The following is a 53,976-nucleotide window of genomic DNA, read 5'->3' on the forward strand; positions in this document are numbered from 1 at the left end:
CGACACTCTACATGACATCCAGATCCGCCTCCCGTACGACGTATTTCTTGATCTGCTTCGACTCGTCCTCGCTCACGCCGTAGTCCATCTTCAACAGAGCACGGTCGAAGTACTCGCCACCCGACGCCTCACTAATGTACTCCTCAACGCGGCCCTCGTCGAGAATCTCTTTTGCCACCTGCACCGGCGAGAGCTGCTCCGCCTCGGCTTCCTTCGACTCCGCCCGTACCTTCTCCAGCAAGTCGTCGATGAGGTCGTCAGTGAACTCTCCCTTTGTCGACTCGTACTCCTCCACGAGATCGGGTGTCGGGAGCTGAAACTTCATCCACTTGTGCCGGCGAAGCACACCATCGTCGCCGATCATCCGATGGTACTTCTTGTACATCTTTCCCGTCTCGTTGTTCGTCTGGATGTACTTCCACCGTGCCTTGCTGATGCCGGCTGACTCGTCCTTGCCGACCATAATCCCGAGGTGATGGAACCGACGCTGAACGTGCGAGTCGATGAGGTCGAAGTCAGGCGCGGTCATAATCGCGCCGTTGTTTCGATGTCGCCACGTCTGCGTTAGAGCGTCTAAGACCTGATTGGCGACCGTGTACCAATTCCGGTTCCCCGCGGCGACACCCGCTTCTTCGAGCACGATAATCGCACCCTCTGGGAGGTCACTCGCAGCGATTTCGAGGAACTCCTCAACGGAGTACGTCACACGATGCGGCCCGAACGTCGGGTCAAGTGCCTCCGCGAGTCGGAGTGCCGCGTAAGACTTCCCGTCCCCAGTCTCCCCGGCTAAAAAGCACATCCAGTTCTCGTTGTACACGTTCATCCGCGGCCATATCTTGCGTCGGAGAATCAGGTTCTCGCGAACTCGGTCGGGCATCTCCGACCAGTGGCTTGAGAGATTCTTAGGAGGTACGTGCGACTGCATCCGGTCGACGATCTCCGGCTCGATCTGTGAACTCATACGACTTCACCCTCCGCGTCCTGAAGTTCGATAGACGGCTTGAACCCGAGTTTCGTCGCCGCGTCGTCGAGGACACCCGCGATATCCATCAACTGTCGTACGTCGAGGACGACCTGTTGCGTCGTCTGTTCCTCCCGCACTCCGCGCATCGTTGAGCGGGTTTCCACGACTGTCTCGGTCGCATCCTCCAGTTCGTCGAGACGTTCGAGACCTCGATATGGGATGTCTCTGACTTCGACTGGTGCCACACCTTGTTTCTCGTAAATCGTCATCGCCTCGTCTTGCGACACCTCGATTTCCTGCCCGTCAATCTCGAAGACGTACTCTCGTCCGGCGGTCCAGCTTGGCGACAGTACCACGGAAGACCACCACTCTTTGATGATGCCCTCGGTCCGAAGTGGACGGAGCGCTCGGTAGTACTCCAGAACCCGATTCTGGAAATCGCCTCGGAGAGACCGCGGAACTATCGACATCCGCAACCGGGCGTCTTGGACCTCCGAGCGCTTCTGATGGCACCGAACCTGTGCGTCTTCGATGATACGCTCACGGACCGTCTTCGACCGCAAGTCATCCGATTTAGACATCACAGTCACCGTCAGGAATCGTGATGACAATCGAATCGGCGAGCGTGTGGACCACGAGGGGCTGCTGTTTCTCGAGTTCAAGCCACTCCGCTGCGTAGCTCGTGAGATTGATGTTCATCGAACTCCCCGTCTGCTGGATATTCCGAACCTCGCTGTTGAGCGACACAGAGTCGAGGTTGCCGGACTCGATGTGTTGAGCGAGTTTCTTCAGCTCAAGCGACTGTCGAACACCCATCTGAGACGTACACTCCGCGATTACAGACTCTATTTGCCGTGTCTGACCACTATTCTGGATTGCCATAGCGGCCGTACTAGAGAATCTGCATTAAGTCTCTACACGAGGATAGCCATGGTGGCTATCCGGCTGGATATCCACCGGAGACCCGCTCTATTACCCCATTCGTGACAGTATATTCCGGAGACATATCATCTCTGCAAAAGAGGGCACGTGTATGTCTGCATGTGCAGGCCACCCCGCCGCTGGGTTCCGCCTGGGGCCGGGTGCCAACGTCGACGACGACCACGCTATCGAAGTGGCGGTCGAGGAACCGTTCACCAACCCAATCGAGGAGTTCGTCCACGGACGTGGCGGGTTCTCCGGTCAAGCGCTCAACCGCGGTCTCGAAGCCGCACAGCGCCTCGGCATCGAACCCAAACAGGAGCACTTCACGGAGGACGCGACGACCACCGCCCGCATCTCCGGCTCGATCATGATGGTCTCCCAGGCCATCATCGTCGCCGTCGTCGCCCTCATCGTCCTCGGGTCGCTCTACTCGACCGAAATCGTCGCGAACCCGACGTACAACAACACCTGGACGTCGATGTTCGACACGTTCGCTAACTACGGCGAGACGGCGTTCATCCTCATCGGCGTCGGCCTGATCGCCGCGGGTGCGAGCGTCGCGCTCGGATTCTTCGGCGGCATGGGCGGTGGTATGGGCGGCGGCCGGTAAAACCGACATCTCACCACCTACGCACCGATTTTCCACCGCTCATCACCCAACTCAAGAGCCATGACTAACGCAATCGTCACGTTCACCGCCATCGCCGTCGTCGGTGTCTTTGCCATCGCTACTTTCGGCACCTCCTACATCGAGAGCGCCGAAGCCCAAGCGACCACGGAAGGCATCTCCCTCGACGACGCCGGTCGTCTGGTCGAGGCATCCGACATCGCCGTCGACTTCGGCGCGAACGTCACCGTCACGCACAACGGATCGACCCTCACGGAAGGGGTTGATTACCGTTTCAACGAATCGACCGGGGAACTCGAACGACTCGAAAACGCCACCGTCTCCAACGGGACGCAGGTCAACATCAGCTACCAGTTCGAGGCCCCAGACCAAACCACCCGCGACGTGAACCGCGGGCTCGGAGCGATTAGCATCCCGGTGCCGCTTCTCGCTCTCATCGCCGCTGTATTCGTCATCTGGGGGTTCCTCGGATGATACTCGTCGCACACCAGTTGGCCCTCGGTCTCCTCGGTACGCTCGCGCTCTTCGGCGCGCTCGTCTTCCGCGGCCACGACTCCGAGGCGATCTGGGCACTGCTCGGCCTCGTCGTCTGGGGCGCTCTGGCGCTCACCAGCGGGAACGTCGCCGTGTTCAACGAATCGACCGGCGAGTTCGTCTCACTCGGCTCGCCTACCATCCAGTTCGTGTGTCTCAGTGCGGCCGCCGTGAGTGCTATCGCACTCTACGGAGCCGTCTTCCACACCGCCACTAACGAGAGGGCTCGCGCATGATGGGTCGCGACTCCCAGCCCGATCCCGGCGAGCTTCAGGCGCGCGAACTCGACGAGCGCGCCGCGCAAGATCTCGAACGAACCGCGGTCAACCGCGGCGTCTCGAATGGCCCGGTCGTCGACCCCATGCACGACATGGAGCCCGAGGACCTTCTCGACCGTCTCCTCGAAGCCGACGTCGAATCCAACGAGTACGAAGAACTCGTCTCGCTCATCCAGCCGTACCTCTCGCCGAGTGAGATGCTCGCCGACCACGACGAGGAGTACTACGACGCCCGGTCCCGGCGACTCCTCAACGAGAACCTCCGCGACCGCATCGTCCGCGGCCGCGAGTACCCAGACCTCTGTACTGGCGTCTTTCGGCAGGTCGCACAGGAGGTCAACGGCGACTCGTTCAGCGGCGTCCGGAGAGACCTCGCGGACCACGAGAAAGAGGCTATCCGCACGGTCATCGACGACGTTCGAACCGACCGCCAGTCGCTCGGTGACGGCCGGCTTCTCGAAGCAATCACCGAAACACACGTCTCCAGCGAACGGCGCGACCCCGACGGTGACACGCAGTCCGGTGGTCGAGTCAGCAGTATCCTCCCGTGGTAATCCATGACTGACAAGAATCCAAAATCAAACGATACCGACCCGCTCGAACCGGACGAACCAGAGTTGTTCGCGAACACTCGAACGAAGCTCGACGAGGAATCAGAAGACCACAAAATCGCGCGGAAAGCCGGCGACGCCAGCGGCGGCCTCGTCTACAATTTCTTCCGCGGTTGGTGGGTCTTCTGGGTCTCGTTTTGGCTCAAAGTTCTTCGATTCGTCCCGAGGACGAACAAACTCGGAGACAAAGTCATCGACGCCGGCTACAAGCTCAAGCTCAAAACGACCGGTGCCGACACCATCACGCACGTCATCTACGGTGACGGCGTCATCGCACCGCGCGCGTCTTCGTGGCACACGACCGAGAACGAGTTCCGTAGCGAGAACGACGAGCGCTTCAAAACCGACGAGCAGGGCATTCCGTACCGGATGCTCGGGAAGTACCCCGTCGCGTGGGCGCTCGGGAAGTACGCTGAGACGACCGACCCAATCGAGGCGTTCATGGGTGGCCAGCGTCGCCGTGGGGAGTTCGAGCCGACCGCCACGACCGACGGTGGAACCGACGTCGCAATCCACGCCGAGGTCGCCGATGACGAATACGACGGCCGGGTCATCTCCTTCCGCGACGGCTACCGCCTGTTCGGTAGCAAGGTCACACAGGAGGACATGAGCCTCCAGGGGACGCGTGCGAAGCTCGCCGAACTCGACTGGTCCCGAAAAGAACAGCTCTATCTCGTACTCGTCGGTCTCGGAGGCGTCGCACTCGGTCTCTTCGGACCCGCGCTCGCCGCGAGTATCGCAGGGAGCGCATCCGGCACTGGCGGCGGAATCAACGTCCTTCCGTTCATGATTAACGCCGGTCTCGGAGGTGTGTTCTGATGCCGCTCCCCGGTGGAGGAGACACAGATGACCGTGAGGCGAAACGGCGCGCTGAGGAAGACATCCGTGACGCTCGCGACCGCGCTCGGGATGACAACGACAGCTCCTCCTCTTCCTCACGCTCGTCATCATCGAACGACGATGGTAGGGGTTCGTCGGTCGACCGCTCGCGAGATCGCGACCGACAGGTCGTCGAACAACGGAAATCCCAGCGTCGAGGTGACCGATACCAATCGGGTTCGTCGTCATCCGGCACATCGTCCTCTGGCTCGTCATCGTCTGGGCGCTCCAGCAGTCGCTCGTCCAGAGACCGTGACTCGGTTAGTGACCGCGAAGCAGCCACTCGATACAAGCGAGAAGTCCGCGAGACGAAACAGCAGAACCAACGACGCCAGAAGCAAGACGCGCCGATGGTGGCCGACGACTTCGGCGGCCGGGGCGAGCCCATTACCCGCGCCGAAGCGAGGCGTCGTGCGAGACTCCGGGGCAAGAAACAGAAACTCAGACAGCGCGTCGTCGACCAGACGGCCGGCCTCGATAACCCTCGGAACGTCCGAGTCCGACGCGACGGCAACAAGCTCGTCGCCTCGCTCACACCCGTCGGTCAGCAAAACGTCCGCGAGTATCAGGTCGAACAACAGCGGAACGCACGAGCGCGCGAACAGCGACTCCCCGAGAAGCTTGGTCGGGAATCATCCGACAGCGTGACTGACCGAGCGCAGGACATCGACGCCGAACTCACCAAGGACGCCAGCGGCGACATCTCCACGGTCCAGCGGGAGAAGGCACGCCGCGACATCGCCGACAAAGTCGACGTCGACCCCGACCGAGTCAAGATTGTCGGGCAGACGGACGGCGGCGGCTTCCGCGCGCGTATCCAGGAGCAACCCAAACGCGAAGAGCAGTTCGGTGATATCGACTGGTCGTTCGGCTTCGGCGACCCCGACAAAGACGAAGTCGAGGGTGGCCTCCGAAGCGCCGCCGACGAGGTCGACAAGGCCACGAGAAAGGTCGTTGAGATCAACGACAAGTACGGCCCACCCGCAGCGATTGGGGCGACCTATGACGCGGTTCGAGAGTACGTCCCCGAACCCGTTGATGACGTCGTTGCCGGACCAGACGGCGAGACCTTCGGCGAAGAGTTCGCCAGCGGTGCTGTCGAAGGCGCTGTCCAACTCGCCAACGTTCCGCAGACGGCTGTTGGTCTCATGGAAATCGGTGAAACGGGGAAGTACATCGTGGCCGGCGACGAGGGGACTGACGGGGTTGTAGACCTCAGTACAGACACCTCCGCGGCCGTGATGGGCGCAGGCTGGAAGGCAGCCCAAGAAGCAAACGACGCTTTTTGGAAGAATCCCGGACGGACCTCGGGCGCTGTCGTCGGGTCACTCGCTGTGTCTGCCGGGGGATTTGCGGCGGCGGCGAAGGTCGGTGGGAAGACCGGCGCGGCCGCTCGCGTCGCGGTTCAACCCGGTGAAGAGGCTGCGAGTTACGTTGCGACGCGCGCTCTCGAGCAGACGGCAAGGGGTCAGCGCATCCTTGACGCGATCCCCGGTGGTCGCATCGACAACGAGGAGATTGCGATGGCTGCCGCGTCCAAAGCGAAGCCAGCCACCTCGAAACTCGTCCGTGGTATCCGACGCACCAAATACGACGCTGTCCGTCGGTTCGAAGTAGAAGGCAAGCGCGCGAAACAGTTCCTCGCCGGTGAACGGGGGCAACTCGAACTCTCCGGTCCGAGCGGGCGGCAGACTGTCGAAGTCGATGACTCTCCCGGTCGGATGTCGCCCGAACTCGACCGCGCCGACGCCCGCGAACAGGACCTCGACCAGACGCAGTATGAACTGCGTCGGTTTGCCCAGGAAGAGCGCGATGCCGAGCAGGTCCTCTTGGAGGACGCCGGACAGCCGACCTCGACGCCGACGCAGGCCACGCGCGCCGACCAATTGACTGTCGACCCAGACGAACTCGAAGCTCGCCGTCTCGAAACTGAGAGACGCTTCCGCGAAGCCTACAGCGTCGGTGGCCGCTCCAGTCGAGGTCGTCGTCAACTTCGAGACGGAAGTCGCCTCAGCGGACAGGAGTGGCCGACTCGTGAGGCGAGACAGATGCGGCAACAAGCCGAAGCATCCAGTTTCGAAGCTGATGCGGCTCGAACCAGGCGGAGAAAAGCCACTGGGGCTGAAATCGCGACCGGAGAAGAACTCGCGCGCCAACAGCAGCGGGAGTTCGAGCGCGCACAGGCAGACCTCGCACAGCGTCTCGGTCTCGACACTCGGGGCGATACTCGACAGGATACGTGGCAACCCACAGACGTTCGTCTCGACCAGCGGTTCGAGACTGGCTTCGAGACCGAGACGGAACGTGCGACCGAGTTCGAGAGTGAGATTGGGCGTGCCGGGACCGAATACGAATACGAACCGGTCCAGATGTCCACAGGAACTGAAGTCGAACGCGAATTCGAACAAGCTCGCAGACGCTTCGAGACCGAGTTCGAGCGGGAGCGAGAGCGCCAACAGTCCTTCGGAAATCGGAACCCCAGCAACGCGTTCGCGGTCGATATGAGCGCGTGGGAGAACAGTTGGCGAACTGGCATCGCCGACATCGACAAGCTCTGGAAAGAGCGCTTCGGAGGTCTCTGATGGCGACCTTCGGGTTCTACATCAAGGCGGCGCTGACGCTCTTCCTCTCGGTGTACGTTCAGGACATCCTCCAGACGGTGACCGAACCAATGCTCGGTCCCGCCTGTGGGCCATCACGGGTTTCCCAGCCCGTCGTCGAGGGTGCGCAGAACTGCCTCTACGTCACGCAGGCCGTGACGTGGCTCGTTGCACTCGTCATCGTCGGTCTCTTCGTGACTGGACTCACCCGTGGTGCGCTCCTCGGTGGTGTCAGTCCGTGAGCCCTCGAGTACTCATCTTCGTGGCAGTCGGTATCGTCCAGATTGCCGGACTCGTGTTGTTCCTCAACACCGCCGGTGCGGAGGTTTTCCACGTCGCGGAGAGTATGACGTTCCTCCAGCCGACATGGGTCTGGGGACCGATTCAGAACTTAGAGACGCTGAGCTACTTCCTCATCGTCCCGATATTCATTGTCGACTACCTTGTGTACGCGGCCATCGCTGGCGTGACACGGGAGAAACAACAGGTCGCTCAGTACCGGAGGGGTCGGCTGTGAGGACTAAGCTCACGCGCAGATTATCAATCCTCGCAGTTATGTTCGCGGTCTATCTCGCCGTTAGTGCCGCTCCGGTCAGCGCAGCTCATATCGCAGTCGTCTCGTCAAACTCGACTGCGACCGAGCTTGGTTCGGCGACGTTAACCAACGCGGAGGTTATCGACAGTCTCGATAGTGTCGATCATGATGTCTCTCGACCCTCTGCTGTCGCACGATGGAACTTCGATGCTGGATCTGGGTCAACTGCGATTGACGACGTTGGTAACCGTCATCTCACACTCTCTGGAGCATCGTGGACATCCAACGGCGTCGCACTTGATCCGGGTGACGACCTCGTCTCCAGCGATGTTGTCTCAACTCCAACCACGGTCTCGATGGTCATCAATCCAAACCCATCGTCAAGCTCGACCCAACAACTCGTGGGCAACGGATTCGACTATGCGGGAGATTCCGGCTGGCAGCTCAAAATCGACAGCAATCGAGAGTTGTCTGTGTTTTATGGCAACACTCTTGTTTTGGTCACGGACCCAGTCATCAATCCAAACGCTCGGAATCAGGTCGGTTTGACCATTGAGTCAGATGGCACGGTCAGAGTCTACCACAACGGCACGCTCGTCAAATCCGGAGGGGGGACGCTTGAGCCAGCCAACACAAACCAAGGTCTCGTCGTTGGAGGGAACGATTTCCACGGAGAGGTTGTCGACCTTGCGATGCATAGCTCACCATTGTCTCCGGGGTTGCAGACTCGACATGAACGCCACCCAGTAACAAAGTTCACCGCACCCGCAACCGACCGTTGGGCATTCGATCGTGGGTCTGGAGAGATCAAATCGGACGAAGGGAAAACATCGACAGTTGGGTTCGGAGAGTTTGATGACGGAGTTGTTGGGTCTGCGATTAATTTCGACCCAACCCTTGATGGTAATTCGACAAGTCTTGGAGACTACGGCAGCGCCCAAACGTATTCCGTCTCGTTTTATCTCCGACCAGACGCAGTTGACACGAGCAGCGAGAATGACTATCGTCGGATATTATCAACGTCCGGCCTCGAGAACTTCGTCGTTCTTGAGGAGGGTCAAACACTCTCGCATCGGGTTCCCGGCGTTGCTGAGTCCACATTCAAGGCCGGGTCTGTCCCGATTGATGCGTGGTCCTTCGTCACGATGCGTTACAATGGGTCCCATCGCAGCATCTGGGTTAATGGGTCACTCGCAGCATCTGACCCGGTGACGTCTGGAACTGCTAATCTCGATGGCGTCGAATTGGCACCACCAGGGGCGGCAAACCGAAATAACGATCTCAATGCGAGTGTCGATGAGCTGCGATTCTACCACCGTGCATTGTCGGCGGATGAAATCGCCCGTCTCAGCACACAGCCGGCGTCTGAGATTCCGCAGACATCGACGTATTCCACCTCACATTCCGTGACAAATTCGGTTAGCGGGTTCACCGACCTCACGCTCAAAAACGCGACCGCGACTGTCACGTGGCGAACTGGCTCGGGAGCCGTCCTCAACCAATCGACGTTCTCGACGAGCGGCAACCACACGCTCACGTGGTCTGAGTCGAGCGCTGACAACGTCGACATCGACGTCGAGTTCAGCCCGACTGGCCCGCATCATATTGCCCGCCTCAATGCAGAGGGTGTTCGTTCTAACACATCATCCCCATCTGTCATTGGTCTCTCTCCAAACACAACAAGCACAACTGTCGACCAAGTCCCAGTCCCACTATCTCTGACTGTCGACGACAGCGATTTCTCAACAGCACAAGGGGACACCGTCACGGTCGAATGGTCTGTTGACGGCTCAGAAATTGCATCACAGACCATTTCGTCATCTCAAGAGGTCACCGCATACGCAGGTGGACTACAAGCAGGCACTCATGATTGGAGTGTCCGACTCGTCGATGAGTTCGGGAACGAGGTCACCAGCGACACAGCAAGCTTTGCAATCCCCTCAGGCGTCACGATACGGAACGTCTCGACTGGTGAGAAGATCAATGACACCGTCGATATCAAAGCCAAGCTATACTCGGGTGAACTCATCTTCGAAAAGACGACCAATGATGGTACTATCGACCTCACCGGCATCAATGCAGACCGTGGCTACATTATCGAAGTCAGTGCGGATGGATACGTTACCCGCACAATCGCCATCAAGAGCGTTTTCGACCAGTCTTCACTTTATCTCCTCCCGGAGAACACGAGTACGGTATATCAGGAACTAACTCTTAACGACCTCACTGGTGAGTTCGAAGGATCAAATACTGTTCTCTATGTGGAGCGACCAATTGAGACGAACGGCACCATTGAGTGGCAAGTCGTCTCGGGAGACTATTTCGGCAGCGACCAAATCTATAAAACCGAATTAGAGAAAGACCAACGCTACCGTCTCGTGATAGAGAACGACGACGGTGACCGTCGCGAACTTGGCGCGTACGTCCCAACAAAAAATTCGTCTGCTACGCTTGAAGTCGGCCAAATTCGGTGGCAAGCCCCCAAGGGTGAGACCTATCAGTGGCATGCCTATATCGACGAACGAAACTCGTCACTCGTTGTTGCATTTGACGACAGCGAAAAACAAACAACCAGTCTCAAAATCATCGTCCACGAGCGTGGCGATGATTCTGAGATCCTCTTTGAGTCGTCTGCGACCAACCTCTCGACGTTCAAGCGCACGCAACCACTCAGTCAGTCTCAACTTGAACAGGACTGGGCCGTGGACATCACCCTCGAACGAAACAACCAGACGATCACCATCAAGGAGCCCATCTCGTCAGCCGCCTCGATCCGGACGCCCGTCCCTATCGATTCTCGATGGGCGACGCTCGCCGGACTCGTCCTTCTCGTCGCACTTTCGGCCGCGTTCCCCTCGACACTGTCGAGAGTTGGCGCGGTTGCTGTTGTCTCCGTCGCCACGGGCATCACGTGGCTCGGCTGGGTCGACATCCCGATGAGTGTCATCGGGCTCTCCGGCGCAGTCGCGCTACTCGGGCTCGCCGCCTCCTTCAACTCCTACTAATGAAAGTCACAGTCCCAATGCTGTTCGTCATCTGCTTCGCCGTCGCTGGCGGCCTCATGGCCGGGTCCGGTTTCAACGACGCCGTTGGAATCGACAAAGCGACTGGTCTCCAGGATGATGCCGACCAGCTATCCGAAGACGCATCGTCGTACCGTGCTGACCGCGGCGGCTCAGTCGAGTCCTACCTCGGGTTCACCACGCAGGCGACTGGCGCAATCGTTGGAGCGCTGAAATGGAGCCTCATGCTTCCGATCGCCCTCCAAAACGTCGGGTTTCCTGCGTGGTTCGCCGGTCCCATCGGCGTCCCGATTCAGTTCGTGAACTACATCGGCGTCTGGCAAATCATCCGGGGGATGCGTATCTCATGAGCGAACTCGACTGCTGGTTTCAGCAGGACGTCCACTCGTGTGTCGCTGATGGCCTCGGAAGCGCCTTCGGTCCCGGTACTGAGAACGTTCTCGCGATGTTCATCGTCGCAGGCGTTATCATCCCCATCTACGCCAAGACCGGCGACTACGTCCTGCCCGCGACGCTTCTCGTCCTCATCTCGGGCTTCGCTGCGACGTTGCTTCCCGGTATCATCGCCTCGATCGCATGGACGGTCATCTTCATGACGCTCGTCGTCTCGTTGTTTGCCGCACTCTTCCAGACGGTGGTACAATGAGCATCTCGAACCTCCGCGATGGATTCTCTCTTGGTGAGGACCTCGACGAGAAACAACTCGCCGCGCACGTCTTCATCATGGTCAACCTTCTCTGCAACGGGCTCATGGCCGCACCCATCGCCCTTGACGCACCTGGTGTCCTCACACGCGTCGGGATCTACTTCGCGCTGGGATTCAACGGCATGGTCCTCCTCACGCTCTTCGCCCGCGAGGTGCCGCGATGACCCGCCTCTCGAACCTGCTGACGCCATCGGTCCCCCTCCACGAACTCACCCACGCTGCTGCGGCCTACCCGTGGGCAGACATCGACATCTCTCTCGATGGTACTGATTCACGAGTAACGATGGACTGGAACGACGACGCACCCGTCTGGGCGATTCGCGTCGCGCATCTCGCACCGACACTCGTAGGGCTCGGCATCGCCATGCTCCTGGTCGTCATCTTCGGCGTCCCGAGTGTCTCGGGTCTCGCCGGGCTCGCACTCTACGACCTCGGGCTGCTCGTGATACTCTTCGTCAACTGGGTCGTCTACGCCTTCCCGAGTTACGCCGATAGACACCCGTTCGGTTAGCGTCCGCCCCCGAGAATCCCGACTTTTCTGAAGACGGTGTCGATGGCGTTCGTGAGGTAGTCGAGTGCGAGGAACACTCCGACGATTGCCGTTGCAACAGCAGACGTCCAGAAAACGAATAACGCGACTTTGTCAGTGGTCTCTGAGAAAATGATCGCGTCCGTGATTGTTTGGTACTGGACACCGAGTAGTGGGAATGCCTTGGCGATTATTCCGGCAAAGATTGAGGCGACGATTCCGATTCCAATGACGGCGCTGAGTGCAAGCCAGTACAGAATCAGCATCGAGAGGGCTATTCCCGTCACCTCATCGACGAGCGGGAGGTCGTGGAACCGATGATTCAGCCCCTTTCTCATATCAATATCACTGAGTGAAGACTTGATAATCGTTCTGCCGTCTGATAACTTTCGTACGTGTCTTTACTTTCACTCTGCTTGCCGACTATTCAAAACATTGTCTCACGAATGATATCGGCATGATACGCGATGCACGGGCACTCCGGGATAGCTTCGTCCCGGCTGACCTGGAACATCGAAACGCCGAAATCGGGCACCTCTCGTCGTTACTGAAGCCAATCGAAGGCGGCGAAGCCGGGTCGGACATCCTCATCACCGGACCCTCCGGTGCGGGGAAGACGACCCTTGCTCGGTTCGTGGCGAACGAACTCGAACGTGCGACACTCGATGTCCGAACCGCCTACGTGAACTGCCTATCGAATTCGACGAACGCCGCTGTTCTCCACACGCTCATGCGTGACGCCGGCCTCGGACTCGACTTCGACCGAGCGTCGACGCCGGTTCACGAATATCTCACTCGAATCGACGACCGAAACGAGCAGTTCGTTATCGTCCTCGACGAGGTCGACGTCCTCGAAGACCCGTCGCTCATCGCGATGCTCTACGACATCGACAACGTCACCACGATGATGATCTGTGTCTCCGAAGACGCGTTTCTCTCTACGCTCGACATGCGCGTCGAGTCACGCGTTCGCGCCGCGGCGTCGGTCGTCCTCGAAAAGTACCGGGACGACGAACTCGCGGATATCATCCGCGCCCGCGTCGACCACGGTCTCGTTCCCGGCGCTGTCGACGAGGCGACAATCAAGCATATTGCAGATCGCGCAGCTGGCGACGCTCGGCTCGCGATTACCAAACTTCGACGGGCGGCCCAGCTTGCAGACCTGCAAGAACTCGATGCACTCAGTCCGGGTCTCGTCGATGACGTCGCTGATGGTGCCGCGGGAGAAGTCCACGAGCGGAACGTCGAACGCCTCTCGACGCACAAGCGACTTCTCTACGACATCGTCAAACGCTACGGTGAGGTCTCGTCTACGGACCTCCACGCAGCGTACGAAGAGCACATCTCCGCGCCAAAATCGAAGGCGACCCGTCGCCGCTATCTCGGTGCGCTCGAACGGTACCGACTCATCGAACAAGAGGGGGCGACGCGGGGGACTCGGTATCGACTCGTTGAGCCGTAGTCTCACGACGCTGCTGCGGCTGTGTCGTTGTTCTCCATGTCGAATGGAAGGTTAATGACTAACTCATCAAACCAGACGACTGGTCGCTTACTCTGGCCCTCTTGCTCGAAGAAGATGACACCCAATCGAGCGAGACGGTTGAGTTCTTCGTGGACGTTCTTCACGTCACGGTTGACTACGCGGGCCGTCTCGTTGATGCTGGATGGTTCTTCTCGACGGATAGCTTTGATGAGGTCAAGCGTTCGCGGAGTTAGCGTAGCCATCAGGTCATCATAGCTTGTGAATGAAATCGTCGGTGTGGAGTCTACAGAGTCGCCATCTGCGAGAGCGGTGAGACTCTCGGTAACGTCCTCTTCGAACTCTCGGTCCGATTTTACTGTAACGACGAGTGTCGATTCGGCTTCGAGTAGTTCGCGTTCCATCGGGTGCAGCGGTGGCACAGTATCTGACATTGGGACCTCCCTCGGATGGCCTCACTTGAGTTCAAACTCCGATTTCGGTATCTCGCTCCAGAACCGCTCCCAGAGTTCGACGATTCCGGGGAACTCGATGATCTCTGGGTCAGGGTTCGGCGCGACGTGGAGTTCGTGGCCTTTTGTGTCTTCGTGTGAGTTATCGTACCGACGAATCGTTCCATCCTTGAGAGTGCGCTCAGAGTCTGGTTGTATCGCACCGTAGTGGAGCTTGTAGGCCCACCCAGATGGGTACGCATCATCTGAGGTTCGCATGCAGAACACTCGAACCACAGTTCAGTCGGGGTATTTTTCCCCTCTGCTCACACCATCAAGGTCGTCGTCGGTCAGCGAGGCCATCCTCAGCCATTGGTACGTAGACCAATGGCATAACTCTATCCATTGGTCTGAGTACCAATAGTAGTGGGAACGATTGATTCGCTCATCGCGCTAATCGACAGACTGCGCGAGGATTCGTTCATTCGCTCATTTTCGCTCATTCGAGAGAAGAGAAGCGAGAGCGTCCAAAAACCAGAGAATAGAACGTCGAATTTCGATGATTCGCTCACCACCCTGCAAACCGTTTATATCCAATTCTCATCGGCTCGGGTATGTCGACGACGATTGGTAGTGGACCGAACGGAACCAGCAGAAACCTTCGGCTGCTGAGTGGTGTCGAAGTTCGAATCGAAATCACCTCGGACGCGGATTATGCGGCCCGCCTTGACGTTCATCACGAGGGGCAACGCTGGGTCTACGGTATCGATTCGAATCAGCGTGCGACGTTCATCGATGTGTTCAACGGAAAAGGTCGGAGCGACGATCCTGACGAGCCGGACTGGATGCGCGAAGTTTTCGTGCAGCTGGAGGTCGATTGGGAGTGACAACCCAATCAGATTTCGGGTGGTTCGAACTCCTCGTTCAGATACGAGATCCCTTGATCAGTTATACGATAGTACCCACCCTGCTCGCGGACGAGTTCAACCAAACCCGCATCCTCGAGCATTGGGAGGCGTCTTTTCACGGTCGAATACGAGATGTCGATTCCGCTCAATTCGAAATTGACCATGATCGCTTTCTTACTGAGTGCCAGACGTCCCTGAGCCAGAAGCTCAAGGATTTTGTCGTCATTTCCGGTCATCCATCTGGCACGGCGTCGCATTCAGCCGAACAGTCTCCAAGTGCTCACATAACAGCATTGGACTTGTCATGGGCTAGACTATTATTAGTTCTTTCTGAACAAATATTTGGTCAATCTTTATATGATAGAGGGGTTATGTGGGAAGTGACGACTCTCTCCGGATGCTACTCGTTCGGGCAAAAGCCCGGACCCCTGTATCAGCAGGAGCCCGGTAGGAGGTCGTCACCCCAGATGACGACCAAATCAGCACTCTCGCGGGTGCGAAATAAGTCCCGCGACACGACTAGTGCAACGTCTTCGAACTGCCCAGCGTGTGCCACGCCCATTGAGGGGTTCGCCGCGAGTGGGCCCGCCAGTCGTACGGTTGAACCGTGCGGTTGTACCCTACCGAACGTCCGCGCGAGCGATATCGTGCGGGAGGACTAACACCATGAGTTACAACAACCTCGATACGCTCCTCGCGTTCCTTCGTGAGGACCTCGACCCCGGACAAGACCGCATCTACTACGCGAAGAACATCTCGAACAGGACTGACATCGATGGGAAAGAGGTCGGCTACTGGTTCTCCCGTGCTATCGGTCTGTACCCGCAGTGGGACCCCGTCGAGTTTGACGGCCTCGAAGTCGAACGCTACCGTCCGGAGACGAAGGCGACACGATGGCGAGTGACTCGTCTTGAGCAGGATGTGAGGCTCGTTGCCGATGGTGGTGTTCGGTGGCTCGACCTGACCGGCTTCCAGCAGCAACTCGTCAAGGCCGTCATCGAGTTCGAGAACGAGGAGGGCAAGTCGCCGTACGGCGTCCAAGTGAAGCGGTCACTAAGTGAGTGGTACGGTCACGAAGTCAGCAACGCTCAGGTCTACCCGAATATCGATGACCTCGTTGAGATGGGCGTTCTGGACCGGGAGCCGCTCGACAAGCGAACGAACGCGGTTCAGTCGACTCCGCTGGCGCGCCAGATGCTCGCTGGAGAGGTTGAACACATGGCTCACGTTGCCGGGCTCGAACTAACTGAGGCTGTTGCTGATGGTGGTGAAGAACGGTGAGTCAGACGCCAGACGACAGTTGGGAGTCGCCAGTCCCCGACGCACAGGCGGCCGCCGGTGCTGACGAGATGCACGTCTCGCTCGATATGGAGTCGACCACTTCGAATGGCGGGATGACCGCGGATATCTCCGACCGGGTCAACCGGCTCTACGTCGAGTCGACGACCGACCGAGTTGTCTTCGAAGTCTGTGAAGAGTTCGACACGGTGCGCGCCTCGACGACGATGACGCCAGACCAAGCCGAAGCGATTGGCATTGGTCTGATGCAGGCCGCGGCACGCGCATCTCGTGGGCGCGAGGGCGTCGTCATCAAGAAGTACAATCTCGCTGGAGTCGAACGTGGCGACGGTATCGAGACTGACGGGAGTGGAGAAGAGAACCCACTCGACGATCTCCTCGTCGATGCGCAAGAGCAGAAAGAACAGTTCAACGAAGCCCGAGAACGGTTGCAGTCGGTTCGAGAGAAACTGAAGCTGTTCGTCCAGCAGCTCCGCGAAGACGGAACGTTGGACGACGACGATGCAGAGGAGATCTACGGGCACATCTCTGACGGCCAGTACGGCAAAGCCCGAGGGGCGATTTCAGAAGCGCTCTCGAAGAAGGAACTGGAATTCGATGACGACGACAAGGACCTCTTCGCGCGGAACTTCTCCGAATCGTGGGAGGAGCACGTCGAGGCTGTCGAGCAGGTGCGGACAGCACTCCTCAATTTCTCCCGCGACCTGAGCCGAGAGGACCTCGTCGATTTCCTCTACGGCAAACACTCCGGCTTGAACAAAGGAGACATCCGCGCCGTCTTCGACGCGTTCGATGAGGTCGAGCGGACCGGACTCGGCGTCAACCAGATGGCGCGCGTTCTCGCGTCGTACAACCGCGACCTCAACATCCAGCCAACGGAGGAGGTTCTAAAGGCCATCAAACAGGAGGCCGACAGATGACGCCGGCGATCACGTCGCTGCAGGACGCCCTCGACGGTGCGAACCACGAGCGCAGTCGCGAACTCATCCGCGAGGCACTCCAGTACGAAGAGATTCACATCAACGAGTGGCTCCAGACGGTCAGCGGCCTCGAAGGCGTCCGACACATCGAGTGTGACCGCGACGGCTCCGAAATCGTCTGGTTCGACCCAGACGCCGACTTCGCCATCGAGGCGACGCTCGAACTCGCACAGAAATTTGGATGGTCGATTAAATCGGTGAGCTTCCACGCTCGCTCGATCTCCTTCGATAGACCGGAGGTTAGTCTCGAATGACTAACCGTCGCTTGACTGACCGTGTCGACGGCACGATGATTGTGCAATGTCCGAGCGACCCTGACCATGTCGCGTTCGAGATTGAGGTCGCCTGCAGCGAGACGAAGCCCTCGGAGATGTTCTCCCTGGAAAAGTGTCCTGACTGCGGGTCGGATCTCTCTACTATCGAATCAGTCACTCCTACGGAGGTGCTCTGAGACGATGAGTGACCTCGAACCACTCTCGCCCGCTGATGCGATGGAGATGTGGCTCACTCGACAACGGTCGGAGAAGGCCGACCAGACGGTTCAGAGCTACTACTATCGAGTCAACCAGTTCATTGAATGGTGCGACGAGAACGGCGTCAAGAATCTCAATACGCTCACGACACGCGATATCTTCAGATTCGACACTGAGTTGCGAGAACGCGACTTGTCTCAGTCAACGCTGAAGAATCGATTCGGGACGCTGAAGCTGTTTCTGTCTTTCTGCGAGGACCTGAACGCCGTTGAGGAGGGACTGGTCAAAGCTATCGAGATCCCGAGTCTGCTGAAGGACGAGCGGGTGAACAAAGAGAAACTCGCATCGGGTCGAGCTGAAGGGGTTCTCGACAACCTCGCCAAGTATCGATTTGCATCTCGCGAGCACGCGATGTTCGCCCTTGCTTGGCACACGACTGTCCGTGTTGGTGCCCTTCGAGCGCTTGATGTCGGGGACTGCTACCTCGATGATGACGACCTGGACCGTCTTCGACACTACCCCGAGGTTGGTGAAGAGGAGTTCGAGGAAATCGTCGAGGCTGTGGATACGCCGTTTGTCTATTTCCGGCATCGGGAGCAGACGCCTCTGAAGAACAAGTTCGAGGGACAGCGTCCCGTTGCTATTTCGGATGAAGTTGCTGAGGTTTTGGACGCGTTCATCCGGGTGAATCGGGTTCCAGTGACCGATGACCATGACCGAGCCCCTCTCTTCTCAACCGAGAAGGGAGAGAATCGGATGAGTCGGGGTGCGATTCGACGCGTTTTCAATATCATCACCCAACCTTGCCGTTTCGACGAACCGTGTCCGCATGGTCGGGACGTCCAGACTTGCGAGGCTCGAGAACACGGACTTGAGCAGCGGTGCCCATCTGCCCGCTCACCACATCGGGTTCGGACGGGGGCGATCACGCACCACCGTGACGAGGGGTGGCCGCCTGAGGTGCTGTCGGAGCGCGCGAACGCGACTCCTGAAGTCATCCGACAGCACTACGACCATCCTGATTTGCTCAAGCGGATGCAGTCACGACGGGCGTTCCTCGAAGAGCGTACTGAACAGGAGGACGATGATGAATGAGATTTCTACGCGTAGAACTCGGATTCTTCACCTCAGCGGTCCCATACTTTTGCCGACGCAACACGACGAGCCGTGAGTCCGTCAGGACTCCGGCGAGACCCGCGCGTCGGGTGACGTATGCACGGAGCTGAGCGTCGAGCCCGGAAGTCGCAGCCCGCGAGCGAAGCGAGCGGGACCGTCTTCCGACGTTCGACTCTCAGCGACCCCGTACCACCGTTTTACGTCGTCGACTGTCGCTCACAGAGCGACAGTCTCCTCGCAAAAAGCTGTCCTCGTGAGCGACAGCGAACGAATGCTCGTGAGACGCCTCGCGTCTCACGGTGGACCAAAAACTCCCCGCGAGGGCTCGCTCTGCTCGCCTCGCGGTGCAAGAATCGAGTGCGCCTGTGTTCAGTTTGATCCGGTACTCAAGAACTGTCTCACATTCTCGGGGGATTACAGTCACGCACGACTAAGTCAGAGCTGAAACTAGGGCTCTGTTGAAATCCTCTTGCCGTCTTGCGATTTGTTGAGAGACCAGTTTTCACTGTGATCCACGGAAACTAGCCAGAAAGAGCGCTCTCTCCAATGTCAACGCTGAAGGATTTAAACAGAGCCGAAACTAGCTAAATAGAACACTCTACTGCTGCGAGGAACCCGTTTCCGAACATAACTAACGCAGAGATAGTCAGCAGAGTGGAAAGACCAATCAGAATCGCACCGTCCCGCTGGACGACCGAATTTCCCCGTATCCACTCTTCGTATCCACTCAGAAGCCAATTTTCCACAAAAACCTGTGAGTGCTCTTGGGAAGTGAATATCTGGTCAAGCGTGTCACCAGAGATACCGCCAGTATACTCCACGGTTACATACAGGTACGTTGCCGAGAAGATTGAAAACGTCAGTAGTCCACTCCCTACCTTCGTGAACACGTTTACAAAAGAAACTGCGGTGACGCAAGAGTCAGAGTCGATACCAATAGCAATGGCCGAAATGAGAATACTGGCTAACAGTAGGTTCAACTTGATCAACTGAATCGCGTCTGTTCGCAAATTCTGGATTGAACTGACCTGATGACCAACTACAGTTTGAGCTTCTTCGAGAAGAGTTGAGAGTTCTTGATCGGAATCTACTGTTGGGACAACTCGGACGTTGTCTTGCCCAACTCGCCGGGGCCCATCGCGAATGAGTGTACTGAATAGAATGAGGAACCCACCCGCAACGATACCTAAGGCGGGCCAGTCATACGGAGCAAGCGGGGTGTATATTGGGTGACTTTGAATAACTCCAGATAGTTGAACAAATAAGAGACTAACCAGACCAACAGAGAACAATACCCGCCCAGCTAGTGACATACCTGATTTGAATAATTCCTTAAACCAGGACATGAGATCTAAATGAACATATATACAACGTGTGTGAAAACTCTACTCACCAGCCGCCAGACCTCTTTCGTGATTTCTTGTGTAGCGGACCCAGCTCGCTGTGCGGATTCTTTCGACCTAATGTAAACTCATGGCCTAGACTCGACCGACGTGGACGTTGTTCTAGTTAACTTGTTCTGCCAGCAGTCCACAAGAACCTCACTCCCCGTAGAACAGATACGAAAACGCCAGAAACGCCAGCACCGAGCCGAGGAAGAACGCCAACAACCCCATCGTTCCGCCAGTCCGCGACCCGACGAACACCGCGGAGACGCCTCCCACGAGCGCCGAACCGAGCAGGAGAAACGCGCCGCGTTGCCACTCCTCGACGAACTCGACCACACTCTTTTCAGCCATACAACATTTTTCTCGGCGGCGGACAAAAATCTCGTGGTGACTCTGGGACAAACACGGTGTGACTGTTCGTCACACCCTGCAACAACCACCAAAAAACGGCCGGGAACCGCTACTCAGGTCGAGACGGCATCGCAGGTCCAGCCGGGGTCGCTCCCCGTGCGCCGGATGAGGTCCGCGCGGCACGCCGGACAGTAGTCGGGGACCGTCGTTTCGCCCCGCGGGACATAGACGCCACCGCCGCATTCCACGCACGCATCGGCGACGACTGTCGTGCAGTCAGCACAGAGGTTGAAGTCGTCAACCGTGAGGTCGCGCAGCACTTCGAGCTTTTTGTCCAGGATGTACTCGTCGATAACCGCCTGACAGCTGTGGCACGGCTTCATAGCGATACAGCGTGTCAATTGAGACCATGGCACATATACCTGTCGTCGTAGGTGTCTCTTGTCGCGGAATGTCAGTCGGGGCGGAGGCTCACCGATGCCGGATATGCCACGTTTGCACGCGAGCGACCCTAGCGCGGCCGGTGCGAACGTGTTTCACAGAAATCATAAGTTACTCCATGACGAATTACGTTTGCTGCTGTCAGAGGCACATCAGGGCGACGAGCGGAATCATTCGCCTTCTCCCCATCTATTCTCTCGGCTATCGATTCGAGCCGGCGGTACCGAGAATCGACCGTCCGAGCGGCCTCCAATGGGTCTCCGAGCGGCCTCCGAGGGCCGGCCCAGACCTCAACTCCGCGTTCCCGCGTCGGTTGGACTGTCCCCGTACATCTCAGCGAACAGCGCGCCCGTCGCCCGGTGGACCCCCACGAGAACGACCACGCTCGCGACGATAGTCGCGACCGACTGCGGCGTCGAGAGCAGGCCGAGCGAGACGATGAGCGTCGTCGCGCAGGCCGGCGGGTGGACCGCGTCGAGTTCCACCATTCCCCAACTCGTCGCAGCGACCGAGACCGCCCCGCTCGTGACGAGGCGCAGCGTGTCCGTCGACGCGGCCGAGAGCGACGGGTCGAGCGTCACGCCGGGGGCGACGAGCGCGTAGGCCGCGAAGCCGACGACGGCGCCGACGGCGTGGCCGCCGACGATGCGAGACGAGCGGGAGCGCCCGCCGCGACGGCGGAAGGCGAGGACGAACGCCGTGGGGCCGAGGCTCGGAAAGACGAACGGCTCGCCGGTCGCCCACGCGATGCCGCCGAGTGCGGCGACGAGCAGACCGGCGGAGAGTCCCGTTTCGAGACCGCGTCGAGACATGTGACACGCTCTGTCGACGCGGCGTGAAAACGGTGTCTAACTCTGGACGAATCGAACCGGTTCCGTGGGGCTCGCCGACAGATACCGCGTGCTCCGCACGCCCACGTTGAAGTGCGACCGCGACGACGGACGGGATATGTGCGGAGCCGCGTTTCTCGAAGGCGACCGCGTCGAACTCAGAACCGTCGAGTCGGAGCACGTCGAGTTCCTCCACGAGACGGTCAACGACCCGCGGGTTCGGCGGGGAATCGCCGCCACCGACCCGGTGACGCGGGCGACAGAGCGCGAGTGGGTCGAGTCGCGCGGCGACGGCGACGACATCAACTTCGTCGTCGCGGTCGACGGCGACCCGGTCGGGACTATCGGACTCAAGCCGCCGAACGTCGTCACCGGCGCGGCCGAGGTCGGCTATCTCGTCGCGCCCGACCACTGGGGCAACGGCTACGCGACAGACGCGCTGCGGACGCTCTGCGGCTACGCCTTCGGCGAGCGCCGACTCAACAAACTGTACGCGAACGCCTACGAGACGAACCCGGCGTCGACCCGCGTGCTGGAGAAAGCCGGCTTCGAACGCGAGGGCGTCCACCGGGAACAGGGATTCGTCGACGGCGACCACGTCGACGTGCTTCGATACGGTCGGCTCGCCGACGAGTGGCGAGACGAAGAGAACGTCGGCGACGCCGAACGCGAGTCCGGGAGCGACGCCGACGGGTGGATATAGCCTAAATCCAGCCCTCTTGGGCGAGGAGTTCGCCGTTGAGGACGGACGCACCGGCCGCGCCGCGAATCGTGTTGTGCGCGAGGCAGTTGTACTTCACGCCGCGCTCGGTGGCCTGGATGCCGCCCGCGGAAATCTGCATGCCGTCGCCGCGCTCGCGGTCGAGGCGGGGCTGCGGGCGGAAGTTGTCCTCGAAGACGTGGATGAGCTGTTCGGGCGCGCTCGGGAGGTCGACGCCGGGGTACTCGCGCATCGCGGCCGCGACGTCCTCGGGGGAGGCGTCGTCGGCGAGGTCGGCGAAGACGCTCTCGAGGTGGCCGTCGAGCGTCGGGATGCGGTTACACGAGGCGTTGACCTCCGCGCCGTGGAGCGCGACTTCCGCGCCGTCGAACGAGCCCAGAAGCTTGCGGGACTCCGTCTCCATCTTCTCTTCTTCGCCGCCGATGTGCGGGATGGCGTTGTCGATTATCTCCATCGAGGTGACGCCGTCGTAGCCCGCGCCGGAGACCGCCTGCAGGGTCGTGACGTCGACGCGTTCGAGGCCGAACTGGTCGAGCGCGGCGAGCGTCGGGACCATCGTGATGGTCGAGCAGTTCGGGTTCTTCACGAGCGCGCCGTCCCAGCCGCGCTCGTCGCGCTGGACCTCGATGAGGTCGAGGTGCTCCGGATTGATCTCCGGAATCGTGAGCGGCACGTCGGGTGCCATGCGGTCGTTCGAGGAGTTCGAAGAGACGACGTAGCCCGCCTCGAGGAACTCGGGTTCGACCTCGGCGGCGACCGACGACGGGAGCGACGAAAACAGGAGGTCGATGTCGTCGGGCACGTCCGCGGGGTCGGTGCTGCCGACTTCCATCGCGGCCACGTCGTCCGGGATGGGAGTGTTGACGCGCCACTTCGCGGCCTCGTCGTATCGCTTGCCCGCGCTCGACTCGCTCGCGGTCAGCGCCGCGAGTTCGAACGTCGGGTGGTCTTCGAGGAGTTGGATGAATCGCTGTCCGACTGCGCCGGTTGCACCGAGGATGCCGACTCGTACTGCCATTACCCGTGTCGTAGTGTGGCACACGCATAAGGCCGTTTGGATTTGAACCAGTATTCGCGGCGTATAGTGCCAGAGAAGTGTAATCTCGGCCGTTCCTTCATGGTCGAACACGTAAATCGTCGTCTGTCGAAGCGGGCACCGACGTGCGTTGGTAAAACCGATAGAATAACGTGCGGTTCCCTGAAAGACTACCGCAAATGTTCAGCAAGGTTCTCGTCGCCAACCGAGGCGAGATCGCGGTGCGCGTCATGCGCGCCTGCGAGGAGTTAGGAGTCCGGACCGTCGCCGTCTACAGCGAGGCGGACAAACACGGCGGGCACGTGCGGTACGCCGACGAGGCGTACAACATCGGTCCCGCCCGCGCGGCCGATTCCTACCTCGACCACGAGTCGGTCATCGAGGCCGCACGGAAGGCCGACGCCGACGCCATCCACCCCGGCTACGGCTTCCTCGCGGAGAACGCCGCGTTCGCCCGGAAGGTCGAGGAGTCCGAGTTCAAGTGGGTCGGCCCGTCGGCCGACGCGATGGAGCGCCTCGGCGAGAAGACGAAGGCCCGCGCGCTCATGCAGGACGCCGACGTGCCGGTCGTCCCCGGCACGACCGAGCCCGCCGACTCCGCCGACGACGTCAAGGCCGTCGCCGACGAGTTCGGCTACCCGGTCGCCATCAAGGCCGAAGGCGGCGGCGGCGGCCGCGGCCTGAAGGTCGTCCACTCCGAGGACGAGGTCGACGAGCAGTTCGAGACGGCAAAGCGCGAGGGCGAGGCGTACTTCGACAACGCCTCCGTCTACGTCGAGAAGTACCTCGAAGCGCCGCGCCACATCGAGGTGCAAATTCTCGCCGACGAGCACGGCAACGTCCGCCACCTCGGCGAGCGCGACTGCTCGCTCCAGCGCCGCCACCAGAAGGTCATCGAGGAGGCCCCGTCGCCCGCGCTCTCCGACGACCTGCGCGAGCGCATCGGCGAGGCCGCCCGCCGCGGCGTTCGCGCCGCCGACTACACCAACGCCGGCACCGTAGAGTTCCTCGTCGAGGATAGCGAGTTCTACTTCATGGAGGTCAACACGCGCATCCAGGTCGAACACACCGTCACCGAGGAAGTGACGGGCCTCGACGTGGTGAAGTGGCAACTGCGCGTCGCCGCCGGCGAGGAACTCGACTTCTCGCAGGACGACGTGGAAATCGAGGGGCACTCGATGGAGTTCCGCATCAACGCGGAGGCCCCCGAAAAGGAGTTCGCGCCCGCGACGGGCACGCTCGCGACCTACGACCCGCCGGGCGGCATCGGCGTCCGCATGGACGACGCCGTCCGTCAGGGCGACGAAATCGGTGGCGACTACGACTCGATGATAGCCAAACTCATCGTCACCGCCTCGGACCGCGAGGAGGTTCTCGCCCGCGCCGAGCGCGCGCTCGCCGAGTTCGATATCGAGGGGCTCCGCACGGTCATCCCGTTCCACCGCCTCATGCTCACCGACGAGGCGTTCCGCGAGGGGAGCCACACGACGAAGTACCTCGACGAGGTGCTCGACCCCGACCGCATTCAGGCCGCCGTCGAGCGCTGGTCGCCCGAGGCCGTCGCCGACGATGACGACGACGACGAGGTCACAGAACGAACCTTCACCGTCGAAGTCAACGGCAAGCGCTTCGAGGTCAGCCTCGAAGAGCGCGGCGCGCCCGCCATCCCGGTCGGTAACGCGTCCGCGGGCAAATCCAACTCCTCCGGCCCGCGCAAGCGCCGCGACGACGGCGGGAACGACGACTCCCAGCAGATTATCGAGGGCGACGGCGAGTCCGTCACCGCCGAGATGCAGGGGACCATCCTCTCCGTCGAAGTCGAGGAGGGCGACGAGGTCGAACCCGGCGACACCGTCTGCATCCTCGAAGCCATGAAGATGGAAAACGACGTGGTCGCCGAGCGCGGCGGCACCGTCTCGCAGGTCCTCGTCTCCGAGGGCGACAGCGTCGACATGGGCGACGTGCTGCTCGTCCTCGAATAGTCCCGAGACCTCGGGACCGACGTCCGAACCGCGAACCTCTTTTCCCGTGCGCCGGTATCCACCCGCATGAGCGACACGCGACGCGCCCTCCTCGACGCACTCGCCGAGGGTCCCGTCTCCGGGCCCGACCTCGCCGACCGACTGGGCGTCTCCCGCGCCGCCGTCTGGAAGCACGTCGAGTCACTCCGCGACGAGGGGTTCGGCGTCGAGAGCGCCGGCGACGGCTACGTCGTCACCGACGTGCCGGAGTACGGCGGCCCGGCAATCGAGTACGGCCTCGAAGTCGACTACGACATCGAGTTCCACGAGACGCTCGACTCCTCGAACGTCCGCGCCCGCGAACTCGCCGCCGAGGGCGCGAGCGACGTGGTCGTCGTCGCCCGCGAGCAGACCGCCAGCCGGGGGAGAAAGAACCGCGAGTGGTCCGCGCCCGACGGCGGCGTCTGGATGAGCCTGCTCGTGCGCCCCGACGAACCGCCGGCGTACGCCCCGCTGTACACGCTGGCGATGGCCGTCGCCGTCTGCGACGCGGCGCGCGAGGCCGGGGTGGACGCGAGCATCAAGTGGCCGAACGACGTTATCGTGAGCGAAGCGAACGATAACCCGTCGGGCGCGTCAGCGTCCGACGGTGTCTCCGCGAGCGAAGCGAGCGGAGGTTCACCGGCTCACGCCGGTGGCGTTGCCACGAGCGAAGCGAGTGGCAGTTCGTCTGCGAATGCAGACGGCATTTCCGCGAGCGAAGCGAGCGGAGGTTCGAAGGACTCCGACACGCCTACTGACCGCGGCTACCGAAAGCTCTGCGGCATCCTCACCGAGATGGAAGGCGAGGCCGACCGCGTCTCGTGGCTCGTCATCGGCCCCGGAATCAACGTCAACCTCGACCCCGCGGACCTCCCCGAGGGCGCGACGAGCGTCGCCGCGGAAGCGGGCCCCGTCGAACGCCGCGTGTTCGTCCAGCGGGTGCTCGAACGCTTCGACGAACTGCGCGGCGACATCGACGCCGTCCTCCCGGCGTGGCGCGAGCGGGCGGACACGCTCGGCAGGCGGGTCCGCGTCCACACCGCGAGCGGCGTCATCGAGGGGGAGGCGGTCGATATCGAACACCCCGGCACGCTCGTCGTTCGAACCGACGAGGGCGAAAAACGAGTCCACGCCGGCGACTGCGAACACCTGCGCCCGGCCGACGGCGGGCGCTGAAACCGCGACCGACCCCCGCGCGGCTACGTCGCTATTCTCCGCCGTCGGCGGTCGCCGTCGAATCGGCGGCGGCGTCAGCCTCCACGGGGGAATCCGCGGGCGACTCGGGCGCGGCGTCGTCCGGTACCTCGACGGCGAACTCGTCCGCGTCGTCGCCGCCGCCCTCGATGCGGACGGTCAGGACGGGGACTTTCGACGCCCGGACGACCTTTTCCGCGACCGACCCGAGGAGGAGGCGGTCGATACCGCCGCGGCCGTGGGTTCCCATCACGATGAGGTCGCACCCGCCGCGCTCGGCGAACTCGACGATTTCTCGGCTCGGCGTCCCTTCGAGGACGTGCGTCTCGACGGGGACGCCCTGCGACTCGGCCGCGCGCTCGACCTGGTCGAGCGCCGACTCGGCGTCGGCGCGCAGCATGTCGTCGAGCCCCTCCCACGACGATTCCATCGGGAGCCCCGCGAAGCTCCCGGCGTTCACCACGTACACCCCGTGGAGTTCCGCATCGTGAACGGCCGCTAACGCCGCCGCGTGGACCGCGACGCGCTCGGAGCCGGCGGAGCCGTCGATGGGAACGATGATTCGGTCGTACAACACCATGACACTTGATAACATTTTCTCGGGGTCGGTAATAACCCTTTGCTACGGGAGGAGTACTGCGAGAATAGGTCGGTTCCATGGGAGTTCTGGGCGGCTTCGGTCGGAAGCGGAAGGCGGGGACGTCGCCCGAACTCAGAGGTACACGTCTTTCACGTCCGCCTGCCCGGCGCGGCGGACGACGGCGCGGACCACGTCCTCGACGCCCGCGAGGTTGTCCGTGTCGCCGTCGAGGACCAGCAGCTTGGCGTCGCGGCCCTCCTCGACGAGGCCGTAGTTCAGCCCGGCGATGTCGGCCCCGTTGACGGTCGCCATGCGGAGGACCTCGGCGGCGGAAACGTCCGCCAGCTTGGAGGTGAACTCCATCTCGCGGAACATCGAAGGGCTGTTGAGCATCACGTTGTCCGTGCCGAGCGCGACGGTGGTGCGGTCGACCAGTTCGCGAATCGGCGCGACGCCCGCGTCGGTGACGAGGTTCGACCGCGGGCAGATGACGACGGGAATCTCGCTGTCCTCGACGCGTTCGAGGTGGAGCGCCTCCGGGTGGACCATGTGGACGAGGAAGTCCGGTTCGAGGTCCAACGCGGCGTTGATGTCGTGGGCGTCGCGCTCGCCCGCGTGGATGCCGAACAGCTTTCCGGCGGCCGCGGTCGCGTTCCGGAGCGCGCCGAACTCGCCGTCGCGCGCACCCGACGCGCCGAAGCCGTCGGCGATTTCCATCGCGTCGGCCGTCTCGCGCCCGAAGACGACCGCCTCGATGTCGCGGCCGTCGAGCGCCCGCCGGATGACGTCGACGCCCTCGACGCCGCCCTCGCGGAACTCCAGACAGGCCGCCGTGCCGCCGGCCTCCATCATCCGGAGCGACCGGTGCATCGCGGCGGCTTTCTCCTCGGTGCTCGCCGCGCGGAGGAGCCGGTGTTTCAATCCGTCCGGCGGCGCGACGAGGTCGTCGAGCGACAGTCCCTCGCCGGCCTCCTTGGCGATGGAGTCGCCGAGGTGGGTGTGGGCGTTGACGAACGCGGGCAAGATGATGTCCGTCGACTCGGTCGCCGTCTCCTCGATTGCGGTTATCGTGCCGTCTTCGACGACGACCCGCCCCTCGACCGGGTCGAAGTCGCGGCCGCGGAGTATCGTACCCTCGAGTTGCATCGCTCTCGAATGCGTCTCGGCGGTGCTTGAACCTCCCGTCTCGGGACGGGGATTACTCGAACTCGTCGAGCGTCGCGTTGAGGCCGCTTCTGACCTCGGCGACGAGCGCGCCGTCGACGTCGAGGCCGAGCACGTCCGCGGCCGCGCGGCCGACGCGCTCCGTCTCCTCGCGCGGGGCGTAGACGCCGAGTCGCCACTGCTGTTCCTGTGCGGTCCGCAGCGCCTGCACGAGCGGCGACTCCCGCTCCAACTGCCGAATCTCGCCGTTGACCATCACCCGCGACGACGACTCGGTCATCGACGGGCGCGAGGGCACGTCGAGGATGACCGACTCGGGCGACGCGTCGGCGGCGTCGGCGATGTCCCGCTCGAACGCCGCGAGCGCGTCGTGCCCGGCGTCGATAATCGAGTCGGGGACGTTCGGCAACTCCGCCCAGACGGCCCGCTTGTAGAGGTCGCGGGTGGCCAGTCGCTCGGCGAAGGCGCTCGTCGAGTCGGTGAGTTTGAGCGCGACGAGCAGGTCGGGGTCGTCCATCCGCCGGAGCTCCTCGGCGTCGATGTCCGGCTCGGCGAGCAGTCGCTCCGACGCGCGCCGGAGCATCGCCTTCGAGATGCGCGCGACGTGGTGCTGGTAGACGGTCGGGTTCATGAGCGCCCGGGCGAGGAGGAGCGATTCGGCGGTCTGGACGTTCCCCTCCGCGAGGACCAACTCGCCGTCGACGAACGTCAGCTCTCGAATCAGGCGCTCGTGGTCGATGGTGCCGTAGGGGACGCCCGTGTGGTGGGCGTCGCGAACGAGGTAATCCATCCGGTCGACGTCCAACTCACCGGAGACCAACTGGCCGAACTCGCCGTCGCCCTCGACTAAGGCGGCGACCCGCTCGGGGTCCAGTCCCTCGTCCTCAAGCGTCTCGCCGACGGTCCCGCGGGCGACGAGTTCCTCCACGTCGTCGTGGTACTTGCCGGTGTAGCGGTGGGTCACGTCCTCGATGTTGTGGCTGTAGGGGCCGTGGCCGACGTCGTGGAGGAGGGCCGCGGCCTCGACGTGGGCGGCAGCGTCGCCCTCGATGCCGAGATGCGAGAGGGCGCGGGAGGCGAGGTGGTAGACGCCGAGGCTGTGTTCGAACCGTGTGTGGTTCGCCGAGGGGTAGACCAGTTGGACGGTTCCCAACTGCTTGATGCGCCGGAGCCGCTGCATCTCCGGCGTATCGAGGAGGGCTTCGGCCGCGCCCTCGACCTCGATGTGGTCGTGGACGCTGTCCTTGATGGTCGTCATTGTGGGTGAATCGGCCGCCATCGGTGAAAAAGGGTCGGACGGGTGGTGTGTCTCCGGCTCTCTCCGCGCCTCAGACCGGGGTCGTCACGCGAACCGGAAGCCCGAGCACGTCCACGGCGGCCGCGGCCACCTCGTCGCGGACCGCGTCGGGCGCGTAGACGCCGAGTCGCCACTGCGTCCGCTCGGCCGACCGGAGCGCGCCCACGAGTTCCGAGGCGTCTTCGAGCCGCCGGACGACGCCGTTGACGACGACGCGCGACCGGGACTCCTTGATTCGCGGGCGCGACGGCGCGTCCACGATGACCGACTCGGGCGACACGTCGGCGGCGTCGGCGACGTCCCGCTCGGCCGCCCGCGTCGCCTCGAAGTCGAGTTCGACCACGTCGGTCGGCACGGCGTCGATGGGGGCCCAGACGGCCCGCTTGTAGAGGTCGCGGCGCTCGATTCGGCGGCCGAGGTCGGGCACGCGCTCGCCGAGCGCGACGAGCAGGTCGTGGTCGGCCATCCGGACGAACACCTCGATTGGCACGCCGCCGTCGACGAGGCGCTCGGAGGCGCGTTCGAGCATCGCGCCGGCGATGCGGGAGACGTGGTGACGGTAGACGGTCGCGTTCATCAGCGCCCGGGCGAGAAGCAGGGATTCGGCGGTCTGGACGTTCCCCTCGGCCAACACGAGTTCACCGTCCCGGTACCGGAGTTCGCGGACGAGGCGGCCGTGGTCGATAGTGCCGTAGGGGACGCCCGTGTGGTGGGCGTCGCGGACGAGGTAGTCCATCCGGTCGACGTCCAACTCGCCCGAAACCAACTGGCCGAGGCCGCCCGCGCCGTCGACCATGTCGGCGACGCGGGCGGCGTCGAGGCCGTGGTCGGTCAGGACGTCGCCGACCTCGGTCCCGTCGAGCAGATGGTGAATCTCGTCGTGGTCGCGGCCGGTGCGCCGGCGGATGAGGTCCTCGGTCTGGTGGCCGTAGGGGCCGTGGCCGATGTCGTGGAGGAGCGCGGCGGCGCGGACGTGAGCGGCGCGGTCGCCGTCGACGCCGAGGTGCGAGAGGGCGCGGGAGGCGAGGTGGTAGACGCCGAGGCTGTGTTCGAACCGCGTGTGGCTCGCGGAGGGGTAGACGAGCCGGACCGTCGAGAGCTGTTTGATGTGTCGAAGCCGCTGGAAGGCGGGCGTATCGACGAGTTCGGCGGCCACGGGGTCGAGCGAGATGTAGTCGTGGACGCTGTCCTTGACGGCGGTCATAGCGGGTGTTGCACGAGAGGAGTCAAATAGCCGAGCATTCGGGTCGTCGCGGGGACGGAATGGCTTCCCGTGCGGCCGTTCGGCCCCGTGCTGCCCGCTTCACCGCTGGGAGAACTGCCCGACGACCTGCTCTGCGGTCGCGTCGGCGACGACGCCGACGAGGTGCGCGCGGTAGGCGGGTCGGCTGACGACCCCGGTTCCGGCGCTGTCGACCGACGCTTCGACCGACCCCGCGAGGTCGGGACCGTCGGTCGACTCGAAGACGAGCGCGTCGCCCGAGAGCGCCGCGTCGACGTGTCTCGCGTGCCCGCCGGCGTCGAAGGCCGCGCGCCACGCCACCGACCCCGCAGGCGCGACCGGGTTCCAGCGCGAGTCCCACTCGTCCACGACGACGACCACGACCGGACCATCAACGTCCTCGTCGCGGGCGTCGGCCGGTTCGAGGGTCACGCCGCGCTCCGCGAACGATTCGACGAGTGCTGCCGTGAGGTCGTCGCGGACGGCTTCGGGCGCGTCGACCACGAGGGTCCCGTCGGTAACCGGCGGGAGCGAATCGACGTTCGCCCCGCCCGACGCGGCGGTCGCCGAGGCCGTCGTCTCGTAGCTCGCCGCCTCGAAATCGAGGGCGAGCAGGCCACCGGCGACGGCGGCGACGACGAGAACGACCGCGACCGCGACCGTGGTTCGAGGGGACAATTCCATGGATGGTATATTCGTCTCGCTGCGGCGATAGCCGTTCTGTGACGCGTGTTGTCTGTAGTCCGCCCCGTCGAACGGTGATGGCGGTGGTTCGACCGCCCACAAACCGTTTCACTCGGGGGCGACGAGACGCTGACATGAGTCTCCGCTCGGCGCTCGGAAACGCCGTCGGCTACGCGCTCCTCGGCTTCGCCTGTCTCTCCGTGGCTTTCGCGGGCTACTGGGCCGCGATGAGCGCCTTGACCGGCGTGACTGCCGGGCGCGTGATGTTCGTCGTCTCCGGCCTCGGAGCGGCCGTGACGACCGGCTTTTCGGGTTATTTCGTCAGGAAGGCGGTCGCCGGACAGGTGATGCCCGCTGAGTTCGACGTGTCGGTGGCCTACCGCGGCGGGCCCTGACGAGGGCTTCGTCGGTCTCCGCGGCCGTATCCCCCTCACGGCGCGCGACCGGCCGTCGTCTCCGGTGAAGGAACTTTCAAACGGACACTCGCCCTACGGCGCACCATGGTCACCTTCCTCGCCGGGGGTACGGGCACCCCCAAACTCCTCGACGGGGCCGCCGGGGTGTTCGACCCCGCCGAGACGACCGTCGTCGCCAACACCGGCGACGACGTGGAACTCGGCGGCCACCTCGTCTGTCCCGACGTGGACACCGTCCTCTTCGCCGGCGGCGGCGTCCTCGACACCGACCGCTGGTGGGGCGTCGCCGGCGACACCACCGCGACCGACGACGAACTCCACCGGCTCGCCGACGCGGCCGGCCTCGAACCCGGCCCGCGATACCTCCCCGAGTCGGCCCAGACCACCGGCCGCGACATCGCCCGCTGGCGTCGCTTCTCCGGCGTCGCGGAGTTCATGGAAATCGGCGACCGCGACCGCGCGGTCCACATCACCCGAACCTCGCTTCTCGACGAAGGGGACACGCTGACCGAGGTCACGGAAACCCTCGCCGACGCCTTCGACCTCGACGCGTCGCTCCTCCCGATGAGCGACGACCCCGTGGCGACGCTGATTCACACCGACGAGGGGACGATGCACTTCCAGGAGTACTGGGTCCACCGCCGGGCAGACCCCGCCGTCCGCGACGTTGAGTTCCGCGGCGCTGCCGACGCGACCGTCACCGACGAGGTCGCCGACGCCCTCGCGGACCCCGTCGTCGTCGGTCCCTCGAACCCGGTCACGAGCATCGGGCCGATGCTCGCCATCGACGGCTTCGCGGACGCCCTCGCCGACACGCCGGTCGTCGCCGTCTCGCCGTTCGTCGAGGACACCGTGTTCTCCGGGCCCGCCGCCGACCTCATGGAGGGCGTCGGCTACGACCCCTCGACCGCGGGCGTCGCCGAGGCCTACCCCTTCGCCGACGCGTTCGTCCTCGACCGCGACGACGGCACCGACCTCGACCGCCCGGTGGTCAGAACCGACACCCGAATCGACGGCCCGGAAGACGCCGAGCGCGTCGCCCGCGCCGTCGCCGAGGCGCTCGCGGAGGTGTCGTGATGTTCGACCCGCGCGTCGCCGTCGCGAGCCTCAGCGGCGAGTCCGACGCCGCGTGGGCGGACGCCGCGGCACCGCACGTCGGCGCGGCGTTCCTCGGCGGCGTCGCCCTCGACGACGCCTCGCAGGCGGCGGCCCGCGAACTCGTTGCCCGCGGGCGCTCGGAGTTCCTCGCCGACGACCCGGTCGCCTTCGTCTCCGACCAACTCGCTTCCCTCGCCGGATTCGACGGCGAGGACCGCTTCGTCGCGGTCAACGTCAGGGCGACCTCGCCGGCCCCGATTCGGGAGGTCGCGGCCGTCTGCGCCGACCGCGGCGCGGGCGTGGAGATAAACGCCCACTGCCGACAGGACGAACTCCGCGCCGTCGGCTGCGGCGAGACGCTCCTGCGCGACACCGACCGACTGGCCTCCTACGTCGCCGCGGCCGCCGAGTCGGGCGCGCCGGTCGGCGCGAAAGTCCGCGCCGAAATCGACGATGTGGACCTCCCGAGCCTCGCGGTCGCGCTCGCCGACGCCGGGGCCGACTGGCTCCACGTCGACGCGATGGACTCCGAGGCTGCGATTGCCGACGTGACCGCCGCCGCGCCCGAACTCTTCCTCGTCGCCAACAACGGCGTCCGCGACCGCGAGACGGCGACCGAGTACCTCGATTACGGGGCCGACGCGGTGAGCGTCGGGCGGCCGAGCGACAACCCGGCGGTCCTCCGCCGGGTCCGAACCGCCGTGGACGACTGGTTCGGTGGCCGCGAGGACGCGGCCGATTCGGGCGACGAGAGCGGGGTGTCCGCCTGATGGTCGCGCCCGTCTCCGACCGCGGGTTCGGCCCCGCGCGCCACGCCGAACTCGCGCTCCTGCTCGAAGTCGCCGGCACGCCCAAGCCGGGGAACGTCGACCGCCGCCGCGACCTCTCGGACCTGCGCTTCGAGCACTTCCTGACGGGCGCGGTCGGCTCCGCGGCCGGCCTCGGACTCGCCGCGTCGGGCGCGCCCGTCGGCGAGGCGTTCGAGGAGGCGGTCGCCGGCATGAGCCGACAGGGCGGCGGGAACACCCAGTTTGGCTGTCTCCTGCTTCTCGCCCCGCTCGTCCGGGCCGCGGCAGACGACGACCGAGACCTCTCTCCCGCCGGGGCGACCGACGTGGTCGAGTCGACCACCGTCGCCGACGCGGTCGATTTCTACCGCGCCTTCGAACACGTCGACGTGGCCGTCGGCGACGTGCCCGATGACGCCCCCGACCTCGACGTTCGGCGCGGCGGCGACGCGGCCGACGCGCTCCGGGACCGCGAGTTCACGCTCTACGACGTGATGGACCTCAGCGCCGAGCGCGACGCCAACGCCCGCGAGTGGACCGGCGGCTTCGCCCGGACCTTCCGCGCGGCCGAGGCCATCCTCGCCGACGACGGCCCCGTCACCGACCGCGTCGCTCGCGCGTTTCTCGACCTCCTCGCGGAGGAACCGGACACGCTCGTCGCGACGAACCACGGCGAGGCCGTCGCCCGCGACGTGATGGACCGCGCGGCCGCGGTCTCGGACCTCGACGAGGCCGAGGAACTGGCCGACGAGTTCGTCGCCGAGGGAATCAACCCCGGCACGACCGCCGACATCGTCTGCGCGGCGACGTTCGTCGCGCTGGAGCGGGGGGTCCCGCTGTGAGCGACGACGAGACAGCGGACGCGGGGCGTCGAGCCGGCGACCGCGACAGCGACGACTGGCCCGTCGAACTCCGCGGCGTCACCGAGACGGTCGTCGCCACGCTCGGGCCGAACGACCGGTGGAACTTCGCGGCGCTCGGCGTCCGCGCGCCGGAGTCCGACGCCGGAACCGACGACAGCGGCGGCTCGGCTACCGGCTCTCACCCGCCCGCGACCGCGACGACGTGGGGAAACACCCGAACCCGTCGGAACTTCCACCGGCAGGGGGGCGGCGTCGTCCAGTTCGTCTCCGACCCGCGGGCGTTCGTCGAGGCCGCGATGACCATCTACGAGCGAGACTCGCCGCTCCTCGATTCGGCCGACGCGTGGGCCGAAGTCGAGGCGACAGCGGTCGATTCCGGCGAGGACGGCGGGACCGAGTGGGAGGAATGGGAACTCCGGCCCGTCGATGCCGCGGTCGAGCAACGCCGACCGTTCACCATCAATCGCGGCTTCGGCGCGGTCATCGACGCGACGGTGGCGGCCTCGCGCCTCGACGTGCCGGCGTTCGACACCGACGACCTGCTGGACCGGCTCGCGTACTTCGCCGAGACGGTCGGGAAATGCGGCGGGGAAAGAGAGCGCGAGGCGTTCGCGCGAATCGACGAGTTGACGGGCTGGCGCGAGCGGGCGGCCGCGAGACGGAACGAATCGTTTTAGTGTTCGTCCGGGGAATCTTCCGACATGGCAATCAAGCCCAAGTACGTCAAGCAGCTTGGTAACATCCTGCTGGAGCGATACCCGCAGGCGTTCAACACGGACTTCGAGACGAACAAGGACAGCGTCGAAGAACTGACCACGGTCGAGTCGAAGGGCGTCCGCAACCGCATCGCCGGCTACATCACGCGCAAGAAGGGCGGCCAGGGCGCGTAAGTTCGAGTCAGTCGATTCTCTCTGCGAACACATCTTCTCCAGCCCGCGCGGAGCGGCCGCGCCGGTCCGCGCGCGACGGGCCGCGCGACGCCCGCACGGCTCGGTCCCCAGTAAACGATTCCCGTACGAACTGCTCCCCACCGTTCCCCTCCGCTCACCATCGCTTTCGACCGGTCCGGAGGAAGCGTTTAGTCCGCCCTCCCGCGATGCACCGACATGCGCGTCATCGGTCACCGCGGCTGTCCCGCCCTCGCCCCCGAAAACACGCTCGCCGCCTTCGACGCGGCCGCGGCGCGACTCGACTGGGTCGAACTCGACGTCCGGCGCTGCGGCTCCGGCGAACTCGTCGTCTTCCACGACGAGACGCTCGACCGCCTGACGGGCGCGACCGGCCGCGTCGCCGACACGAGTCTCGTTGACCTGCAAGAACTCACCGTCGGCGACTCCGACGAGTCGATTCCGACGCTCGCCGCGGTGTTCGACGCCCTGCCGGACCGCGTCGCGGTCAACGTCGAACTGAAGGTGGCCGGCCTCGCCGACGACCTCGCCGCCGTCGTCGGCGACGCGGGAAACGAGGTGCTCGTCTCGTCGTTCGACGCCGAGGCGCTCCGCGAGGTGCGCGAGACGACCGCGCTCCCGGTCGCCTTCCTCTTCGCGGCCGACTGGACGGAGTCGCTGTCGGTCGCCGCCGACCTCGACTGCGCGGCCGTCCACCCGCACTACGACCTGCTCTCGTCGGCACGGGTGGACGAGGCGCACGGCCGCGGCTTCGAGGTCAACGCGTGGACGGTTCCCGACCGCGAGGTCGCGCGGAGACTTCGAGAGTACGGTGTGGACGGCGTCATCGTCGACGACCCGAAACTCGCGGAGTGAACTACCGAGCATCGACCGCCGGCTACTGACCGCCGGTTACCGAGACCGAGTCCGAGCGTCGCCGCGGAACGCCTGAAACGCCGTCTGGTCCCGTTTCACACCGAGCGCGAGCGAGAGGAGGGCGACGACGACGCAGACCCCGACCGCGACAGACGGGAGGACGCTATCGGGAATGTAGCCGTTCGCCATCCCGAGTTCGACGCAGGTCCCGGCGAAGACGGCGGCGAGCGCCGCGGAGACGAAGTCGGGTTCGCCCTCGTCGGCGTAGTGTGCGGCGGACGCGACGGCGGCGAACCCGGCGAGGACGGCGTTGAGAAACAGCCAGACGAGCGCGGTTTGGACCATATTGGTCCGACTGATGTCGGACGAGAATGTGAGCGTTCTGTCGTGAAACTGCAGTCCTCAGACTCAGAACCGGTCGGTGCGGCCCGAGGCGGCCCACGCGTCGGTCGGCGCGCCGGTGGGGACGCGACGGCCACAGCCGGTGACCGATTCGAGGCGACCGGCGTAGCGCCAGCGCTGCTCGTTCCACGTCTCCTCGCCGTCCGCTGCGGCCGCGGCGGCCGCGGCGACCGACTGGTCGTGGAGGTGCGCGCCGACGGCGGCGGCGATGGCCGCGGCCTCCTCGGCGTCGGCGTCGTCCGGAATCGACAGCCCAGACAGCAACTCCCCGCTCATAGCGGGATGTTGCCGTGTTTCTTGTCGGGTTGGGACTTTCGCTTGGAGTTCAGCATCCGGAGGTCCGAGATGAGGCGCTCGCGGGTCTCGCCGGGTTCGATGACGTCGTCGATGAAGCCGCGGTCCGCGGCGGTGTAGGGGTTGGCGAACTCCTCGCGGTACTCCTCGATGAGTTCGTCGCGGCGGGCGTCGGGGTCGTCCGCGGCGTCGAGTTCGTCGCGGTAGAGGATGTTGACCGCGCCCTGCGGGCCCATCACGGCGATTTCGGCGGTCGGCCACGCGTAGTTCACGTCCGCGCCGAGGTGCTTCGAGGCCATGACGTCGTACGCGCCGCCGTAGGCCTTGCGCGTGATGACGGTCATGAGCGGCACCGTCGCCTCGGAGTAGGCGTACAGGAGCTTCGCGCCGTGGCGGATGATGCCGTTGTGTTCCTGGTCCGTGCCGGGCAGGAAGCCGGGCACGTCCACGAAGGTGAGGATGGGGATGTTGAACGAGTCGCAAAAGCGGATGAAGCGCGCGCCCTTCTCGGAGGCCTCGATGTCGAGGGTGCCGGCGTTCACGCGGGGCTGGTTGGCGACGATGCCGACCGAGCGGCCGTCGAGGCGGCCGAAGCCGACGACGATGTTCTTGGCGAAGTCCTCCTGGACGCCGAAGAACGAGCCCTCGTCGAGAACGCCGTCGAGCACGTCGTGGATGTCGTAGGGCTTGCGGGGTTGGTCGGGGACGACCTCGGCGAGGTCGTCGTCGACGCGTTCGGGGTCGTCCCACGGCTCGACGCGCGGGGGGTCTTCGACGTTGTTCTGCGGGAGGTACGAAAGCAGGTGGCGGATGTCGTCGAGCGCCTGCTCTTCGGTGTCGGTGGCGAAGTGGGCGACCCCGCTTGTCGAGGTGTGCGTCGTCGCGCCGCCGAGTTCGTCGAAGGTGACCTCCTCGCCCGTGACCGTCTTGATGACGTCCGGGCCGGTGATGAACATGTGGCTCGTGTCGCGGACCATGAACGTGAAGTCCGTCAGCGCGGGGGAGTAGACCGCGCCGCCGGCGCAGGGGCCCATGATGGCCGAAATCTGCGGGATGACGCCGGACGCCTCGGTGTTGCGGCGGAAGATTTCGCCGAAGCCGCCGAGCGACTGGACGCCCTCCTGAATCCGCGCGCCGGCGGAGTCGTTGAGACCGACGACGGGTGCGCCGACCTCCATCGCCTTGTCCATCACCTTACAGACCTTCTCGGCGAACACCTCGCCGAGCGAGCCGCCGAAGACGGTGAAGTCGTGGGCGAAGACGAAGACGGTCCGGCCGTCGACCTCGCCGTAGCCGGTGATGACGCCGTCGCCGGGCAGTTTCGTCTCCTCCATCCCGAACTTGTGGTTGCGGTGGGTCCGGAACTGGTCGAACTCGCGGAAGGTACCGTCGTCGAGGAAGTAGTCGATGCGCTCGCGGGCGGTCATCTTGCCCTTGTCGTGCTGGGAGGCGATTCGGTCCTCGCCGCCGCCCTTCAGGGCTTCCTCGCGCTTCTCGCGGAGTTCGTCGATCCGGTCTTCCATCGTCATGCCAGACCACCTTCGCTCATTGGAGCAACGGTCCGCAGTCCTCGGTCAAAGGAGTTCCGCAATCCGGCAACCCTTACTTCGACAGTTGTCGAAGAATAGGTGGAACAATCATCATAGTTAGCGACGCGAAGCACTCCCCGCGTTCGCGTCGGTCGAAAACGGAGCAAAGGGAGCAGTCGGAGTCGAGTCAGCGCCCCGAACGCGGCCGGGAGAGCCCCACTCAGACGACCGAGTTGGGCTGTCGCAGGCCCAAGAAAGCGGCGGCGGACGCGACGACGGCGACGCCGACGGTCGGCCAGAAGCCGATGGTCGTGTCCACGCCGAAGTGCGTGAGGAGCGTGAAGACGAGGAACAGCGGGAGGACGACGCCGACGGCGAAGAGCCACGGCGTGCCGAGAGACTTCGAGAACTCGCCCGCGCCGGCGGCGAACTCCTCGAGCGCCTCGCGGCCCATGACCCAGCCGACGAACAGGAGGAACGCGGCGAGGCCGGCGGTCAGGAGGACGTTCACGAGCGGCCCGGCGACGAAGCCGAAGATGCTCGGATTGAACGCGCAGACGGTTCCGGTGACGGCGACGAGCGCGGTCATCCCGGTGACGGCGCGTTTGCGAGAGACGCCGTACTCGTCGACGAGGAACGCGACGGGGATTTCGAGCATGCTGATGGAACTCGACAGCGCCGCGAGCGTCACGACGGCGAAGAACGCGGTGGCGATGAGCGTCCCCGCGGGGAGCTGCGAGAACGCCCCCGCGAGGCCGACGAACAGCGCGCCCGGTCCGGTCCCGGTCTCGGTCGGGTTGACGCCCTGCGAGAACAGGAGCGGGAAGACGACGAGACCCGTGATGACGCCGACGCTCGTGTTGAGGACGGCGATGGCGCTGCCGTCGAAGGGAAGCGAGCGGTCCTCGTCGAGGTACGAGGAGTACGTTATCATCGTGCCCGCGCCGAGCGAGAGCGTAAACAGCGCCTGTCCGGCGGCGGGACCGAGGATAGCGAAGAAGTTCTCGGTGATGACCGAGGGGTCGAAGCGGAGGAAGAAGGCGTAACCGGCGGCCGCGTTAGGCTGGGTCGCGGCCCAGGCGGCGAGACCGGCGAGCAGGACGAGCACGGCGGGCATCATGATTTTCGTGCCGAGTTCGATGCCCTTGCGGACGCCCGCGAAGACGATGAGCGCGGTCAGTCCGAGAAACAGGAGGTGGTAGAGCGCGGCGTCGACGCCGGCGGAGACGCCGCCGAAGTACTGGCCCGGATTCGTGAAGTACGCGGGGCTGCCGCCGACGACCGCGGCCCCGCTTTCGAGGAGATACCGGATGATCCACCCGCCGACGACGCTGTAGAACGAGAGCAGCGAGATGCCGGTGACGACCGAGAACGCGCCGACGACGCCCCACGTTTTCGACCCCGAGAGGTCCCGGAGCGCGCCGACCGGCGACTTCTTCGCCCGACGACCGATGACGAACTCGCCGAGCAGACCGGGGACGCCGACGAGGAGGACGATACCGAGATACACGACGAGGAACGCGCTGCCGCCGTTTTCGGCGGTCTGCCACGGGAATCGCCAGATGTTCCCGAGGCCGACCGCGCTGCCGACGGCCGCGAGGATGAACCCGAGCCGTGTTGCCCATGTTTCTCGTGTCATTGACACCCATTGCCAGTCCACCGGTAAAAGGGCTTTCGAACCAACGATACGTCATCGGAGAAATTTAACGGTTTTGAGTGGTCTACGCGTGAAAATCACCGTCGAATAGTCGAGAAAAACGCACCGCTACCGACGATTCCTAGGCGCGATGAAAGCGGGACCGGTCGCCGCCTCAGAGGGGCGGAACGATGGCCGGGCTCTCGCCGAGGAACAGCGTCTGAAGCCCGAGGGCGAGCGTCGCCACGACGGCGACGATAACGAGCGTGCGGACCAGCCAGAGCCACGTCAGGCCGACGCCGTCACCGAGTCCGCTGCCCTTCATCAGCTCGTCGATGGCGGGCGCGCCGTAGACCCACGCCGCGAAGACGAGGATGCCGAGGACCGAAAGCGGGAGCAGCAGTTTGTAGGCGAGCGTGTCGAACCAGCCGAGCCACGCGGTGTCGATTGCCGACGGGACGCCGAGCAGGAAGATGACGCCGCCGAGACCGACGGCCATCTGCGGGCGGGAGACGTCGTAGTTGTCGATGGACCACGAGACGACGACTTCGAGGAGGCTGATCGCAGACGAGAGCGCCGCGATGAGCACGACCACGAAGAAGACGAGGCCGATTATCTGGCCGCCGGGGATGTCGGCGAACGCGCCGGCGACGCTGATGAACACCGCGCCCGCGCCGCTCGTGTTGGGGTCGATTCCCTGGGCGAACAGGAGCGGGAGGACGACGAGACCGGCGAGGATGCCGACGAAACTGTTCAGGAAGACGATGGTGATACCGTCGCCGAACAGGCTCTGGTCGCCGTCGATGTAGGAGGCGTAGGTTATCATCGCGCCCATGCCGAGCGACAGCGAGAAGAACGCCTGCCCGACCGCGAAGGGGACGATGTCGGCGAAGTTCTCCGTGAGCGCGTTGAAGTCGGGCGAGAGGAAGTACGCGTAGCCCGCGGACGCGCCGGGGAGCGTGAAGGCGAAGGCCGCGAGCACGCCGAGGATGACGACGATGCTCGGAACCATCAGTTTCGTCGCCTTCTCGATGCCGTCTTCGATGCCGGCGGCGACGATGCCGACGACGAGCGCCATGAACACGGCGTGGAGCGCGAGCGCGTCCATCCCGGCGGACACCTGACCGAAGTACTCTGCCGGGGCGGCGAAGTACGCGCCGGTCAGGCTGCCGCCGATGTACCGGAGGACCCAGCCGCCGACGACGCTGTAGTACGACAGAATCCAGAAGCCGGTGAACAGGCCGATAGCGCCGACGACGCGCCATTCCTTGTAGCCGAGCTTTTCGAAGGCGTTGATGGTGTTCAGGTTGGTCTTGCGTCCGATGACGAACTCGGCGAGGATGGCCGGGAGGCCGATGCCGAGCGCCGCGATGATGTAGACGATCAGGAAGGAGGCACCGCCGAACTGAGCGGTCTTGAACGGGAACTGCCAGATGTTCCCGAGGCCGACCGCGCTGCCGACGGCCGCGAGGATGAACCCTGCCCTGGTTGCCCACGTTTCACGTTCGGTCATGTCTATCACCCTGTTGCCGATGTGGGTGTGATAAATGACGCGGTATGCCGTCGCATATCGGAGCGAAAATCGACATAATTCTCCAACCAACTATAGGATGTGGCACGTTCGTCCGAATTCAGGCCTCGATTAGCCTCATTTTTCTAACGAGTGTCGTGTTCGTGAATCCCTTGCGTACCGCGTAAAAATTCGCGCGCACCACAACGAATGTCATACCCTATCGTGGCGAATGTTGCCACGAAACAGGGTCGTCAGGCCTCGCCGTACACCGGGACGGCCGCGCCGCTCGTCACGGGGGTCGCGTCCGAACAGAGCGCGAGGACGGTCCGGGCGATTTCCTCGGGTTTCACCCACTTCTCGAAGTCGGCGTCGGCCATCATCTCGCGGTTCATCGGCGTGTCGATGACGCTCGGCATGACCGCGTTCGCGCGCACGACGCCGCGGTTCTCCTCGGCGATGGTCTCCGTGAGCAGGCGGACGCCCGCCTTCGACGCCCGGTAGATTCCGTCGCCTTCGCCACCCTCCAGCGACGAGCGGGCCGAGACGCTCACGACTGAGCCCTCGGTCTCCCGGAGGTGCGGAATCGCGTGTTTCGACGCGAGGAACATCGTCTTGAGGTTCACGTCGAACAGGAAGTCGAACGTGTCCGCCTCCGTCTCGTCGACGGGCGTCCCGCCGCGCCACGTCCCGGCGATGTTGGCGAGGTGGTCGAGGCGGCCGAAGTCGGAGGCGACCGCGTCGACGACGCGCGCCACGTCGTCCTCGTCGGTGAAATCACCCTCGTAGAATCTGACACCCTCGGACTCGAAAAAGCCGTCCTCGTCGTCGGGTTCGACCACGTCCGCGGCCGCGACCGACGCGCCCGCCTCGTGGAACGCGCGAGCGATTGCGCCGCCGAGCGCGCCGCTCGCACCGGTCACGAGAGCCACGGTTCCGTCGAAATCGAATGTCACGTCCATGCGCGTGCAATTAGTGCGCACGGGACATAATTCGGTCGCGGCTGTGTGCCCGTCGGCGACCGGCCGCGTCGTCACCCTTCCGCGTCGGTGACCGCCTGCCCGGATTGCCGCGGGCACGACGAGGCGGTCCGGTCAGGGCGTGATGACCAGTTTTCCGAGGAAGCTGTCTTCCATGACCGCGCGGTGGGCCTCGGCGGCCTCGTCGAGGTCGTAGGTCCGCGCCACGTCGATTTCGAACTCGCCCGCGCCCATCTGGCCGGCGAGCTCGCGCAGGGGAGCCGACAGGTCGGGCGTGTTGAACATGCTCATCATCGTGAGCGAGAGGTCCTTACCGCGGGCCGACGACGACAGGTCGAAGCCGACTTCCGGGTCGTTCTCGCCGATGCCGACGACGCGACCGCCGCGGGCGGCCACGTCGGCGTCGAACTGGAGGTAGTCGTCGAGTCGGTGGTCGAGCGTCAGGTCTACTCCGTCGCCCGTCGCGGCGTCCACGACGGCGTCGGCGAGGTCGTCGCGGGCGTAGTCGAGAACCACGTCCGCGCCGAGTTCGGCCACGCGGTCGTGGTAGTCGGGCGCGGCGGTGGCGACGACGCGAGCGCCGGACGCGGCGGCGAGCTGGACCGCGGCGTGACCGACGCCGCCGGAGCCGCCGTGAATCAGGACGGTGTCGCCGAGTTGCATCCCGCCGTGGTCGACGAGGGCGCGCCACGCCGTGACGCCGGCGACGCCCGCGCCGCCAGCCGCGACGAGGTCCACGTCGTCCGAGAGGACCGCGAGCCGGTCGGTCGGGACGGCCGCGAACTCGGCGTAGCCGCCGTAGTGGTCCTTGCCGATGCCGGTGCCGACGACGTGGTCGCCCTCCGCGAATCCGGTGACGTCGGGGCCGACCGCCGCGACCGTTCCGGCCACGTCGACGCCGGGAATCATCGGCATCGCGAAGGGCTGGTACGAGCCCTCGCGGAAGTACGTGTCGACGGGGTTGACGCCCGCGGCCGCGACTTCGACGAGGACCTCGCCCGCCGCCGGGTCGGGCGTGTCGATGTCGTCTACCTGAAGCACGTCGCGTCCGCCGTGGTCGTGGAATCTGACAGCGCGCATGCCGAACGATGGGGTCGGACGGGTGATAAATTCGGACGACTCGGGGCGAATCGCGGCGACACCGACGGCGGCTTGCTCGGCGCGTTCGACCTCCGAGATTCGTACGTGCAGGCGTACGTCTGCGTATCCTGTAGACTTATCCGATTTTATTCCGGATAAATTATGAATTCCGAGGTTAATTCGGTTATGAGTGAGCCTCTCCGGCGATTTTCACCTGTCGGCTCTGAACGGAGATGAATGGGATTTAAGCGCGTGCCTTTCCCTCCCACGCATGGTAATGAAGCTTCACGAATACCAGGCGAAGGATATCTTCGCAGAGGCTGGGATTCCGGTGCCAGAGTCCCGTCTCGCGTCGTCGGTAGAGGAGGTCATGGAGGCGGTCGAGGAGATCGGATACCCCGCCGCCATCAAGGCGCAGGTACACGTCGGTGGGCGTGGCAAGGCCGGTGGCATCAAAATCGCCATGGACGAAGACGAAGCTCGACAGGCCGCGGAGGACATCCTCGGGATGGACCTCAAGGGCTACACGGTCGACCGGGTGCTCGTCGAGGCCGGCGTCGACTTCGAAAACGAACTGTACGTCGGTATCACGATGGACCGCAGCGAGGGCAAGCCCGTCGCGATGGTCTCGACGGAAGGCGGCGTCAACATCGAGGAAGTCGCGGAGGAGACCCCCGAAGCCATCGCCCGCGAGCACATCGACCCCGCGTTCGGCCTGCACCCCTACCAGGCCCGCAAGGTCGTCTTCGAGGCGGGCATCCCCCGCGACGTGGCCTTCGACGTGGCCTCGTTCCTCACGACGCTGTACGACCTCTACGAGTCGAACGACGCCTCGGACATCGAAATCAACCCCGTCATGATTACGTCCGACCGCGACATCGTCGCCGCGGACGCCGTCATGAACATCGACGACGACGCCCTGTTCCGTCACGACGACCTCGCGGCGATGGAAGAGGACGCCTACGAGAACGACCTCGAGGCCAAGGCCGGCGAGTACGGCTTCGACTACGTCCGTCTCTCGGGTAACGTCGGCATCATCGGCAACGGCGCCGGTCTCGTCATGACGACGCTCGACCTCGTGGACTACTTCGGCGGCGAGCCCGCCAACTTCCTCGACATCGGCGGCGGCGCGAAGGCCGAGCGCGTGGCGAACGCGCTGGACATGGTCTTCTCCGACGAGAACGTCGACTCCGTCGTGTTCAACATCTTCGGCGGCATCACCCGCGGCGACGAGGTCGCCAAGGGTATCAACGAGGCGCTGGAGAGCTTCGACGAGATTCCCAAGCCGGTCGTCGTCCGCCTCGCGGGCACGAACGCCGAGGAGGGCATGGAGATTCTGAACACGGACCTCGTACAGGTCGAGGGGACGCTGGAGGACGCCGTCCAGCGTGCCGTCAAGAACGCACAGGAGGTGTCCCAATGAGCATTTTCGTCGACGACGACACGCGAGTGGTTGTACAGGGTATCACGGGTGGCGAAGGCAAGTTCCACACCCGCCAGATGATTGAGTACGGCACGAACGTCGTCGCCGGGACCTCCCCCGGGAAGGGCGGTCAGGACGTCGACGGCATCCCCGTCTACGACACCGTCGAAGAGGCCGTCGACGAGGAAGACGCCAACGCCTCCGTCGTGTTCGTCCCGCCGGCGTTCGCCGGCGACGCCATCTTCGAGGCGCTCGACACGGACCTCGACCTCGTCGTCGCCATCACCGAGGGCGTCCCGACGCAGGACATGGCCAAGGTCAACAAGCGCCTGTCGGAGACCGACACGCGCCTCATCGGCCCCAACTGCCCGGGCATCATCACGCCCGGCGAGGCCAAACTCGGCATCCTCCCCGGCAACATCTTCGAGGAGGGTAACGTCGGTCTCGTCTCCCGCTCCGGTACGCTCACGTACCAGGTCGTCTCGAACCTGACCGAGCGCGGCATCGGCCAGACCACCGCCATCGGTATCGGCGGCGACCCCATCATCGGCACGTCGTTCGTCGACGCCCTCGAGGCGTTCGAGAACGACCCCGACACCCACGCCGTCGTCATGTGCGGCGAAATCGGCGGCGAGGACGAAGAGCAGGCCGCGAAGTACATCGCGGAGAACATGGACACGCCGGTCGCCGGCTTCATCGCGGGCCGCACGGCACCGCCGGGCAAGCGTATGGGTCACGCCGGCGCTATCGTCTCCGGTTCGGGCACGGGCACCGCGGAGTCCAAGATTTCCGCCCTCAACGACGCGGGCGTCCCCGTCGGCGACACGCCCAACGAGGTCGCCGACCACATCGAAGACTTCCTCTAAGCCCGCTCGAACGCGGTTTTCGACTCGTTTCGGTTCTTTTTCCCACCTATCGCAACGTCGCGCCGCACAGCCCACAGCGTCCGCCGTCGGCCGCGTTCGGCACGCCGCACTCCCGGCAGACCGCCGTTCGCCGGTGCGATTTCTCCCGTGCGGACCGCAGGAACGTCGTCGGGTCGACCGCCGTCCCGGTCGGCCCGCCGCCCTCGTCGACTCTGTCGAGGACGCGCTCGACGAGGTCGTCCTCGCGCATGGCGTCGAGCAGTCTGACGAACCCGACGAACAGGAGCGACGGCGCGACGATACAGAAGCCCGCCACGAGCAGGCGGAACTCGGTTTCCATGTGGCTTGCTAGCGTTCGACAGACGTATGGTTGACGCTCGTGTCGCCCGCGGGAACTCGCGCGCGCGTCGGCGGTTCGTAGGCCGTCGCCACCGATTATATTATCTAGATTGATACTCAGGTGCGCGGATTTATGCACCGCATTCCGGTCGGTACGGTAATGGCCGAGAATCTCGTTTTGGAGGCCGAATCACGGCTTCCTGATGCGATTACGGAGAGCTACACGCGGCGGCTGATCGCCGCGATGCTGCTCGTTTCAGTCCTCGTCGCCGGCGTCGGAGTCGTCCAGTATCAACAGACGGCATCCACGATAGACGAGGACGCCCGCGCCGACCTCCTCACCGAGGCCGAACGCGAGGCCCTGCAGGTGAACACGTGGTTCGACGAGCGGACCCGCCTCGCGACCATCGTCGCCGACGACCCCTCCGCCGGGAGCACCCTCGACGGGCGGTCCTCGGCGACCCTGACGGCCGCCAAAGAGGACATGCCCGCCGACGTGGCCGCGCTCCACTTCGTCGACACCGAGACGACGACCGTCCTCGGCTCGTCCGAGGAGGGCGCGGTCGGGACGACGCTGTTCGAAAGCGGGTCGCTTCCGCTCCCCGCGAGCGCCGACCTCTCGGACGACGGCGTCGAGCGGACCACCGTCTACGTCGAAGACGGCGTCGCCTACATGGGCTTCGTCGCGCCGCTTCCGTCCATCGAGCCCCGCGCAATCGTCCTCGTCGCCGAGGCGTCCTCGCTCGGGGCCGCGCTCGACGGCAACCACATCGACGGCGGCTTCACCCAACTCGTCACGACCGACGGACGCGTCCTCTACGACGGCGGCGGCGGCCAGTCGAACGTCGCCTACCCCGCCGCCGAGGCGTCCGAACTCGACGCCGCCTTCGCCGGCGCGACGGGCGTCTCCCGCCTCGCACCCGTCGAGGGCTTCGTCTCCTCGCCGCACGTCGTCGCGCACGTCCCCGTCTCCGGCGGCGTGCTCCTCCTGCACGCGCCGGCCAGCAGCGTCTTCGCGCTCTCCCGGAGCGTCGGCCTCCAGATTGCGACGCTCCTCGCGCTTTCGATGCTCGGCTTCGTCGCCTTCGCGCTCATCGTCCGCGGGAACACCGCGCTCCCGCTCGTGGACCTCGCGTCGACCGTCTCCGCGCTCCGCGACGGCGACCTCGACGTGGAACTCGAAACGGACCGCACCGACGAGTTCGGACAGGTCGTCCGCGGCATCGACAACCTCCGGGACGACCTCCGCGACCAGCGGGCCGACGCCCGCGCCTACAGCGAGGCGATGACCCGCGCGGCCGACGGCGACCTCCGCGTCCGCCTCCCGACCGACTCCGAGAGCCGCGATATGGCGACGGTCGCCGCCGCGTACAACGAGATGATGGACGACATCGAACAGACCGTCGGCACGGTCAAGACCTTCGGCGAGGACGTGGCGACGCTCGCCGACCGCGTGGCCGACCGCGCCGACGACGTGTCCGCCGCGAGCGAGGAGGTGTCCGCGTCGGTCCAGCAGATTTCCGAGGGAGCGAGCGAGCAGACCGACAGCCTCGTCGCCGCCGCCGACGAGATAAACCACCTCTCCGCGTCCATCCAGCAGATAGCGTCGTCGGCCGACGAACTCGTCCGGCTCACCGAGGAGGCCGAGGCGCGCTCGCTCGACGGCCAGACCGCCGCCACCGACGCCCTCGACGACATCGACGCCGTGCGCGCCGAGACGGAGGCGACCGTCGACGAGGTCCGCGAACTCGACGACCGCCTCGCCCGAATCGAGGACATCGTCGAGGTCATCACCGACATCGCGGAACAGACCGACATCCTCGCGCTCAACGCGAACATCGAGGCCGCCCGCGCCGGCGAGGCCGGCGAGGGCTTCGCCGTCGTCTCCAACGAGGTCAAACAGCTCGCACAGGAGACCAAGTCCTCGGCGGGCGACATCGAGTCGCTCGTCGCCGAAATCGAGACCCAGCGCGACGCCGTCGTCTCCCGCATCGAACGCATGCGGGCGCAGGTCGAAGAGAGCGCGACCTCGGTCGACGAGGCGCTTTCGTCTTTCGACGGTATCGTCGAGCGCGTCGAGGAGACGACCGCGAGCGTCCACGAGATTTCGGACGCGACGGGCAGTCAGGCCGACTCCTCCCAGGAGGTGCTGTCGATGACCGACGAAATCGCGGGCATCTCCGAGGAGACCGCCGCCGAGGCCGAGAACGTCTCCGCGACCGCGGAAGAACAGAGCGCCGCGCTCGTCGACGTCAACGGGGACGTGCGCGAGCTCTCGTCGCACGTGAGCCACCTCGACGACCTCCTCGACGCCTTCGAGGTCGACGACGGGGGCGAGGTCTCGGCGACTATCGACGACGTGCTCGGCGACGCGGCCGCCGGGTCCGGCGCGAGCACCGACCCGACCCAGTCGCGCGCTGAATCCACCCCCCAACCCGAGCGAGAACCCTCGCCCGCGGACGACTGACATGCGCGTCGACGACATCATGACCGAGGAGGTGGCGACCGTCGGACTGGGGTCGAGCGTCGCCGACTGCGCGCGAACCATGCTCCGCGAGGGCGCGGGAAGCGTCGTCGTGATGGCCGACGGCGGCCCCGCGGGCATCGTCACCGAGTCGGACGCGCTCCGCGCCGGCGTGGCGAGCGGCAAGCCCCTCGCCGCGGTCCCGGCCCGCGCGGTCATGTCGAACCCAATCAAGTGGGTTCGACCGGACTCGACCACGCGCGTTGCCGCCGAGAAGATGCGCGACCAACGGGTGAAGAAACTCGTCGTCGTTGACGGCGCGGAGATGGTCGGCATCGTGACCGCGACGGACATCGCCTTCCACCTCTCGGACGTGGCCCGCGGCGTCGGCCAGATGATAGAACTCAAGGACAAGTGGGAGTCGGACCGCCGGTTCCGCTGACCGCCGCCTCGACGCATCGACACGTCGACTGCTACCAGTTGACTGATTCTCGGCGAAGCGTTGATAACGACGTCTCGCTTCTAGTCTCGACGAGTGTACGACCGTCTCGCGTCGATTCGTCCCCGCGTCCGGTCCGGCCTCGAACGAGCGTTCGCGGCGGACCACACCCCTCACGAGGTCGCCGCCAGCTTCGCGTTCGGCGTCTTCTTCGTGGCCATGCCGACCGCAGGGACCGCCCTCGCGCTGTTCGCCCTCATCGCCTACTTCGTCGAGCGGGCGAGCCGACTCGCGCTCGTCGCCACGCTCGTCGTCTTCAACCCGCCCGTCAAGTGGGCGGTCTACGGCGCGAGCTTCTGGCTCGGTTCGCACCTGCTCGGCCCGGTTCCGGGGGCGTCCGTCGCCGACGTGTCGCTCAGCGCCGGTCTCGACATCCTCCTCCGACAGCTCCTCGGCAACACGATTCTCGCCGTCGCTCTCGCCGTCGTCGGCTACGCGGTGACGCTCCAACTGGCGCGCCTGCACCACCGACGACAGCGGTCGGAGACGCCGACGCGCGGCGCGGACGCCCGGAACGACGACGCCCGGTCCGACGTGTCGTCGTGACGCTACCGCTGTGACCGTTCTTCTCTGCCTTCTTCGAACGCCCGGAGCGACTGGATGAGTTTGTAGCCGAGGTAGACGACCGCAAGCGGGATGAGGAGCAACAGCGCCAAGATGACGAGTTCGGGACCGCCGGGGATTTGCAGGAGGGTCATGGGCGGGATTCGCGGGCGGAAGACATAGTGGTTGGGTGGTGCGGGAGACTGTCTGTTCGGTTGGGTGGAGCGAGAGACTGTATCAGGAGACACGCTCGCTTCGCTCGCGTGAACCTCACTCGCAACGCTTCGCGACTCACGGCTTCGCCGTTCGTCTTACTGCGACACTACGTGTCGCACGTTGCTCGCTGGTTCAAATCTGCCCGCGACACGATTGCACGCGACTCGCGGCACCGAGCACACGCTACGCGGTGCTCGGGAGGCAATTCGTCGCGAGAAAGTAGTGGGTTGGGGCAGATTTGAACTGCCGGCCTCCTCCATGTCAAGGAGGTGTCATAACCAGACTAGACCACCAACCCGGTTGTTGCGAACATCGCCGAACGCCGAAACGCGGGAAGAGGAGTGGGTTGGGGCAGATTTGAACTGCCGGCCTCCTCCATGTCAAGGAGGTGTCATAACCAGACTAGACCACCAACCCGGTTACGGTGCTTCCCGCGCCCGTTCGGACGCATCTCTCCGTTGTCCGGGGTTACAATTTAAGCTTTCGAATCGGACTACGTGCGGCGATTCGGGTCACAGCGCGTTCCCACCGTTCGAGGCGGGCGATTCGCTCCGAGCGCCGTCCGTCGGAGCCGGCGATTTTCGCCAGCCCGACACGCTTAAGCCGATGTACTGATTTGTACATCATAACCCGAAGAAGTACATCGGTGATTACCAATGCAGGATTATATCGAACGTGTGACCGGCGGTGCGGACCTGACTGTCGAGGAGGCGCGCGACGCCGCGCGGGCGGTCTTCGAGGACGCGACCGAGGCGCAAATCGGCGCGCTCCTCGCCGCGCTCCGGGCGAAAGGCGAGACCGAGGCCGAAATCGCGGGCTTCGCGCAGGGGATGCGCGACGCCGCGTTGACCATCGAGCCCGACCGCGGCCCGCTCGTCGACACCTGCGGCACCGGCGGCGACGACTACAACACCATCAACGTCTCGACCACGAGCGCGCTCGTCGCGGCCGGCGCGGGCGCGGCGGTGGCCAAGCACGGCAACTACTCCGTCTCTTCGTCTTCTGGGAGCGCCGACGTGCTGGAGGTCGCCGGCGTGAACGTCGAGGCCGAACCCGAGTCCGTCGAGGCGTGCATCGAGGACAACGGCGTCGGCTTCATGCTCGCGCCCGTGTTCCACCCCGCGATGAAGGCCGTCATCGGCCCGCGGAAGGAACTCGGCATGCGGACCATCTTCAACGTCCTCGGCCCGCTGACGAACCCCGCCGGGGCCGACGCGCAGGTCCTCGGCGTCTACGACTCCGACCTCGTCCCCGTCATCGCCGAGTCGCTGTCGCACATGCCCGTCGAGCGCGCCCTCGTCGTCCACGGCTCCGGCATGGACGAAATCGCCCTCCACGACGCGACGACGGTCGCCGAAATCGACGGCGATGAGATTACGGAGTACACGCTCACGCCCGCCGACCTCGGCCTCGAACAGGCCCCCATCGAGGCGGTCGCCGGCGGCACTCCGCAGGAGAACGCCGCCGACCTCGAAGGCATCCTCACCGGCGACGTGACCGGTCCCAAGCGCGACCTCATCCTCGCCAACGCCGGCGCGGCCGTCTACGTCGCCGACCTCGCGGACTCCCTGGAGGAGGGCGTCGAGGTCGCCCGCGACGCCATCGAGTCCGGCGCCGCGAAGGCCAAGCTCGACGCGCTCCGGGAGGCGTGAGATGACCCGCGTCAAAGTGTGCGGCGTCACCGACGAAGCCGACCTCGGAGCGGTCGACGCGGCCGGTGCCGACGCGGTCGGTGCCATCTGCGACGTGCCCGTGGACACGCCCCGCGAGATTTCCCGCGAGCGCGCCCGCGAGCTGTTCGCCGCCGCGCCGCCGTTCCTCACGACCGTCCTCGTGACGATGCCCGACTCCATCGACCACGCCCGCGACCTCGCCCGCGAGGTCCAACCCGATGTACTCCAACTCCACGGCGACTTCGCGGCCGACGACCTCGACTCGCTCCGCGCGACGGGCGTCGGCGTCGTCCCCGTCGTCGACGCGACCGACCTCGACCGCGCACGCGCTCTCGCGCCCGTCGTTGACGCTATCCTCGTCGACACGCCCTCCGCGTCCGGCGCGGGCGGCACCGGCGAGACCCACGACTGGGACGCCTCGCGCGAACTCGTCGAGGCGGTCGACGTGCCCGTGGTTCTCGCGGGCGGCCTGACCCCCGACAACGTCGCCGAGGCGGTTCGGACGGTCGAGCCCTACGGCGTCGACGTCGCGAGCGGCGTCGAGGCCTCCGGCGGCGTCAAGGACCACGACGCGGTCCGCGCGTTCGTCGCCGCGGCGAAGGCGGCCCGCGGAGCGTCCGAGGGTCACGAGGAGGTCGTCGCGTGACGACTCCCGACACCGACCGCGACGAGTTCGTCGAGCTCGTCGGCGACGCGGACGAACCGGTCGTGACGCACCTCGTCGCCGACCTCGACGTGTCTGTGGACCCGCTGGCCGCGTACACGACGCTCGCCGACCGCAGCGACTACGGCTTCCTCCTGGAGAGCGCCGAGAAGGTCTCCTCCAGCAACCCGCAGGGCGCGTTCTCCGCGCCCGCGACGGTCGCCGATTCCCACGCGCGCTTCTCGTTCGTCGGCTACGACCCCGAGGCGGTCGTGACGGTCGGCCCCGACGGCGTCGACGTGACCGACCTCGGCGGTCCCGCCGCCGAGTTCGTCGGCGCGGGCGACGGCGACGTACTCGACTCCCTGCGCGGCGCGCTCCCCGACCTCCCGCGCGTCAACTTCCCCGAGACGGACCGCCAGACGCTCACCGGCGGTTTGGTCGGCTTCCTCGCCTACGAGGCCGTCTACGACCTCTGGCTCGACGAGGTCGGCCGCGAGCGCCCCGATACCGACGACCCGGACGCCGAGTTCGTCCTCACCACCCGGACGCTCTCGTTCGACCACCGCGAGGACGCCGTCCGCCTCGTCTGTACCCCCGTCGTCTCGCCCGACGACGACCCCGGCGACGTCTACGACGGCGTCGTCGCCGAGGCCGAACGCGTCGCCGAGAAGCTCCGGGCGGCTGACGACCCCTCACCCGGCGGCTTCGAGCGGACCGGCGAGGAGGCCGGTTCGCGCGAGGACTACGAGGCCGCGGTCAGGAAGACGAAAGAACACGTCCGCGACGGCGACATCTATCAGGGCGTCATCTCGCGCACCCGGAAGCTCCACGGACAGGTCGACCCGGTCGGCCTGTACGCCTCGCTGCGCGAGGTGAACCCCTCGCCGTACATGTACCTGCTCCGGCACGGCGACCGGCGCGTCGTCGGCGCGAGCCCCGAGACGCTCGTCTCGGTCAGGGGCGACCGCGTCGTCGTCAACCCCATCGCGGGGACGTGCCAGCGCGGCTCCGGGCCGGTCGAGGACCGCCGCCTCGCCGGCGAACTCCTCGCGGACGGAAAGGAGCGCGCAGAGCACACGATGCTCGTCGACCTCGGCCGCAACGACGTGCGCCGGGTCTCGACGCCCGGCAGCGTCCGC

The 53,976-nt window shown here is 64.7% G+C and carries 62 protein-coding genes and 2 tRNA genes (1 of these 64 running past the window's edge); 37 read left to right on the forward strand and 27 right to left on the reverse strand.

Annotated elements, in window-relative coordinates; translation table 11 throughout:
* Nucleotides 1-7: 7 nt before the first annotated feature.
* From DEQ92_RS10315 to DEQ92_RS10325, 3 genes are read right to left on the reverse strand one after another with little or no spacing between them, the layout of a single operon-like run.
* Nucleotides 8-961 (reverse strand): hypothetical protein, encoded by a 954-nt coding sequence (locus tag DEQ92_RS10315; RefSeq protein WP_115820732.1) that lies wholly within the window; start codon nt 959-961, stop codon nt 8-10.
* On the reverse strand, nt 958-1,545 hold the full coding sequence (locus DEQ92_RS10320; protein ID WP_049967721.1) for a hypothetical protein: 588 nt from the start codon (nt 1,543-1,545) through the stop codon (nt 958-960). Before DEQ92_RS10320 ends, DEQ92_RS10315 begins: the two co-directional genes overlap by 4 nt.
* Nucleotides 1,538-1,846 carry a hypothetical protein gene (locus DEQ92_RS10325; protein WP_049967720.1) on the reverse strand — a complete coding sequence of 103 codons (309 nt, stop codon included), beginning with the start codon at nt 1,844-1,846 and terminating at the stop codon, nt 1,538-1,540. The genes DEQ92_RS10320 and DEQ92_RS10325 overlap by 8 nt, the downstream gene beginning before the upstream one ends.
* A 151-nt stretch (nt 1,847-1,997) precedes the next feature.
* Here DEQ92_RS10325 and DEQ92_RS10330 point away from each other — a divergent pair, with 151 nt between their 5' ends.
* The 13 genes from DEQ92_RS10330 to DEQ92_RS10390 all read left to right on the forward strand — a co-directional run bounded on the left by DEQ92_RS10330 (nt 1,998) and on the right by DEQ92_RS10390 (nt 12,193).
* Nucleotides 1,998-2,498: a hypothetical protein gene (locus DEQ92_RS10330; RefSeq protein WP_233516843.1), complete on the forward strand. Its 501-nt coding sequence runs from the start codon at nt 1,998-2,000 to the stop codon at nt 2,496-2,498.
* Between the two features lie 60 nt (nt 2,499-2,558).
* On the forward strand, nt 2,559-2,990 hold the full coding sequence (locus DEQ92_RS10335; protein WP_115820733.1) for a hypothetical protein: 432 nt from the start codon (nt 2,559-2,561) through the stop codon (nt 2,988-2,990).
* Complete coding sequence (locus DEQ92_RS10340) at nt 2,987-3,286, forward strand: hypothetical protein (protein ID WP_115820734.1); 300 nt, start codon at nt 2,987-2,989, stop codon at nt 3,284-3,286. The genes DEQ92_RS10335 and DEQ92_RS10340 overlap by 4 nt, the downstream gene beginning before the upstream one ends.
* Nucleotides 3,283-3,882: a hypothetical protein gene (locus tag DEQ92_RS10345; protein WP_233516844.1), complete on the forward strand. Its 600-nt coding sequence runs from the start codon at nt 3,283-3,285 to the stop codon at nt 3,880-3,882. The genes DEQ92_RS10340 and DEQ92_RS10345 overlap by 4 nt, the downstream gene beginning before the upstream one ends.
* Nucleotides 3,883-3,885: 3 nt before the next feature.
* Nucleotides 3,886-4,758, forward strand: a complete 873-nt coding sequence (locus DEQ92_RS10350; RefSeq protein WP_115820736.1) for a hypothetical protein — start codon at nt 3,886-3,888, stop codon at nt 4,756-4,758.
* A gap of 410 nt (nt 4,759-5,168) precedes the next feature.
* Nucleotides 5,169-7,400 (forward strand): hypothetical protein, encoded by a 2,232-nt coding sequence (locus tag DEQ92_RS23415; RefSeq protein WP_158547619.1) that lies wholly within the window; start codon nt 5,169-5,171, stop codon nt 7,398-7,400.
* The gene (locus DEQ92_RS10360) at nt 7,400-7,660 is read left to right on the forward strand and encodes a hypothetical protein (RefSeq protein ID WP_049967713.1); all 261 of its coding nucleotides are present in this window, start codon (nt 7,400-7,402) and stop codon (nt 7,658-7,660) included. Before DEQ92_RS23415 ends, DEQ92_RS10360 begins: the two co-directional genes overlap by 1 nt.
* 20 nt (nt 7,661-7,680) lie before the next feature.
* Nucleotides 7,681-7,935 carry a hypothetical protein gene (locus DEQ92_RS10365; protein WP_233516845.1) on the forward strand — a complete coding sequence of 85 codons (255 nt, stop codon included), beginning with the start codon at nt 7,681-7,683 and terminating at the stop codon, nt 7,933-7,935.
* The gene (locus DEQ92_RS10370) at nt 7,932-10,958 is read left to right on the forward strand and encodes a LamG domain-containing protein (protein WP_147299486.1); all 3,027 of its coding nucleotides are present in this window, start codon (nt 7,932-7,934) and stop codon (nt 10,956-10,958) included. Before DEQ92_RS10365 ends, DEQ92_RS10370 begins: the two co-directional genes overlap by 4 nt.
* On the forward strand, nt 10,958-11,326 hold the full coding sequence (locus DEQ92_RS10375) for a hypothetical protein (protein ID WP_233516846.1): 369 nt from the start codon (nt 10,958-10,960) through the stop codon (nt 11,324-11,326). Before DEQ92_RS10370 ends, DEQ92_RS10375 begins: the two co-directional genes overlap by 1 nt.
* Nucleotides 11,323-11,622 (forward strand): hypothetical protein, encoded by a 300-nt coding sequence (locus tag DEQ92_RS10380; protein WP_115820740.1) that lies wholly within the window; start codon nt 11,323-11,325, stop codon nt 11,620-11,622. Before DEQ92_RS10375 ends, DEQ92_RS10380 begins: the two co-directional genes overlap by 4 nt.
* Complete coding sequence (locus DEQ92_RS10385; protein ID WP_115820741.1) at nt 11,619-11,846, forward strand: hypothetical protein; 228 nt, start codon at nt 11,619-11,621, stop codon at nt 11,844-11,846. The genes DEQ92_RS10380 and DEQ92_RS10385 overlap by 4 nt, the downstream gene beginning before the upstream one ends.
* Nucleotides 11,843-12,193 (forward strand): hypothetical protein, encoded by a 351-nt coding sequence (locus tag DEQ92_RS10390; RefSeq protein ID WP_115820742.1) that lies wholly within the window; start codon nt 11,843-11,845, stop codon nt 12,191-12,193. The genes DEQ92_RS10385 and DEQ92_RS10390 overlap by 4 nt, the downstream gene beginning before the upstream one ends.
* Here DEQ92_RS10390 and DEQ92_RS10395 read toward each other — a convergent pair.
* A complete protein-coding gene (locus tag DEQ92_RS10395) occupies nt 12,190-12,549 on the reverse strand; it encodes a hypothetical protein (RefSeq protein WP_115820743.1) in 360 nt (119 codons plus the stop codon). The genes DEQ92_RS10390 and DEQ92_RS10395 overlap by 4 nt on opposite strands.
* Nucleotides 12,550-12,668: 119 nt before the next feature.
* Here DEQ92_RS10395 and DEQ92_RS10400 point away from each other — a divergent pair, with 119 nt between their 5' ends.
* Nucleotides 12,669-13,673, forward strand: coding sequence for a Cdc6/Cdc18 family protein (locus DEQ92_RS10400; protein WP_115820744.1), 1,005 nt, complete (start codon nt 12,669-12,671; stop codon nt 13,671-13,673).
* A gap of 2 nt (nt 13,674-13,675) precedes the next feature.
* On the opposite strand, the gene DEQ92_RS10405 is transcribed toward DEQ92_RS10400, so the two are convergent.
* Nucleotides 13,676-14,125, reverse strand: a complete 450-nt coding sequence (locus tag DEQ92_RS10405; protein WP_181950683.1) for a hypothetical protein — start codon at nt 14,123-14,125, stop codon at nt 13,676-13,678.
* Between the two features lie 21 nt (nt 14,126-14,146).
* A complete protein-coding gene (locus tag DEQ92_RS10410) occupies nt 14,147-14,419 on the reverse strand; it encodes a DUF6516 family protein (protein ID WP_394338713.1) in 273 nt (90 codons plus the stop codon).
* 317 nt (nt 14,420-14,736) lie between these two features.
* Here DEQ92_RS10410 and DEQ92_RS10415 point away from each other — a divergent pair, with 317 nt between their 5' ends.
* Nucleotides 14,737-15,009: a hypothetical protein gene (locus tag DEQ92_RS10415; RefSeq protein WP_049967705.1), complete on the forward strand. Its 273-nt coding sequence runs from the start codon at nt 14,737-14,739 to the stop codon at nt 15,007-15,009.
* An 8-nt stretch (nt 15,010-15,017) separates the two neighbouring features.
* On the opposite strand, the gene DEQ92_RS10420 is transcribed toward DEQ92_RS10415, so the two are convergent.
* Nucleotides 15,018-15,266 carry a winged helix-turn-helix domain-containing protein gene (locus DEQ92_RS10420; RefSeq protein ID WP_115820875.1) on the reverse strand — a complete coding sequence of 83 codons (249 nt, stop codon included), beginning with the start codon at nt 15,264-15,266 and terminating at the stop codon, nt 15,018-15,020.
* Nucleotides 15,267-15,696: 430 nt separating this feature from the next.
* On the opposite strand from DEQ92_RS10420, the gene DEQ92_RS10430 reads away from it, so the two are divergent.
* From DEQ92_RS10430 to DEQ92_RS10450, 4 genes are all read left to right on the forward strand, one after another.
* Complete coding sequence (locus DEQ92_RS10430; protein ID WP_115820745.1) at nt 15,697-16,311, forward strand: DNA-binding protein; 615 nt, start codon at nt 15,697-15,699, stop codon at nt 16,309-16,311.
* Complete coding sequence (locus tag DEQ92_RS23855; protein WP_199522903.1) at nt 16,308-17,249, forward strand: hypothetical protein; 942 nt, start codon at nt 16,308-16,310, stop codon at nt 17,247-17,249. The genes DEQ92_RS10430 and DEQ92_RS23855 overlap by 4 nt, the downstream gene beginning before the upstream one ends.
* Complete coding sequence (locus tag DEQ92_RS10440; protein WP_115820746.1) at nt 17,246-17,563, forward strand: hypothetical protein; 318 nt, start codon at nt 17,246-17,248, stop codon at nt 17,561-17,563. The genes DEQ92_RS23855 and DEQ92_RS10440 overlap by 4 nt, the downstream gene beginning before the upstream one ends.
* 201 nt (nt 17,564-17,764) lie before the next feature.
* Nucleotides 17,765-18,877, forward strand: a complete 1,113-nt coding sequence (locus tag DEQ92_RS10450; RefSeq protein ID WP_233516848.1) for a site-specific integrase — start codon at nt 17,765-17,767, stop codon at nt 18,875-18,877.
* Nucleotides 18,878-20,439: 1,562 nt separating this feature from the next.
* Here DEQ92_RS10450 and DEQ92_RS10460 read toward each other — a convergent pair.
* The 3 genes from DEQ92_RS10460 to DEQ92_RS10470 form a co-directional block, all read right to left on the reverse strand.
* Nucleotides 20,440-20,637: a hypothetical protein gene (locus DEQ92_RS10460; protein WP_115805083.1), complete on the reverse strand. Its 198-nt coding sequence runs from the start codon at nt 20,635-20,637 to the stop codon at nt 20,440-20,442.
* A 113-nt stretch (nt 20,638-20,750) separates the two neighbouring features.
* Nucleotides 20,751-21,020 (reverse strand): hypothetical protein, encoded by a 270-nt coding sequence (locus DEQ92_RS10465; RefSeq protein WP_004042445.1) that lies wholly within the window; start codon nt 21,018-21,020, stop codon nt 20,751-20,753.
* 348 nt (nt 21,021-21,368) lie between these two features.
* The gene (locus DEQ92_RS10470) at nt 21,369-21,890 is read right to left on the reverse strand and encodes an HPP family protein (RefSeq protein WP_115805084.1); all 522 of its coding nucleotides are present in this window, start codon (nt 21,888-21,890) and stop codon (nt 21,369-21,371) included.
* A gap of 136 nt (nt 21,891-22,026) precedes the next feature.
* Here DEQ92_RS10470 and DEQ92_RS10475 point away from each other — a divergent pair, with 136 nt between their 5' ends.
* Nucleotides 22,027-22,611, forward strand: a complete 585-nt coding sequence (locus tag DEQ92_RS10475; RefSeq protein ID WP_049913608.1) for a GNAT family N-acetyltransferase — start codon at nt 22,027-22,029, stop codon at nt 22,609-22,611.
* Nucleotide 22,612: 1 nt separating this feature from the next.
* On the opposite strand, the gene asd is transcribed toward DEQ92_RS10475, so the two are convergent.
* The gene (gene asd, locus DEQ92_RS10480) at nt 22,613-23,647 is read right to left on the reverse strand and encodes an aspartate-semialdehyde dehydrogenase (RefSeq protein ID WP_008095439.1); all 1,035 of its coding nucleotides are present in this window, start codon (nt 23,645-23,647) and stop codon (nt 22,613-22,615) included.
* A 197-nt stretch (nt 23,648-23,844) separates the two neighbouring features.
* On the opposite strand from asd, the gene pccA reads away from it, so the two are divergent.
* Together pccA and DEQ92_RS10490 are read left to right on the forward strand one after the other, a co-directional pair.
* Nucleotides 23,845-25,647 (forward strand): propionyl-CoA carboxylase biotin carboxylase/biotin-carboxyl carrier subunit, encoded by a 1,803-nt coding sequence (pccA, locus tag DEQ92_RS10485; protein ID WP_115820748.1) that lies wholly within the window; start codon nt 23,845-23,847, stop codon nt 25,645-25,647.
* Between the two features lie 66 nt (nt 25,648-25,713).
* Nucleotides 25,714-26,844: a bifunctional biotin--[acetyl-CoA-carboxylase] synthetase/biotin operon repressor gene (locus DEQ92_RS10490; RefSeq protein ID WP_004975078.1), complete on the forward strand. Its 1,131-nt coding sequence runs from the start codon at nt 25,714-25,716 to the stop codon at nt 26,842-26,844.
* Between the two features lie 31 nt (nt 26,845-26,875).
* Here DEQ92_RS10490 and DEQ92_RS10495 read toward each other — a convergent pair whose 3' ends face one another.
* The 5 genes from DEQ92_RS10495 to DEQ92_RS10515 all read right to left on the reverse strand — a co-directional run bounded on the left by DEQ92_RS10495 (nt 26,876) and on the right by DEQ92_RS10515 (nt 31,809).
* Complete coding sequence (locus DEQ92_RS10495; RefSeq protein ID WP_115820749.1) at nt 26,876-27,442, reverse strand: universal stress protein; 567 nt, start codon at nt 27,440-27,442, stop codon at nt 26,876-26,878.
* Between the two features lie 132 nt (nt 27,443-27,574).
* Complete coding sequence (locus DEQ92_RS10500; RefSeq protein ID WP_115805086.1) at nt 27,575-28,588, reverse strand: amidohydrolase family protein; 1,014 nt, start codon at nt 28,586-28,588, stop codon at nt 27,575-27,577.
* A 52-nt stretch (nt 28,589-28,640) separates the two neighbouring features.
* The gene (locus DEQ92_RS10505) at nt 28,641-29,864 is read right to left on the reverse strand and encodes an HD domain-containing protein (protein ID WP_115820750.1); all 1,224 of its coding nucleotides are present in this window, start codon (nt 29,862-29,864) and stop codon (nt 28,641-28,643) included.
* Nucleotides 29,865-29,934: 70 nt separating this feature from the next.
* On the reverse strand, nt 29,935-31,107 hold the full coding sequence (locus DEQ92_RS10510) for an HD domain-containing protein (RefSeq protein ID WP_115820751.1): 1,173 nt from the start codon (nt 31,105-31,107) through the stop codon (nt 29,935-29,937).
* Nucleotides 31,108-31,206: 99 nt separating this feature from the next.
* Nucleotides 31,207-31,809 carry a hypothetical protein gene (locus tag DEQ92_RS10515; RefSeq protein WP_004975088.1) on the reverse strand — a complete coding sequence of 201 codons (603 nt, stop codon included), beginning with the start codon at nt 31,807-31,809 and terminating at the stop codon, nt 31,207-31,209.
* A 134-nt stretch (nt 31,810-31,943) separates the two neighbouring features.
* Between DEQ92_RS10515 and DEQ92_RS10520 the strand changes: the two genes are divergently transcribed.
* From DEQ92_RS10520 to DEQ92_RS10550, 7 genes are all read left to right on the forward strand, one after another.
* Entirely contained in the window at nt 31,944-32,204 is a 261-nt protein-coding gene (locus DEQ92_RS10520; RefSeq protein WP_004975090.1) for a hypothetical protein, read from the forward strand.
* 105 nt (nt 32,205-32,309) lie between these two features.
* Complete coding sequence (gene cofD, locus DEQ92_RS10525; RefSeq protein WP_004975093.1) at nt 32,310-33,302, forward strand: 2-phospho-L-lactate transferase; 993 nt, start codon at nt 32,310-32,312, stop codon at nt 33,300-33,302.
* Nucleotides 33,302-34,093 carry a tRNA-dihydrouridine synthase gene (locus tag DEQ92_RS10530; protein WP_115805091.1) on the forward strand — a complete coding sequence of 264 codons (792 nt, stop codon included), beginning with the start codon at nt 33,302-33,304 and terminating at the stop codon, nt 34,091-34,093. The genes cofD and DEQ92_RS10530 overlap by 1 nt, the downstream gene beginning before the upstream one ends.
* Nucleotides 34,093-34,953, forward strand: coding sequence for a triphosphoribosyl-dephospho-CoA synthase (locus DEQ92_RS10535; protein WP_115805092.1), 861 nt, complete (start codon nt 34,093-34,095; stop codon nt 34,951-34,953). The genes DEQ92_RS10530 and DEQ92_RS10535 overlap by 1 nt, the downstream gene beginning before the upstream one ends.
* Complete coding sequence (locus DEQ92_RS10540) at nt 34,950-35,651, forward strand: DUF447 domain-containing protein (protein ID WP_115805093.1); 702 nt, start codon at nt 34,950-34,952, stop codon at nt 35,649-35,651. Before DEQ92_RS10535 ends, DEQ92_RS10540 begins: the two co-directional genes overlap by 4 nt.
* A gap of 24 nt (nt 35,652-35,675) precedes the next feature.
* On the forward strand, nt 35,676-35,864 hold the full coding sequence (locus DEQ92_RS10545; protein ID WP_004042417.1) for a 30S ribosomal protein S17e: 189 nt from the start codon (nt 35,676-35,678) through the stop codon (nt 35,862-35,864).
* A 216-nt stretch (nt 35,865-36,080) separates the two neighbouring features.
* Nucleotides 36,081-36,737: a glycerophosphodiester phosphodiesterase gene (locus tag DEQ92_RS10550; protein ID WP_004975104.1), complete on the forward strand. Its 657-nt coding sequence runs from the start codon at nt 36,081-36,083 to the stop codon at nt 36,735-36,737.
* A gap of 36 nt (nt 36,738-36,773) precedes the next feature.
* On the opposite strand, the gene DEQ92_RS10555 is transcribed toward DEQ92_RS10550, so the two are convergent.
* From DEQ92_RS10555 to DEQ92_RS10585, 7 genes are all read right to left on the reverse strand, one after another.
* Nucleotides 36,774-37,082 (reverse strand): hypothetical protein, encoded by a 309-nt coding sequence (locus DEQ92_RS10555; RefSeq protein ID WP_115820752.1) that lies wholly within the window; start codon nt 37,080-37,082, stop codon nt 36,774-36,776.
* A 63-nt stretch (nt 37,083-37,145) separates the two neighbouring features.
* Nucleotides 37,146-37,415: a hypothetical protein gene (locus tag DEQ92_RS10560; RefSeq protein ID WP_004975108.1), complete on the reverse strand. Its 270-nt coding sequence runs from the start codon at nt 37,413-37,415 to the stop codon at nt 37,146-37,148.
* Complete coding sequence (locus tag DEQ92_RS10565) at nt 37,412-38,956, reverse strand: acyl-CoA carboxylase subunit beta (protein ID WP_004975110.1); 1,545 nt, start codon at nt 38,954-38,956, stop codon at nt 37,412-37,414. Before DEQ92_RS10565 ends, DEQ92_RS10560 begins: the two co-directional genes overlap by 4 nt.
* Nucleotides 38,957-39,182: 226 nt before the next feature.
* Nucleotides 39,183-40,601: a sodium-dependent transporter gene (locus DEQ92_RS10570; protein WP_115805094.1), complete on the reverse strand. Its 1,419-nt coding sequence runs from the start codon at nt 40,599-40,601 to the stop codon at nt 39,183-39,185.
* 172 nt (nt 40,602-40,773) lie between these two features.
* Nucleotides 40,774-42,111, reverse strand: a complete 1,338-nt coding sequence (locus tag DEQ92_RS10575; protein WP_004975113.1) for a sodium-dependent transporter — start codon at nt 42,109-42,111, stop codon at nt 40,774-40,776.
* 251 nt (nt 42,112-42,362) lie between these two features.
* Entirely contained in the window at nt 42,363-43,070 is a 708-nt protein-coding gene (locus DEQ92_RS10580) for an SDR family oxidoreductase (RefSeq protein ID WP_050459632.1), read from the reverse strand.
* 132 nt (nt 43,071-43,202) lie between these two features.
* Nucleotides 43,203-44,168 (reverse strand): NADPH:quinone reductase, encoded by a 966-nt coding sequence (locus DEQ92_RS10585; protein ID WP_115820753.1) that lies wholly within the window; start codon nt 44,166-44,168, stop codon nt 43,203-43,205.
* Between the two features lie 277 nt (nt 44,169-44,445).
* On the opposite strand from DEQ92_RS10585, the gene sucC reads away from it, so the two are divergent.
* Together sucC and sucD are read left to right on the forward strand one after the other, a co-directional pair.
* Entirely contained in the window at nt 44,446-45,591 is a 1,146-nt protein-coding gene (gene sucC / locus DEQ92_RS10595; RefSeq protein WP_004975119.1) for an ADP-forming succinate--CoA ligase subunit beta, read from the forward strand.
* Nucleotides 45,588-46,457, forward strand: a complete 870-nt coding sequence (sucD, locus tag DEQ92_RS10600; RefSeq protein ID WP_004975121.1) for a succinate--CoA ligase subunit alpha — start codon at nt 45,588-45,590, stop codon at nt 46,455-46,457. Before sucC ends, sucD begins: the two co-directional genes overlap by 4 nt.
* A gap of 46 nt (nt 46,458-46,503) precedes the next feature.
* On the opposite strand, the gene DEQ92_RS10605 is transcribed toward sucD, so the two are convergent.
* On the reverse strand, nt 46,504-46,797 hold the full coding sequence (locus tag DEQ92_RS10605) for a zinc ribbon domain-containing protein (RefSeq protein WP_115820754.1): 294 nt from the start codon (nt 46,795-46,797) through the stop codon (nt 46,504-46,506).
* 159 nt (nt 46,798-46,956) lie between these two features.
* Here DEQ92_RS10605 and DEQ92_RS10610 point away from each other — a divergent pair, with 159 nt between their 5' ends.
* The 3 genes from DEQ92_RS10610 to DEQ92_RS10620 all read left to right on the forward strand — a co-directional run bounded on the left by DEQ92_RS10610 (nt 46,957) and on the right by DEQ92_RS10620 (nt 50,305).
* On the forward strand, nt 46,957-49,263 hold the full coding sequence (locus DEQ92_RS10610) for a methyl-accepting chemotaxis protein (RefSeq protein WP_115820755.1): 2,307 nt from the start codon (nt 46,957-46,959) through the stop codon (nt 49,261-49,263).
* A gap of 1 nt (nt 49,264) precedes the next feature.
* Entirely contained in the window at nt 49,265-49,702 is a 438-nt protein-coding gene (locus tag DEQ92_RS10615; RefSeq protein ID WP_004975127.1) for a CBS domain-containing protein, read from the forward strand.
* Nucleotides 49,703-49,795: 93 nt separating this feature from the next.
* The gene (locus DEQ92_RS10620) at nt 49,796-50,305 is read left to right on the forward strand and encodes a DUF2062 domain-containing protein (RefSeq protein WP_004975128.1); all 510 of its coding nucleotides are present in this window, start codon (nt 49,796-49,798) and stop codon (nt 50,303-50,305) included.
* 2 nt (nt 50,306-50,307) lie between these two features.
* Here the strand turns inward: DEQ92_RS10620 and DEQ92_RS23860 are convergent, their stop codons facing one another.
* The 3 genes from DEQ92_RS23860 to DEQ92_RS10630 form a co-directional block, all read right to left on the reverse strand.
* The gene (locus DEQ92_RS23860; protein ID WP_004975129.1) at nt 50,308-50,457 is read right to left on the reverse strand and encodes a hypothetical protein; all 150 of its coding nucleotides are present in this window, start codon (nt 50,455-50,457) and stop codon (nt 50,308-50,310) included.
* A 284-nt stretch (nt 50,458-50,741) separates the two neighbouring features.
* Nucleotides 50,742-50,816 (reverse strand) — tRNA-Val (locus tag DEQ92_RS10625).
* Between the two features lie 44 nt (nt 50,817-50,860).
* A tRNA-Val gene (locus tag DEQ92_RS10630) sits at nt 50,861-50,935 on the reverse strand.
* 239 nt (nt 50,936-51,174) lie between these two features.
* Between DEQ92_RS10630 and trpD the strand changes: the two genes are divergently transcribed.
* The 3 genes in view from trpD to trpE are tightly spaced (at most 1 nt apart) and all read left to right on the forward strand, a layout consistent with a single transcriptional unit that may run on beyond the window.
* A complete protein-coding gene (trpD, locus tag DEQ92_RS10635) occupies nt 51,175-52,170 on the forward strand; it encodes an anthranilate phosphoribosyltransferase (RefSeq protein ID WP_049905078.1) in 996 nt (331 codons plus the stop codon).
* Between the two features lies 1 nt (nt 52,171).
* Nucleotides 52,172-52,837, forward strand: coding sequence for a phosphoribosylanthranilate isomerase (trpF, locus tag DEQ92_RS10640; protein ID WP_115805099.1), 666 nt, complete (start codon nt 52,172-52,174; stop codon nt 52,835-52,837).
* A protein-coding gene (gene trpE / locus DEQ92_RS10645) for an anthranilate synthase component I (RefSeq protein ID WP_004975137.1) crosses the window boundary here: on the forward strand, nt 52,834-53,976 show its 5' portion. The gene runs 432 nt beyond the window's last position; 1,143 of the gene's 1,575 nt are visible here — the first part of the coding sequence; its start codon is at nt 52,834-52,836; its stop codon lies off the right edge, out of view. Before trpF ends, trpE begins: the two co-directional genes overlap by 4 nt.

The organism is Haloferax sp. Atlit-6N, assembly GCF_003383195.1.
GTDB classification, from domain to species: domain Archaea; phylum Halobacteriota; class Halobacteria; order Halobacteriales; family Haloferacaceae; genus Haloferax; species Haloferax gibbonsii.

Bases quoted from the DNA above. Each gene is read 5' to 3' on its own strand.
- DEQ92_RS10315 (WP_115820732.1), bottom strand. From the start codon at position 961: ATGAGTTCACAGATCGAGCCGGAGATCGTCGACCGGATGCAGTCGCAC.
- DEQ92_RS10320 (WP_049967721.1), bottom strand. From the start codon at position 1,545: ATGTCTAAATCGGATGACTTGCGGTCGAAGACGGTCCGTGAGCGTATC.
- DEQ92_RS10325 (WP_049967720.1), bottom strand. From the start codon at position 1,846: ATGGCAATCCAGAATAGTGGTCAGACACGGCAAATAGAGTCTGTAATC.
- DEQ92_RS10330 (WP_233516843.1), top strand. From the start codon at position 1,998: ATGTCTGCATGTGCAGGCCACCCCGCCGCTGGGTTCCGCCTGGGGCCG.
- DEQ92_RS10335 (WP_115820733.1), top strand. From the start codon at position 2,559: ATGACTAACGCAATCGTCACGTTCACCGCCATCGCCGTCGTCGGTGTC.
- DEQ92_RS10340 (WP_115820734.1), top strand. From the start codon at position 2,987: ATGATACTCGTCGCACACCAGTTGGCCCTCGGTCTCCTCGGTACGCTC.
- DEQ92_RS10345 (WP_233516844.1), top strand. From the start codon at position 3,283: ATGATGGGTCGCGACTCCCAGCCCGATCCCGGCGAGCTTCAGGCGCGC.
- DEQ92_RS10350 (WP_115820736.1), top strand. From the start codon at position 3,886: ATGACTGACAAGAATCCAAAATCAAACGATACCGACCCGCTCGAACCG.
- DEQ92_RS23415 (WP_158547619.1), top strand. From the start codon at position 5,169: ATGGTGGCCGACGACTTCGGCGGCCGGGGCGAGCCCATTACCCGCGCC.
- DEQ92_RS10360 (WP_049967713.1), top strand. From the start codon at position 7,400: ATGGCGACCTTCGGGTTCTACATCAAGGCGGCGCTGACGCTCTTCCTC.
- DEQ92_RS10375 (WP_233516846.1), top strand. From the start codon at position 10,958: ATGAAAGTCACAGTCCCAATGCTGTTCGTCATCTGCTTCGCCGTCGCT.
- DEQ92_RS10380 (WP_115820740.1), top strand. From the start codon at position 11,323: ATGAGCGAACTCGACTGCTGGTTTCAGCAGGACGTCCACTCGTGTGTC.
- DEQ92_RS10385 (WP_115820741.1), top strand. From the start codon at position 11,619: ATGAGCATCTCGAACCTCCGCGATGGATTCTCTCTTGGTGAGGACCTC.
- DEQ92_RS10390 (WP_115820742.1), top strand. From the start codon at position 11,843: ATGACCCGCCTCTCGAACCTGCTGACGCCATCGGTCCCCCTCCACGAA.
- DEQ92_RS10395 (WP_115820743.1), bottom strand. From the start codon at position 12,549: ATGAGAAAGGGGCTGAATCATCGGTTCCACGACCTCCCGCTCGTCGAT.
- DEQ92_RS10400 (WP_115820744.1), top strand. From the start codon at position 12,669: ATGATACGCGATGCACGGGCACTCCGGGATAGCTTCGTCCCGGCTGAC.
- DEQ92_RS10405 (WP_181950683.1), bottom strand. From the start codon at position 14,125: ATGTCAGATACTGTGCCACCGCTGCACCCGATGGAACGCGAACTACTC.
- DEQ92_RS10415 (WP_049967705.1), top strand. From the start codon at position 14,737: ATGTCGACGACGATTGGTAGTGGACCGAACGGAACCAGCAGAAACCTT.
- DEQ92_RS10420 (WP_115820875.1), bottom strand. From the start codon at position 15,266: ATGACCGGAAATGACGACAAAATCCTTGAGCTTCTGGCTCAGGGACGT.
- DEQ92_RS10430 (WP_115820745.1), top strand. From the start codon at position 15,697: ATGAGTTACAACAACCTCGATACGCTCCTCGCGTTCCTTCGTGAGGAC.
- DEQ92_RS10440 (WP_115820746.1), top strand. From the start codon at position 17,246: ATGACGCCGGCGATCACGTCGCTGCAGGACGCCCTCGACGGTGCGAAC.
- DEQ92_RS10450 (WP_233516848.1), top strand. From the start codon at position 17,765: ATGAGTGACCTCGAACCACTCTCGCCCGCTGATGCGATGGAGATGTGG.
- DEQ92_RS10460 (WP_115805083.1), bottom strand. From the start codon at position 20,637: ATGGCTGAAAAGAGTGTGGTCGAGTTCGTCGAGGAGTGGCAACGCGGC.
- DEQ92_RS10465 (WP_004042445.1), bottom strand. From the start codon at position 21,020: ATGAAGCCGTGCCACAGCTGTCAGGCGGTTATCGACGAGTACATCCTG.
- DEQ92_RS10470 (WP_115805084.1), bottom strand. From the start codon at position 21,890: ATGTCTCGACGCGGTCTCGAAACGGGACTCTCCGCCGGTCTGCTCGTC.
- DEQ92_RS10475 (WP_049913608.1), top strand. From the start codon at position 22,027: ATGTGCGGAGCCGCGTTTCTCGAAGGCGACCGCGTCGAACTCAGAACC.
- asd (WP_008095439.1), bottom strand. From the start codon at position 23,647: ATGGCAGTACGAGTCGGCATCCTCGGTGCAACCGGCGCAGTCGGACAG.
- pccA (WP_115820748.1), top strand. From the start codon at position 23,845: ATGTTCAGCAAGGTTCTCGTCGCCAACCGAGGCGAGATCGCGGTGCGC.
- DEQ92_RS10490 (WP_004975078.1), top strand. From the start codon at position 25,714: ATGAGCGACACGCGACGCGCCCTCCTCGACGCACTCGCCGAGGGTCCC.
- DEQ92_RS10495 (WP_115820749.1), bottom strand. From the start codon at position 27,442: ATGGTGTTGTACGACCGAATCATCGTTCCCATCGACGGCTCCGCCGGC.
- DEQ92_RS10500 (WP_115805086.1), bottom strand. From the start codon at position 28,588: ATGCAACTCGAGGGTACGATACTCCGCGGCCGCGACTTCGACCCGGTC.
- DEQ92_RS10505 (WP_115820750.1), bottom strand. From the start codon at position 29,864: ATGACGACCATCAAGGACAGCGTCCACGACCACATCGAGGTCGAGGGC.
- DEQ92_RS10510 (WP_115820751.1), bottom strand. From the start codon at position 31,107: ATGACCGCCGTCAAGGACAGCGTCCACGACTACATCTCGCTCGACCCC.
- DEQ92_RS10515 (WP_004975088.1), bottom strand. From the start codon at position 31,809: ATGGAATTGTCCCCTCGAACCACGGTCGCGGTCGCGGTCGTTCTCGTC.
- DEQ92_RS10520 (WP_004975090.1), top strand. From the start codon at position 31,944: ATGAGTCTCCGCTCGGCGCTCGGAAACGCCGTCGGCTACGCGCTCCTC.
- cofD (WP_004975093.1), top strand. From the start codon at position 32,310: ATGGTCACCTTCCTCGCCGGGGGTACGGGCACCCCCAAACTCCTCGAC.
- DEQ92_RS10530 (WP_115805091.1), top strand. From the start codon at position 33,302: ATGTTCGACCCGCGCGTCGCCGTCGCGAGCCTCAGCGGCGAGTCCGAC.
- DEQ92_RS10535 (WP_115805092.1), top strand. From the start codon at position 34,093: ATGGTCGCGCCCGTCTCCGACCGCGGGTTCGGCCCCGCGCGCCACGCC.
- DEQ92_RS10545 (WP_004042417.1), top strand. From the start codon at position 35,676: ATGGCAATCAAGCCCAAGTACGTCAAGCAGCTTGGTAACATCCTGCTG.
- DEQ92_RS10550 (WP_004975104.1), top strand. From the start codon at position 36,081: ATGCGCGTCATCGGTCACCGCGGCTGTCCCGCCCTCGCCCCCGAAAAC.
- DEQ92_RS10555 (WP_115820752.1), bottom strand. From the start codon at position 37,082: ATGGTCCAAACCGCGCTCGTCTGGCTGTTTCTCAACGCCGTCCTCGCC.
- DEQ92_RS10560 (WP_004975108.1), bottom strand. From the start codon at position 37,415: ATGAGCGGGGAGTTGCTGTCTGGGCTGTCGATTCCGGACGACGCCGAC.
- DEQ92_RS10565 (WP_004975110.1), bottom strand. From the start codon at position 38,956: ATGGAAGACCGGATCGACGAACTCCGCGAGAAGCGCGAGGAAGCCCTG.
- DEQ92_RS10570 (WP_115805094.1), bottom strand. From the start codon at position 40,601: ATGACACGAGAAACATGGGCAACACGGCTCGGGTTCATCCTCGCGGCC.
- DEQ92_RS10575 (WP_004975113.1), bottom strand. From the start codon at position 42,111: ATGACCGAACGTGAAACGTGGGCAACCAGGGCAGGGTTCATCCTCGCG.
- DEQ92_RS10580 (WP_050459632.1), bottom strand. From the start codon at position 43,070: ATGGACGTGACATTCGATTTCGACGGAACCGTGGCTCTCGTGACCGGT.
- DEQ92_RS10585 (WP_115820753.1), bottom strand. From the start codon at position 44,168: ATGCGCGCTGTCAGATTCCACGACCACGGCGGACGCGACGTGCTTCAG.
- sucC (WP_004975119.1), top strand. From the start codon at position 44,446: ATGAAGCTTCACGAATACCAGGCGAAGGATATCTTCGCAGAGGCTGGG.
- sucD (WP_004975121.1), top strand. From the start codon at position 45,588: ATGAGCATTTTCGTCGACGACGACACGCGAGTGGTTGTACAGGGTATC.
- DEQ92_RS10605 (WP_115820754.1), bottom strand. From the start codon at position 46,797: ATGGAAACCGAGTTCCGCCTGCTCGTGGCGGGCTTCTGTATCGTCGCG.
- DEQ92_RS10610 (WP_115820755.1), top strand. From the start codon at position 46,957: ATGGCCGAGAATCTCGTTTTGGAGGCCGAATCACGGCTTCCTGATGCG.
- DEQ92_RS10615 (WP_004975127.1), top strand. From the start codon at position 49,265: ATGCGCGTCGACGACATCATGACCGAGGAGGTGGCGACCGTCGGACTG.
- DEQ92_RS23860 (WP_004975129.1), bottom strand. From the start codon at position 50,457: ATGACCCTCCTGCAAATCCCCGGCGGTCCCGAACTCGTCATCTTGGCG.
- trpD (WP_049905078.1), top strand. From the start codon at position 51,175: ATGCAGGATTATATCGAACGTGTGACCGGCGGTGCGGACCTGACTGTC.
- trpF (WP_115805099.1), top strand. From the start codon at position 52,172: ATGACCCGCGTCAAAGTGTGCGGCGTCACCGACGAAGCCGACCTCGGA.